This is a genomic window from Maricaulis parjimensis (genome assembly GCF_016817355.1).
GTDB lineage: Bacteria > Pseudomonadota > Alphaproteobacteria > Caulobacterales > Maricaulaceae > Maricaulis > Maricaulis parjimensis.
Window position 1 is genome coordinate 539,002 of record NZ_JADOTT010000001.1, and the last position, 54,452, is coordinate 593,453.

Sequence of the window (54,452 nt, forward strand, 5' to 3'; positions counted from 1 at the left end):
ACAAGGAGACCGGCGAACCGATCTTCGAGACCGAGCGGATCGAAGCCGAGAAAATGCCCTATATCGTCGTCGTGATCGACGAGATGGCCGACCTGATGATGGTCGCGGGCAAGGAAATCGAGGCCGCCGTCCAGCGTCTGGCCCAGATGGCCCGCGCCGCCGGCATTCACCTCGTCACCGCCACACAACGCCCCTCCGTCGATGTGATCACCGGTACGATCAAGGCCAATTTCCCGACCCGTATCTCCTATTCCGTCACCTCCAAGATCGACAGCCGCACCATTCTGGGTGAGCAGGGCGCCGAACAGCTGCTGGGCATGGGTGACTTGCTCTACATGGCCTCCGGTGGCCGCCTGCGCCGCCTGCACGGACCCTTTGTGTCGGATCGTGAGGTCGAGGACGTCGCCAGCTTCCTCAAACGCCAGGGTGCGCCGGAATATCTCGAAGCCGTCACTGCCGGTGGCGAGGATGATGAGGGCGGTATTCCGGGCATGGACGGGATGGATGAGGGCTCGGGCGATGCCCTGTTCGACCAGGCCGTCGCCGTGGTCGCCCGCGACCGCAAGGCCTCGACCTCCTATATCCAGCGCCGCCTGCAGATCGGCTATAACCGTGCCGCCACGCTGATCGAGCGCCTGGAAGAAGAGGGCATGATCGGCCCGGCCGACCATGCCGGGCGCCGGGAAATCTTCCTGCCGGAACACGGCGAATAATGGCGGGCGAACCGCCCTCTCAGCCGCATCACGGGCCGCATCACGGAATTGACTGGACCGGTTTCGCCATCGGCCTGTCCGCACCCGCCGGTTGGGGGCTGGCCGGGATTTTCATTCGGCTGCTGGAAGGCTGGCCCGGCGCGCTGATCATGTCGGGGCGGCTTCTGGTGGCGGCCCTGATCTTCCTGCCCGCCCTGATCCTGCGTCACGCGGCACGGCGGGATGCCCTGAGAACCGCCCTGCCGCTTGCCATGGCGGCCTATTACATCATCGCAACATCCGCTTTCATCCGCGCGCCCATTGTCAATGTCGCCCTCCTGATCGGCCTCTCACCGGCCATTGCCCTGATCATCGACCGGGTCGGGGGGATCAAGCCGGGCCCTCTGCAATGGTTGGGGGTGGCCGTGGCCATCACCGGACTGGCCATATTCCTGGGGCCCCAGGAGATTTCGCAGCGGGAATGGTTCGGACACGCCCTGGCCGTTGCTGCCGGCCTCATGTCGGCCATCTACGCCACCGGGCTGCGCCGCCATCATACGACAGGTCGCAAGAGCGATCCGGCCGTTTTCACCGGACTGGCCTGCCTCTACGGCGCCATCCTCGCCCTGCTGCTCTGGCCTGTGTCTGGAGGAATTCTGGGACCGTTGACCCTGCCGCAGGCGGACGGAGGGGACTTCGTCGAAATTGTCCTTCTGGGCCTTCTGGCCACCGCGCTTCCCACGCTGACCTATGGGGTCGCATCCAGCCGGCTCGCGGGTGTCATCACGGCTAGCTTGATGCTGCTTTCGCCGATATTCGCCAGCCTCTATGCCGGCTTCATCCTGCACGCCTGGCCCAGCCTGATCGCCATTCCCGGCGGTCTGATGGTCCTGCTCGGCGTCTTCCTGACCACGCGTACGCCGCGTCCCGACGAGACGCGACACACCCGGGCCTAGCCGCGCTTGGATATTGTTCCGGGCGGACTTGCATGCTCTGATTGCTGCGAACTCGTGGGGGATTTCAAGCGTGAAGCGTTGGTTCAAGGGCGTTGCGGAGCTGCGCGCCGCCATAAAGTGTGTCGCGGCCATGTGTTGGGCCGCATCAACCGGCATGGTCGCCTGGGCTCAGGCCGGGCCTCAGGAAACCCCGACTCCCGCCTGGGTAAGCCTGCAGGAGGCCCCCGCCGCAGTCGAAACGGCACCGGACGGTATTTCCAACGGTCTCTATTACCAGCTCTATGACCTGCAATACCGGGTCACGGACGACACGCTTCACCAGTATGGCCATATCATCTACCAGATCATGGATCGGGCCGGGCTGGAGGGCGGAGCCCGCCTGTCCTTTGAATTCGATCCGTCCGACTCCGAACTTTTCATCCACGCCATCAATGTCATCCGCGATGGCGAAGTGCTGGATCGATTGGAGCTGGATCGGTTCACGACGGTTCGGCGCGAAACGGATCTCCAGTCCGGGATTGTCGACGGAAACCTGACCAGCTTCATCGAATTGCGCGACGTCCGCGTCGGCGATCTCGTGGAGTATGCTTGGTCGCGCGAAATCCGTTCGCCGATCTGGCCGGGCGGCATCGGCACCACGATCTCCACGCAATGGTCCATCCCGCTTGGCCGGCAGCACATCCGGATTCAGGCCCCGGCCGATAGGCCCCTGTCCCTGGCCGGCAATTCGCAGCTGGAGCCAGTCCGCACGGAGGAGAATGGCTGGGTCGAATATATCTGGGAACAGAGCGACGCCGATCGGGTGGCGGGCGAGGCGAATTTTCCGGCAGGACATGTGCATTGGGGCCAGATTTCTGTGTCCGCCATGCCGGACTGGCAATCCGTCGTGGACTGGGCGCGGCCGCTCTATGAGAGCCGTAGCGCGCTCGGACCTCGCAGCCGTGCCGTGCTGGAGCGGATCCGGGAGGAAAACCCGGTCTACACCGAACAGGTTACGGCGCTGATCCGGTATGTTCAGGACGATATCCGCTATGTTTCCGACGTTACGGGCCTGGGCAGTCATACGCCGCGCGACCCGGACACGGTGATCGAAAACGGTTATGGCGACTGCAAGGACAAGGCGCTGCTTCTGGTCGCCCTTCTGGGCGAAATGGGCGTTCATGCCAGTGTGGCGCTGACCGATATCGATGAGGGGCCCGGCTTGCCCGATCTGGCACCGTCGCCCTACGCCTTCGATCACGCAATCGTTCGTATCGACAATGATGGCGAGCCGGTCTGGATTGATGCCACCTGGTCCCACCAGGGCGGCCGTTTCCCGCGGATCGCGGCTCCGGTCTACATGTACGCCCTGCCGCTGGAACCGGGCCAGGATGATCTGGAACGGATCGAGGTCGCCAATCCCCGTCTGCCCAATATCGATCTCGAAGAAGCGTTTGATTTTGCCGACCTGGAAACGACAGGTGTCGCGCTCACGGTGGAGACTGTTTATCGCGACCGGGAAGCGGACAGTTTCCGCGCAAGCCTGGCCCGCCAGTCCCTGGCGGCCCTGTCGGAAAGCTACCAGGACTATTATCAAAACCTCTATCCCGGCATCGCCATCGCCGGCCCGATAGAGGTCGAGGATGACCGTGACGCCAATCAGGTGACGGTTCGCGAATTCTACGCGCTGAGCCAGCAGGCCTATCAGGCGGATGAGCTGTACAAATCCTTCCCGATGCGCGCCGATGCCGTACTGAGTCGTCTCGAAACGGTGGATGGTACGAGCCGGACAGCCCCCATTCATCTGCCCTGGCCGTTTCACCAGCGCCATGTTCACCGGTTTGAAAACCCGCCCGTCGCCGTATCCGGCCTGCCGCCTGTAGATTATGCGAATGATTTCCTGCGCTTTGAGACGGAGCAGTCAAACCGGCCCAATGGCGCCACCCTGACCTATACCCTGCAAACCCTGGCGGACCGGGCGCCTGCAAATGAGGTCGATGCCTACAACCAGATTGCCCGCGCCGTGCCGGATCAGGGCGATCTCTGGATCAATCTGGAGTCGTCAGGCTGGCTGCCTCCAGCCATGCAGGCTTGGGTGGACGATCCCGCCAATGATCTCGCCCTGGGCTACGGGCTTCTCGGCATTCTCTACCTGCTGGCCATTCTGGGTATTTTCTTCGGCTTTGCCCGCGATGCCAAACAACCCGAAGGGGCGGTTTTCCACCCGGTAAATCCCTGGAAATTCGTCCTTGTTTCAATCGCCAGCTTCAATCTCTATGCCGTCTTCTGGATGTGGCGGAATTGGCGCTGGATCAAAAAACATGATGAGCTCAGCATCTCGCCCTTCGGCCGCAGCTGGTTCAGCGTGCTGTTTTACCCGGCACAGGCCATGCGGATTGAAGAGGAAGCGGACGCGTCCGGTTTCTCGAGGGTTTTGGTCATCGGCTGTGCGTTTGCCTATTCGATTGCTTCTGTCGCGACCAGTCTGGCTGACCGCTTCCTGGTTCAGATCGAGCCGGCGGGTGGGCCGATCTCTGGTATGGTCTTGATCTTCAACTGGAGCCTCAGCCTGTTGATCCTGCCCGCCGTGCTCCAGGTCAATGCATTGAACCGGGAGCATCAAGAGGTCCAGGCTTACAATTCACGCTGGAATATCACGACAATGGTCCTCGTGATCTACGGGCTGCTCTTCCTCAGCCTGTCCATGCTTGGTGCATTTTTCGGAGGCTAGGTCGCATGTCCGCTTGGTTCATCGCATTGGCCATGGGTGTTCAGGTTTGCAGCGCGGGCCAGGCCCCGGAGTTTCAGGAAATCTGGCGGCTGGACGGGCTGGAGGCGCCGGAGAGCGTCATCGCGGATGGCAGGGGTGGCTATATCGTTTCCAATATTGCCGGTGAGGCCGCCGAGCGGAATGGGGCGGGTTACCTGGCTCGCGTCTCCTTTGACGGCGCGCTGACCGAACGACACTGGGTGACCGGTTTCAACGCGCCCAAGGGCATGGCTCTTCATGACGGCCATCTGTTTGTCAGTGATATCGACCGGCTCGTCGAAATTGATCTGGGGACCGGCGAGAGGATGGCTGACTACCCCATGCCGGGAGCCGGTTTTCTCAATGATGTAGCCGTGCTGGGCGATAGGGTCCTGGTCTCCGACAGCGCCAATAGCCGGATCTATGCCCTGGAAGACGGGGTGGTTTCGGTCTGGCTGGAGGATGCGGCCCTGGCCGGGGTGAACGGGCTGTTCGTGGAGGATAACCGGCTTTTGGTCACAACCATGTCGGCGGGGGATATCCTGGCGGTCGACTTGGATGACCGCTCCCTGACCCAACTCCTGACCGGGTTGGATAATGCCGATGGTATCGGCCCGGTGGCCGGGGGATACGTGATCAGCCAGTGGCCGGGATTGGTGTCTTTCTGGCGAGAAAACACCGCGCAATTTAATGAAACGACGCTGATTTTCGACGAGACGGAGACGCCTGTCTTCATGAATGACCTGCTCACCGAAGGTGACCGCATCCTCATTCCGCACTGGCAACCCGGCGCATTGTCAGCCTGGCAGGTGGAATGCGCGGCTGATGCTTCCACGGCTCACTGACATGAAGATGAACATCCCGGTCTTGCTCATGCCGCAATCCCGGGTCAGCTTGATGCCATGATGTCCTTGCTTGTCTCCTTGGCGATCTTCGCCCAGACCGCGTCCGAACCGCCTGCCCAAGCGGATGAGGCGGAATTGTCCCAACCGGCCGCCGAAAGCGCTGCCGATCCGGTCACCGAAACGGCGATCGAGCCGCCGGCTGCGGAGATCGACCGCGAGGCGATGCTGGAACAGCTCAATACCTATCTCAACGGGATCGGAACGCTGCGCGCCCGCTTCAGCCAGATCGCGCCGGATGGCTCCCTGGCCACGGGCGTTCTGTCTCTGCAGCGGCCGGGCCGGCTGCGCTTCCAGTATGATGATCCCAGCCCGATCCGGGTGATTGCCGACGGCACGACTGTGGCGATCGAGGATCAGGCGCTGGAAACGGTCGACCGGATTCCGTTGCGCTCCACTCCGGTCTGGTGGCTGCTGAAGGACGAGATCAATCTGTCCGAGGACGCCGAGATTGCCGGCATGGCGCGCGAATACGGCTTTTTCTACCTGACCCTGCGCGACCCCAGCGGCGAGATGGAGGGTGAGATCATGTTCGTCTTTGCCGAACCCAGTCTTGAGCTGCGCGAATGGTATGTCACCGACGCGCTGGGCGAGATCACACGGGTCAGCCTGAATGATGTGGAGACTGGCATGCGCCTGGATCCGCGCCTGTTCCGCATCCCGGAACCGGAAGACCGTCGCGATTCACGGCGGGGCCGCTAAGAAAGCGTTGTGGTTTTTTCGCCACTCGCAAATCCTTTCTCATTTTTTATTTGCAGAAAGCTGGCGGCTGTGTCGTTATTGTAACGCTGACTGAGAGCAAATGGATCGGCGTCGTCCCCCCGCTAGCGGATCCCACATCTCAGTCGCGCCGGATTGATCCCCTCCCGGCGCTGCGCTGTCAGAAATACAGGCGCACGGCTCCGCGCCCGGTCTCCTCCCCCTCGAGACCGGGCGCTTTGCTGTTTGGGGTCCGGTTTCAGCCCGTATTGCATTCTTCCCCTGTGCACGGGCGACGCGGATCGCTAAATAAACCGCATGGACTTCCAGGATGATGCCGAGAGCGCGGACATTCCGCGCCTGCTCGAAGAAATTCCGCTGCTCTACAAGGCCAAGGCCTTTGCCGAGAGCCTCAATGCCAATACATGGTTTTCCCGCCTGGGAGAGCCGCTGGACGAGCGCGAGCGCTATCTGGCCCAGACCTATCTGGACGGGCTGGGCTTTCCCGAAGCCGAGCCGGCCCTGCTGAATGATTGGGACGAGGCCGCCGGTGCCGCTGAAGCGCTGGACCGTGATCCGATCGGCTGGGAGACCGAGGAAATGCTGCGCACGGGCCTGGTCTCACGCGCACTGGAACGCCTCGATGAGGAAGCCGTGTCCATGGCGCTGACCCTGGTGGCCGAGAAAACCGGTGATACGGCACGCGATGCCATCGAGGACGCGGCCGCCATGGCAGATGTGGAAGACATGGAACTCGTCCATGCCGCCGCCGGGGCCCTAGCCCAGGCGGCCAATGGTGCGGCCCTGGTTGTTCTGGCCGAAGCCGAGGATGACGAGCTGCCACACCCCTTCCTGGCCCGCTGGCGCCTGTTCGCCCGGGGCCGCTGGCCGGTCGGCCTGGCCGGTGCCAGCTATAATATTCTCTAGACCCGACAGGACCGATCATGACCGCCTTTACGCTTGCCAGCTGGAACATCAATTCCGTGCGACTGCGCGCGCCCATGGTGGCGGAATGGGTCCGGCAAGCCGATCCCGACGTGCTCTGCCTGCAGGAGATCAAATGCCTGAACGAGCAATTCCCGGAAGAGGCCTTCCGGGAAATGGGCTTCCGGCATTTCCATGTTCGCGGTCAAAAAGGCATGCATGGCGTGGCCATCGCCTCGAAACTGCCGCTGGAAGACCTGCCGGACGAGGATCTCTGCCCCAAGGCCGAAGCCCGTCACCAGCGGGTCATGGTGGAAGGCATTGAACTGCACAATTTCTACATCCCCGCCGGCGGTGACGAGCCGGACGTGGAAACCAATCCGCGCTTTGCCCACAAGCTCGCCTTCCTGGACCGCATCGAGGCCTATTTCGCCGGACGTGCCGCGGAAAACCCACCCCTCATCCTGGTCGGTGATTTCAACATCGCGCCCTATGAGCATGATGTCTGGTCGCACAAGCAATTGCTCAAGGTGATCTCCCACACCCCGGTCGAGACCGAAGCGCTGGAGCGGATCCGCAAGACCTGCGATTTCGCCGATGTGGCGCGCGAACTCATTCCGATGGACGAGAAGATCTATTCCTGGTGGAGCTATCGCGCGCGTGACTGGAAGAAAGCCAATCGCGGCCGCCGTCTCGACCATATCTGGGCCGCTCCCGCCGTGCGCGAACGCGCCCTGGCCGGTGGCCGGGACGCGTTCCGCATCTGGGAAGACACGCGCAGCTGGGAAAAACCCTCCGACCACGCGCCGGTGGTGCTGGAGATCGGCAGCTAGAGCCTAGCTCTGCAGCCGGTAACCACCGCTTTCCGTGACGAGAAGCCGAGCCTGGCCGGGATCGGGCTCGATCTTCTGGCGCAAGCGGTAGACATGGGTTTCCAGCGTGTGGGTCGTCACCGCCGGATTATAGCCCCAGACCTCGTGCAGCAGCTCGTCGCGCGGTACCGGCTTGCCGCCGGCCCGGTAGAGGTATTTGAGGATATTCGTCTCTTTCTCGGTGAGGCGGACCTTGCGATCCTCCCCGACGAGCAACAGCTTCATGGCCGGGCGGAATTCATAGGGCCCGATCTGGAAGACGGCATCCTCGCTCTGCTCATGGCTGCGCATATGGGCGCGCACACGGGCCAGAAGGACGGAGAATTTGAAGGGCTTGGTGACATAGTCATTGGCGCCCGATTCCAGACCCAGGATCTGGTCGGCATCGGTGTCCTGCGCCGTCAGCATGACGATCGGGGCAGACAGGCCATTCTTGCGCATCAAGCGGCAGGCCTCGCGGCCGTCCATGTCCGGCAGATCGACGTCCAGAAGCACGACGTCGGCGCGTTCGTCCTTGGCCAGCGCCATACCCTGGCTGGCATTGGCCGCCGACAGGGTGCGGAATTCCTCATGAAGGGCGAATTGTTCGGCCAGCGCCTCGCGCAGGTCGTCATCATCGTCCACGATCAGGATGGTCTTTTGTGCGCTCATTCTGTGATCATGCCCATTTCACGGCGCAAGGCAAATACTGCCGACCGGCAGGAATTGCCCGGCAAATTTTGCGCCTTCAGCCCGATTAGTCCTGTGTTTTTCATGCTTAATATGTGGTCCCGATTTTGCTGGGTAAGTCCCGAGTCCGAAACCGGACACACATCCGTGGTGGGGGAGGCGAGACGGACGATCGTGCAGCCTGTTTGCACAGCTTGTCCCTCGCCGACCACCGCGTTTCCGCTCTAGACTATCGCTCATGGATTGGCAGGTCTCCCGCAAAGGCCAAATGGCCCTTGGCGCGCGCACCGTACGCGCAGCCCTTGGTAAAGAGGGAATCACGGATGCGTCAGCCAAGCGCGAGGGCGATGGAGCCACCCCGTTGGGCCGCTATCCCCTGCGGCGGGTCTACTACCGCGCCGACCGGGTCGCCCGGCCCGAAACAGCCCTGCCGGTCCGGCAAATCCGAAAAGATGATGGCTGGTGCGATGCCCCGGACGATGCGGCCTACAACCGCCCGGTCCGCCTGCCCTACAAAGCCTCCCACGAAGAATTATGGCGCGAGGACGGGCTCTACGACCTGATCCTGGTGCTGGGCCATAATGATGATCCGCCGGTTCCCGGCCTGGGGTCGGCGATCTTCCTGCATTGCAAGCGCGGTGATTACGAGCCGACCCAGGGCTGTGTCGCGCTCGACCCGGCCGATGTGACCGAATTGCTGGCCCAGGCCAGGCCCGGCGACCATATCGTGATCGACTAATCCTCGCGCGGGCCGAAAAACCCGGTCCCGACCCGTACGGATGTGGCGCCCAGGCGGATGGCCGTTTCGAAATCGGCACTCATTCCCATGGACAGACGCGGCACATCATTCTCGCGGGCCAGCTTGGCCAGAAGGGCAAAATGCAGCCCGGCCGGTTCCTCGACCGGCGGGATACACATCAGCCCCTCGATTTCGAACCCGTAATCCGACCGAATGCTGGCCAGGAAGTCCGGCAGGTCCGCCGGCGCAATGCCGGCCTTCTGCGGCTCATCACCCGTATTGACCTGGACATAAAGGCGCGGCGTCCGCCCGCTCTCATCCATCGCCTTGCGCAGGGCCCGGGCAAGCTTGTCCCGGTCCAGCGTTTCGATAACGTCGAACAGGGCCACGGCATCTGCCGCCTTGTTGGTCTGCAAGGGTCCGATCAGGCGCAATTCCAGATCGGGGTGATCGGCGCGGCGGCTCTCCCAATGGGATTGGGCTTCCTGCACGCGGTTCTCCCCGAAGACACGCTGGCCAGCCGCCAGGGCAGCATCCAGGCGCGCCTCGCTCTGGCGTTTGGAGACGGCGACAAGCGTGATATCGGAAGGGTCACGCCCGGCATCCCGGGCAGTGTCACGGATCGTATCGAGCAGGTCTTGCCGACGGTCGGCCATATCAGGTTGAGAGGTCATGATGCCGCCATATGATGCCGGCGCTTTCTTGGCAAGACAGGCAGCCCGCCTCGAGGGGGCTGCATTTTCGCCGCTGCCGCCCTTGCTGGCACTGACGGACCCGCAGCGGACGCCGGACCCGGTCGCCCTGGCCGAGCGCCTGCCTGCGGGATCCGGTCTCATCTACCGGCATTATGGCGCGACGGACCGGTTTGCGACCGCACGGGCATTGGCCCGTATCGCCCTGTCGCGGGAACTGGTCTTCCTGGTGTCTTCGGATGCCGCACTGGCGCGGGCCGTCGACGCAGATGGCCAGCACTTTCCGCAAGCCCGCACCGTTGAGGCGCTGAAAGCCCGGCGCAGGGGCGATCCCGGCCTGTTCACCAGCGCCTGTCACGGACACAACGCCCTGATGCGGGCCGCGATGTGCGGCGTGGACGCGGTCTTGCTCTCACCCATCCTGCCCAGCGCCAGCCCAAGCGCGGTCCGGCCCCTTGGTCTAATGCGCGCGAGCGGCCTTGTCCGGCAGAGCCGGCTGCCGGTCTATGCGCTGGGCGGAATCCAGGCGCAAAGCATCAGGCGTTTGAAAGGGTTTGGTTTTTCAGGAGTAGCCGCAATCGGCGGCCTGTCTGGCTGATCCCAGGATCAGAAGCGCAGCGCGGACTCGAACTTGATTTCCGGCTCGCGGCGGTCTTCCAGGGATGTGTCACCGCGCAGGGTGAAATACTCGCTGTCCGGAGAGGCAAAGCGCAGCTCACCACCAACCCGGAAACGCTCGCCCAGATTCACGAAGGCGCCGGCGCTGACATCCTCACGCGCAATGCGCGTGTCGGAATGGTCATCAATGCCCAGCGTGATACCCCAGCGGCCGCCGGAGGATTCCCAATCGAAGGTCTCGATCTCGTCCAGTTCCGGGTGGGGGCTGTCATTCATGGACAGAGTGAAGGCTTCATACCAGGGCGTCTCGCCTTCCGGCGTGACCGTGTCCTGGGCCATGGCGGGAGTTGCACACAGGCACAGCGCCGTTGCCATCACGGCCACGGACGCGGTTTTTCCAACAATGCCAAACGGATAAGCCCGCTCACGCATGGAAATTCTCCCTCACACTCTTTCTTCTAACGCAGGCGGGAGGGCCAGCCCAAGCAGAATCTACCGTGGCTCTTACAGAATCCTTTCGGCTGTGGCGGAATTGTCAAAACTGCCAGCCGAGCTCCAGGAAAGCCGTCAAACTGTCAGTGTTCGATTTCTGGCGTCCGGCCGGTGTCCAAACAGGTTCCTGCCGCTCCTGGGCCTGCACACCGAAGCCCGCAATCCAGCGCTCGCCCAACAGGCGCGAACCGCCCGCCTGCCAGCTGGTTCCGTCGACATGGACGGCATCATCGGAAAAGCCGGCATATTCCAGCGTCCACAACCAGTCGCCGCTCTCATACCCGGCCGAGGCCGACCAGGCCCGGTAACCGGCTTCCTGTGAGAGACCATTGTCAGATACGAAGGCCCGGGCACCCGCAGACCAGGCACCATGAGCCCAGCGCACACCCAGATCATAGGCGCGCAAGCCGTCAAAACCGGGCAAACCGGTCGCATCATCGCCGTGCGACAGGCCCAGTGAGGCTTCAAATTCATGATCCCCGCGCCGCAGCGCGTAATGGACACCCAATTCCAGCACATCGTCAAAGACCGGGCTGACCAGTCCGGCCAGCCCGTATTCACGGGCGCAATGGTCCAGGCCGCACATCCGGACGGACGGCGTCCAGGAGGCCGAGGCCCGGAGCGTACCGACACTGGTTTCCTGCCCCAATGCGATGGAACGGAACAGGATTTTGGCGTCCTGGCCGGAGCTGAAATTCTCTGTCCTCGCGCCCTGCAACCCACCCGTATCCACACGGCCACCATCGGCGCGGCTCAGCCGGAAGGCCCGGGGCCCGCCGGTATGGTCCTGGCGGGCCGCCCCTTCGGTCCGGCCAATGCGCAGCTCGCCCCAACCGGTTTCATGGAAGATATAGGCGGTATCCAGCACGCCCCGTGTGTCGTCACCCTCCGGTGCCCCGGCCGTTCGCAGGCCGGAGGCGGGACCCTGCAGACCGGCGCAATCCCCCTGGCCGGGCGGACAGTTTCCGGCCAGCCCACCAAATCCACGATGTCCGTTTTCACTTTGCACCCGGCCGCCCAGAACAAGGCCGGAGCGGCGCCCGGCCTCATTGAAGCGTTCGAAAGTGACGTCACCATCCAGGTCGAACAGGATGTCGGACGCCCCGTCGCCTGCCCGCAGAACAGTGCCGGCCTGGATGTCCAGCCGGGTGCTCTCGGTCTCGAAATCTGAATAGGGATCGGAGAAAGCGTCCTGAGGGAATGCCGGCGGGCCCGCAATAGCTCCGGACAACGCTGCGATGGATATCGCGCCAAATGTCCGCTTCATAACTTGCGGTCCCGCCGATCGGCCCCGTCCCCCCGGACGTCGCGCCTTACAGGAAATTAAGCGGCGGTTGGGGTCAAGCATGCGTGCCTGTTCGATCACGTCTTCTCACAAATCTGTTGCAAGCGGGCCACGGTCACATCGGGTGCCTTTCACCGCTGGCACAGCGTGTATCGCGTGCTATACAAACCTTTCAAAGAAAAGAGCGCATCCGCGTTCTCGGTTCTCCCGTGTGTAACCGCTGTTCAGTGTCGAAGGAGTCTCGGCTTATGCCTGACCGTCGGATTCTCGGAGCTATCCTCTCCGCCGCCATCCTTTTCGTTCCCGCCTGCGCCTCCAATAACGCGGCCGGGGATTCCGCTTCCGAACAGCGTTCCGGACTGCGCCTTCCGTCCCTGCCCAACCCGCTGGCCCGCAATAATGAAAACTATGACGTCGAAGGGATCGGCGTGAATGGTTATCTGTGGCGCGCCAGCCTGGACACGATCTCCTTCATGCCGCTGGCTGAGGTGGATCCGTTCGGCGGTGTGATCATCACGGACTGGTATGCCAATCCGCAAATGCCGACCGAACGCTTCAAGCTGACGGTTTACATCCTGGATACGCGCCTGCGTGCCGACGCGCTGGCCGTGAACGTGTTCCGCCAGGTACGTGACGAAACGGGCGGCTGGGTCGATGCCCAGACCAGCACCGAAACCGCCTATGAAATCGAAAACGCGATCCTGACCCGGGCTCGCCAGCTGCGCATTTCCCAGCTGGAAGACTAGCCCGCGCGCTGGCTTCGCAGCGAGACAAGACCATGAGCCGATACAATCCCCGCGAGGCCGAACCCAAATGGCAATCGGCCTGGGCGGCGCGTGATGCGTTCAAGGCCGGTGGCCCGGACGCCGATACCTCCAAGCCGAAATACTATGTGCTGGAGATGTTCCCCTATCCGTCAGGGCGCATCCATGTCGGCCATTCGCGCAATTATACGATGGGTGATGTGGTCGCCCGCTATAAGCGCGCGCGTGGCTTTGATGTGCTTCACCCGATGGGCTGGGACGCATTCGGCCTGCCGGCGGAGAATGCGGCACGCGAGCGCGGCGTTCACCCCGGCGCCTGGACCTATGAGAATATCCGCGTCATGCGGGCGCAATTGCAGCGCCTCGGCCTGGCTCTGGACTGGTCCCGCGAAATCGCCACCTGTGATCCGGCCTATTATCGGCACCAGCAAGCCATCTTCCTGAAACTGCTGGATAAAGGCCTAGCCTACCGCAAGACGGCGAAGGTCAATTGGGACCCGGTCGACCAGACCGTTCTGGCCAATGAACAGGTGATCGACGGACGCGGCTGGCGTTCTGGCGCCCTCGTCGTCCAGCGCGAACTGGACCAGTGGTTCTTCAAGATCACCGATTATGCCGACCAGCTGACCGATGCGATCGCCGATCTGGATCGCTGGCCGGACAAGGTTCGCACGATGCAGTCCAACTGGATCGGGCGGTCTCGCGGTGCCGAGGTTTCCTGGCCGATTGCTGACAATGGCCTGGCCGAACGCTTCGGCCAGACGATCGACGTCTTCACCACGCGTCCGGACACGCTATTCGGGGCCAGCTTCCTGGCCCTCGCGCCGGACCACCCCATCGTCAAGGCCCTGGCCGAGGATGATCCGGAGATTGACCGCTTCTGTCATGACTGCGCCCGCATGGGCACGACGGAAGAAGAGATTGAAAAGGCGCCCAAGCGCGGCGTCGACCTGGGCTTCACCGTCAAGCACCCGCTTGATCCCAATTGGGAAATCCCGGTCTGGTCTGCGAATTTCGTGCTTTCGGGCTATGGCACGGGCGCCATTTTCGGCTCCCCGGCCGGCGATCAGCGCGACCTGGATTTCGCCCGCAAATATGATCTTCCGGTCACGCCGGTTGTCCTGCCGCCAAATACGGATCCGGCCGATCACAAGATCAAGGACGAGGCCTATACGGCACACGGCACGATCTATAATTCCCGCTTCCTCGACGGTCTGGAAACGGCCGACGCCATCGAGCGCGCGATCGAGGAACTGGAGAAGGTCGGCCTGGGCAAGGGCGCAACCAGCTATCGCCTGCGCGACTGGCTGGTCTCGCGCCAACGCTATTGGGGCTGCCCGATCCCGGTCATCCATTGTGAGGATTGCGGCGCTGTTGGTGTGCCGGAAGACCAGCTGCCCGTGGAATTGCCCGAGGATGTCACCTTCGACCATCCCAGCAATCCGCTGGAGCGCCATCCGACCTGGAAACACACGGACTGCCCCAAATGCGGCAAGCCGGCCCGCCGGGAAACCGACACGCTGGACACCTTTGTCTGCTCGTCCTGGTATTTCCTGCGCTTTACCTCGCCCTGGTCCGAGACCGAGCCCTTCGAAGCGGCCCATGCGGAACGCTGGATGCCGGTCGACCAGTATGTCGGCGGCATTGAACACGCCATCCTGCACCTGCTCTATGCGCGCTTCTTCACGCGGGCGCTCAATGATTGCGGCCTGATGAATTTGCCGGGCGGCGAGCCTTTCGCCGGTCTCTTCACCCAGGGCATGGTGACTCACGAGACCTACAAATCGTCGGAAGGCAAATGGCTCCTGCCGACAGATGTCGAACGCAAGGACGGTCAGATCGTCGAAATCGGAACCGGCAAGCCGGTCACGGTCGGCGCGATCGAAAAAATGTCCAAGTCCAAGAAAAACGTCGTGGATCTGGACGCTTTCGTCGATGATTACGGGGCCGATGCGGCCCGCTGGTTCGTTCTGTCCGACAGCCCGCCGGAGCGGGATGTGGAATATACGGACAGTGGTGTGGAAGGCGTCTGGCGTTTCGTCCAGCGCCTGTGGACCACCGTCTCCTCCCTGCCGGAAGGGGCACCGGGACCGGACACCGTCGCCGTCAATGCGACCGGTGCCGCCCTGGATATCCGCAAGGCCGCCCACAAGGCACTGCATGTCATCACCGATGCGATCGAAGGCTTCCGCTTCAACTCGGCCGTGGCCCAGGTCCATGATCTGGTCAATGCGCTGCGCAAATATGAGCCGGCTGATGCAGACGGGATTGCCGCCAAGGCCGAAGCCCTGGGCATTCTGGTTCGCGTCATCGCACCTTTCGTACCGCACCTCGCCGAGGAATGCTGGGAGACATTGGGCGGTGAAGGCCTGGTCATCGATGCGGCCTGGCCGGAAGCCGATCCGGCCCTGCTGGTCGAGGACACGGTGACCATGCCGATCCAGATCAATGGCAAGCGTCGCGCCCAGATTGACGTCGCCAAGGGCACACCGGAGGAGGAGGTAAAATCCCTCGCTCTGGCCCAGGACGGGGTGGTGCGCGCGACGGAAGGGCTTACAGTGCGCAAAGTGATCGTCGTACCCGACCGGATCGTCAACATCGTCGTGGGATAAGCCCTATGCGCATGCGCCGTACTCTTCTGGCCAGTTTGGCCCTGACCGCCACGCTCGGTCTGGGCGCATGCGGGTTCACGCCCATGTATGGTCAGGACGGTCGCGCTGCGGTCCTGTCCGACATTGCCGTTGTGACCGGCGAAGAGCGGATCGACTTCCTGCTGCAGCAAGCCCTGCTGGATGCCATGGACGCCCGCCACGGGCGCGAGCTGTATCAATTGCGGGCCGAGGTTCGCCAGAGCTCCATTCCGCTCGGCATCGGTGCCGATGCCGTTGTCCGTCGTTACACGATCCGGCTGCGAGTCGATTATGCGGTCTACCGGACCGGTGAAATCGATCCGGTTCTGACCGGACGCGCGAGTGGCTCTGCGTCCTATGATTTGTCCAACTCGCCCTATTCGGCCCTCGTCTCCGAACAGGATGCCGAAGAACGCGCGGCGGACATGGCCGCTGAACAGATCACAGCCCAGCTGCTGCGCGCGCTCCACAATATGGACGGCTCGTGAAGGTTCAGGCCCGCGATGCCGATGCACGGGTCAAAAATCCCGACCCGGCGATCAAGGCGTATCTGATCTACGGTCCCGACCGAGGCCTCGCCCATGAGCGGGCGTCGACGCTCGTCAAATCCGTTCTGGAAGATCCGGACGATCCCTTCGCGCTGACCCAGCTGACCGAAGAGGATCTCAAATCCGATCCGGCTGCGCTCGCCGATGCGATGGCGGCGATGTCCCTGACCGGCGGTCAGCGGCTCGTCCGGGTCCGCCTGTCCGGCGAGACCGGAAGCGGACCGATTATCGACTATATTTCTGATCTGGAGAGCGGCTCTGTGGCGCCGCAAACCGTCCTGGTGGTCGAGTCCGGGGATCTAACGCCGCGAGGGAAGCTTCGAAAAACCTTCGAACCAGCGAAAAACGCTTATGCTATAGCATGTTATGCCGATACCGCCCAATCACTCGGAAACCTCGTCGACGACCTACTCAAGGGCGAAAATCTGGCGATTGCACCCGATGCGCGCATGAATTGGCTGCCGCGGCTGGAAGGTGACCGGGCGCTGGCCCGCGGCGAGATCGAGAAGCTGATTCTCTACAAGGGACTCTCCGGTCAGCGCGAACCGGGTGATGACACGATCACGCTTGAGGATGTCGAAGCCGTCGCGGCCGACCAGGGCGAGGCCCAGATGGACGCCGTTCTGGAACCGGCCCTGCTCGGCCGGATCGCCGAAGCCGACAAGGCCTATGTCCGATCGGTCAGTGCGGGCGGAAATCCCGTCGCCATCCTGCGCGCCCTGCAGCGCCGGCTTGACCAGCTGGGGGCGGTCCAGGCGGCTGGCGGCAATGAGGCGGCCATGGCCCGCGCCGGCGTGCCGCGCTTCGGTCCGCCAGCCAATGCATTCAAACAGCAGATGTCAGTCTGGCGCGGCCGGCGCCTGGAACATGCCCGCCAGCTCGCCTTTGACGCGGAACGCCAGGTCAAGCGCTCCGGCTCTCCGGCTGAAAGCCTGGTCAGTGAGCTCTTGCTGAGACTGGCCCGCGGCGCCGCCCAGATGCGGCGCTAAAACCCGGTCTGACCGGGTATGACCGGGCCGGAAAACCCCTTGTCTGTCAGAAGGATCAGGCGCGCGACTGGCCGCTGAGACGGCGGCAGACATCGTCCAGCTGTTCCAGTGTCTGATACTGAACGCGGATCTCGCCGCCCCGGGCACCATGCCGGATATCGACATTGAGGCCCAGACGCGCCGCAATATCAGCTTCCAGAGCGCGCGTGTCAGCATCCTTGTCACCCGTCACGGCCGTCTTGCCGGCCGACTTGGTCTCGATACCGCCATTCTGGGCATCCCGCGCCAGCTTCTCCGCCTCACGGACGGACAGGCCTTTTTCGACAATAAGAACCGCCAGGGCTGCCGGACCCGGCGCATTCGCGATCGCCCGCGCATGGCCGGCCGAAATCTGGCCTCTGGCAAGATATGTCAGCACGGTATCCGGCAGGGCCAGGAGGCGCACCATATTGGCAACATGACTGCGGCTCTTGGAAACGGCCTGGGCGACATCTTCCTGGGTGTGACCGAAGCGCTCGATCAATTGTTTATAGGCCTGAGCCTCTTCAACCGGGTTGAGATCAGCCCGCTGAACATTCTCGACAATACCGATTTCTAGCGTTTCACGGTCCGTCAGCTCACGGATCAGGGCTGGAACCTCGTGCAGGCGGGCCTTCTGGGCCGCACGCCAGCGGCGTTCACCGGCGACGATCTCGTAGCTGTCCTCACCCACCGGGCGCACCAGGATCGGCTGGACAATCCCTTTCTCCGCAATCGAGTCCGACAGGGCCTGAAGCTCCGCCTCGGTCATCGTCTTGCGCGGCTGGTCCGGATTGGGCCGGATCAGCTCGATCGGCAGGGTGCGAACGCCATCCCGGCTGGGCTTTCCGGTCTCACCCGCATCGGCAGCCGGCGCGGAATAGCCTTCCGTTTCGGATTCCCCGAGCAGGGCCGACAGGCCCCGGCCCAGGCGGCGGTTCTTTTCAGTCGAAGTCATGCGATTTCACCCTGCTCTTCACGGCGGCGCTTGCGCTCTTGCTGGACGATTTCCTTGGCGAGGCTGATATAGGCCTGCGAGCCGGAACATTGGAGATCATAAAGCAGGACAGGCTTGCCCACGGAGGGCGCCTCGGACACGCGCACATTCCGCGGGATCATGGTCTTGTAGACCTTGTCACCGAAATGCTCGCGAACATCGGCGGCCACTTCGGCCGAGAGATTATTGCGGCTGTCATACATGGTCAGGACCACGCCCTGGATATCCAGGCGGGAATTGAGATGCCCCCGCACCCGGTCCACCGTACGCAGGAGTTGGGACAGGCCTTCCAGGGCAAAAAACTCGCACTGCAGCGGCACGAGGATGGAATCCGCAGCCGTGAGGGAGTTCACCGTCAGCACATTCAGCGAAGGCGGACAGTCGATCAGGATATAGTCGAGCGCTTCGCCCTTGAGATCGGTCAGGCTCTTGTCGATCGCCCGCTTGAGACGATAGGAGCGGCGCTGGTCGTCTGCCAATTCCAGCTCCACACCGGAAAGCAGCTGGTCGGACGGGATGATGGACAGGCCCGGAACCACGGTCTTGACCAGAGCCGAAGAGAGCGGGTCGCCCTCGATCAGCACGTCATAGGCGGTCAGTTTTCGATCCTGCGGCGGCACGCCGAGACCCGTGGACGCATTGCCCTGGGGGTCCAGATCGATGATCGCGACTTTTTGACGGATAGCGGCGAGCGCGGTTCCCAGATTGATGGCGGTCGTCGTCTTGCCGACACCGCCTTTCTGGTTGGCTATGGCAATGACACGGGGCGCTCTGCGGCGCTCTACTTCATCGGACACGCTCGACCTCTTTCATATGCAGGATCACCCCGTCGCTCGTTCGGCTGGGGATGACGTCATATTCAACTGTCCAGCTTTTACCGGCCTCGGTCAATTCATCGCGGTATTGTCGGCCCTTGAAGAACAGGCCCTCAGCCCCGTTTTTCAACAAGGGAGCGGCATAGCCCAATAATTTATTCAAGGGCGCAAAGGCCCGGGCGGTCACCAGATCAAAACCCTCTGCCGGATCGAGCGTTTCCACGCGCACAGACCGCGCCTCAGCGTCGAGGCCCAGTTCCGCGATCACCTTGCGCAGGAAAGCGACCTTCTTGCCGACACTGTCGATCATCACGACCCGGGCTTTTTGACCCCGTTCGCGCAAGCCTAAAGCCAGGGCAATGCCCGGAAAGCCGGCCCCGGCGCCCAAATCGGCGATGAGGCGGACATCGGAGGGCACATGCTCCATCAGCTGATAGCTGTCGAGCGCATGCCGCTCCCAGAAACTGTCCAGCGTATTGCGACTGACGAGATTGGTATGGGCGCTCGTCTCCACCAGGAGCTCACGCCAGCGATCAAACGCGTCGAGTGTTTCACGTGAAACACCGGTCGCTTGGGCAAAGTCTTCGCGATCCACCTAGCTGGCCTCTTTGTTGAGCCGTTTCACATGCGCGAGCACGGCCGTCAGCGCGCCCGGCGTGACCCCTTCAATCCGTGCCGCCTGGCCCAATGTTTCCGGACGCGCACGCTCCAGCTTCTCGCGGGCCTCATTCGACAGGCCACCGACGCGGGTATAGTCGAGGTCCCGCGGCAAGCGCACAGCCTCATCCCGGCGGAAGGCCAGAATGTCGGCCTGCTGGCGATCGATATAGCCGGCATAGAGGGCATCGATCTCGACCTGTTCGGCGACCGCGGGCGACAGGGTTTCCAGCTGCGGCCAGACGCGGCAGACATCTGCCCAATCAATATCCGGATAGGCCAGAAGCTCGGACACGGTCCGGCGCTTGCCATCGGAATTGACCGACAGGCCCTGCGCCCGCGCCTCATTCGGCGTCAGGCTCAAAGCCGTAACCGCTTCGCGGGCCTGGCCCAGCTCTTCCATCTTTTCGCGATAGCGTGTTTCACGTGAAACAGAGGCCGCACCCAGATCAATCGCCTTCTCGGTAAGGCGTTGGTCGGCATTGTCCGCCCGCAAGGTCAGCCGGTATTCAGCCCGAGAAGTGAACATCCGATAGGGTTCGCTGACACCCCGGGTGATCAGATCGTCGATCATCACACCGATATAGGCATCGGACCGGCTGAGAATGAAAGCCTCGCGACCCTGAGCGGACAGGCCCGCATTCAGACCCGCCATCACGCCCTGGGCCGCCGCCTCTTCATACCCGGTCGTGCCATTGATCTGGCCCGCCAGCCAAAGCCCCGGAATAGCCCGGACCTGAAGCGTCGCATCGAGTTCGCGCGGATCGACATAGTCGTATTCGATCGCATAGCCATAGCGCTTCACCTCGACCTGCTCGAGACCGGGAATGGTTCGGAGAAACTGGTCCTGAACCGCATCCGGCAACGAGGTGGAGATGCCATTGGGATAGACCGTATCGTCGTCCAGACCCTCCGGCTCCAGGAAGACCTGGTGCTGGGTCCGGTCTGCAAAGCGCACCACCTTGTCCTCGATGGACGGACAATAGCGCGGTCCGCGGCCGGCAATGGCACCGCTATAGACCGCCGATTGGCCCAGATTGTCGCCGATGATCTTGTGCGTGGCTTCCGTGGTCCGGGTAATCGCGCAGGCAATCTGCGGCACACGGATCTGGTCAGTCAGGAAGGAAAACGGAACCGGGACTTCATCTGCGTCTTGTTTGTCCAGACTGTCCCAATCGATGGAGGATTGGCGAAGCCGTGCCGGCGTGCCCGTTTTCAACCGCCCCATCTGCAGCTTCAGCCCATAGAGCCGCTCGCCCAGACCGATCGCCGGCTTTTCACCGAACCGGCCCGCCGGAATCCGCTCTGCGCCCCGGTGGATAATCCCGCGCAGAAATGTCCCTGTGGTCAGCACAACGGAGCTGGCCTGATATTCGATGCCCGCCTCATCCACGACACCGACACAGCGCGCGCCATCGAGGATCAAGTCCTCAACCGCCGCCGCCCGGATCTCCAGGTTTGGCGTCCCGCTGAGTTCCGCCTGCATCGCCTCGCGATAGAGTTTCCGATCCGACTGGGTCCGCGGACCGCGCACAGCCGGACCCTTGGACCGATTGAGCAGGCGGAACTGGATGCCGGATGCGTCAGCCACCCGGCCCATCACACCATCCAGTGCGTCGATCTCCCGGACCAGATGACCCTTGCCGAGCCCCCCAATCGCCGGATTGCAGGACATCTCGCCGATTGTCTCGAGCTTGTGGGTCAGCAGGAGCGTCCGGGCACCAAGACGCGCCGAAGCCGCGGCTGCGTCGCAGCCGGCATGTCCGCCGCCAATGATGATGACATCCCAGGACTGCATGATCCCGATATCCCTGAAAACCGTGTCTCGCACCGCGCTCTGCAAGGGGCGCTGAAAGGTCGGCTTACATAATGCCCGCAGGGTTCAGAGTCGAGGGCAAAGCCCGGTGTTTCACGTGAAACAGTGAAGCGGTCGCTACTTGCCAATACAGAACTGGCTGAAGACCCGATCGAGGATATCCTCGACATCCACCCGACCCGTCAGGCTTTCCAGGGCCCGCACGGCCAGGCGGGCATCTTCTCCGGCCAGTTCCGGCGCAATAGCCAATTGGTCCCGGCACCGCTCCAGGGCGTGAAGAGCCGTCTCGACAGCCCGACGATGGCGCGCCCGCGACAAGGCCGGCAATTCCCGGGCACTCAACCGGTCCTGGACGATTTTCTCGATCCTGGCTTCCAGCGCCTCAACGCCCTGCCCTGACTTCGCACTCAAACGATAGGCCCCGTCCGCCGATTTTTCCGGCGCCAGATCCAGCTTGTTGAGGACCAGGAGATCATCATCCTTCAGCCGGCCCCGCAGATCGAGCAGGTCCGCATCGGAGCGCGCATCCACCACACCGATCCGAAGATCCGCATTATCCGCCCGGTCCAATGCCCGGCGCACACCTTCTGCCTCGATGGCATCGACCGCCTCGCGCAGGCCCGCCGTGTCGGAAATAATGACCGGAAAACCGGCCATGGTGAGGCGAACCTCCACAATATCCCGCGTCGTGCCCGGAATGTCCGTGACGATGGCTGCTTCTCTGCGGGCCAGCTTGTTGAGCAGGCTGGACTTGCCCGCATTGGGCGCTCCGATCAGGGCGATGGAAAACCCGGTGCGAACCCGCTCGCCCCGGCGGCCATCATCCAGATGCGCTTCCATGGACGCGATCAGCTGGGAAAGCGGCTGATAGGCGCGATGAGACAGCGCGTCCGGCACATCCTCTTCATCCGGGAAATCGATCTCGCCTTCAATCGACGCCATGGCGCTGATCAGATCTTCCCGCCAGCCCTCATAGAGCGCCTTCAGGGATCCCGACATCTGGGCCAGAGCCTGGATGCGCTGGCCCTCCGTCTCGGCCTCAATGAGATCGGCCAGACCTTCAGCCTCGGTCAGGTCCAGCTTGTCGTTTTCAAAAGCCCGCCGGGTGAACTCGCCCGGCTCGGCCGGGATGGCCCCGGCTTCGTCCAGCGCCGCCAGCGCCGCCTCGATCACGGCCGGACCCCCATGCAAATGCAGCTCGGCGCAATCCTCGCCCGTGAAGCTGGCCGGTCCGGCAAACCAGAGTACCAGGGCCCGATCGATCAGACTCCCGTCCGGCGAGCGCAGGGTTCGCAATGCCGCCTGCCGGGGTGCCGGACGCGGCAAACCGGCCAGCGCGTCGAGAATACCCCCGGCCCCCAGGCCAGACAGACGTACCACCGCAACTCCGGACCGGCCGGGCGGCGTGGACAGCGCATAAATCGTTGTGTCCACGATGGTGGACTCCCTGGCTTTTGTTTGCGGGTCTAACGGTTCTTGGTGGTGCCGGTCGAACCGCCGGACGCCGTACGCATCAGATCCATGAATTGGTTCGTCATCTGACCGCCGAACGCTGTCCATTGTTTCATCAGGACCTCCGGGTCCATCTGATCCATGTTCGCCTCGGCGCGCCGGAGCATTTCATCCATCATCATCTGGTTGAACGCCTTTACGTCCGGCAGGCCCAGAAACGTCCGGGCTTCTTCCGGGGTACAATCTATCTCGATATTGACCTTCATGCCTGCCTCGAATGATGCTGACTGCCGATCCGAGCACTCAACAGGAGCCCGACATGTCCGGTCAAGATATCCGCATCACTGGTCCGGCCGGAGACTTCTCCGCCTATCTCGCCACACCCGCCTCCGGCAAGGGGCCCGGCGTGGTCGTCCTGCAGGAGATCTTCGGGGTGAACCAGGTGATGCGGGATCGTTGCGACCAACTCGCCGAGGCCGGTTTCGTGGCGCTTTGTCCCGACCTGTTCTGGCGGATCGAGCCGGGGGTCGACATCACCGACAAGAGCGAGGCGGAGTGGAAAAAGGCCTTCTCCCTGATGCAGGCCTTCAACCCGGATACCGGGATTGAGGATATTTCCGCCACGATCACCCATCTGCGCGGCATGGATAACTGTACCGGCAAGGTTGGCGCCATCGGTTATTGCCTGGGTGGCCTGCTGGCCTATCTCACCGCAGCCCGTACCGACAGCGATGCCTGCGTCGGCTATTATGGCGTGTCGATCCAGGATCGGCTGGACGAGGCGGCCAATATCGCCAAGCCGCTCATGCTCCACATTGCCGGCAAGGACCAGTTTGTTCCGCCCGAGGCCCAGGCAGCCTTGCATGCCGGGCTCGATGATCACCCCCAGGTGACGCTGTTTGACTATCCCGAGGATGATCACGCTTTCGCCCGGCCGGAGGGCGATCACTACAATGAAAAAAGCGCGGCCCTGGCGAACCAGCGCACGCGCGATTTTCTCAAAGCTAATCTGGGCTAGCGGTCAGTCGACCGCACTGGCCACGGCCCAGCTTTCCCGCGCGGTGATGCGCTTGAAATAAGCTTGGACATTCTCCGGCGCATCACCCAATTTCCCAATTAATTTAAGAAGATAGAGCATGTAGCCCACGGAGATATCGGCGGCCGTGAAGCGGTCGCCCGCCAGATACTCGCTGTCAGCCAGTCCGTGATTTCCTATAAATTCCAGACCCTTGAGGGTTTCGCTCCAGGCCCAGGCGGCGATAGCGGGGTTTCGCGCTTTTTCCGGCAGGAGGAAGGTGTGGCCCAAGACCATGTTCACACCGACACACAAGCCAGCCTCGCCGAAATGGAACCATTGCAGATAGCGTCCGTAATCCGGGTCATCCACGGCGGGCTGGAGATCCGTCGGTCCGTACCGGTTCATGATGAACTCCATGATGGCCAGGGATTCCACCAGGATTTCGCCATCAGCCTCAAAGGCCGGGACCTTCCGCATGGGATTGATCTTCGCATAGGCCTCGTCTCCCGCCGGCCGCTTGTCGAAGGCCACCGGGACCACCTCATGCGCCAACCCCATTTCCTCCAGCAACCAGCGCACCCGAACGGACCGGGTCCGCGGCGCATGATAGAGCTTCAAATTCGCTGTCATCAGATCGACCTCCCTTGCTTTTCTGTGGCCGGGATTGAGCCCCGCGTCCGGAAGAAATGAAACCCGTATTGAACGCATCGACAACATGCAGTCTTGTGACCCGATACCGTCAATGCGTGGCTTTATACGTTCCGACCGAGGACTGTTTCACATGAAACAATCAACCGCCTGTCTCCTTCTGGCGACCGCCCTGACCGCTTGCTCACCATCTGCCATGCCGGACCCGGTGGATCGGGCTGCTCCGGCTCTGGCGCTCGACTGTTTCCGGGAGCATGGTGTCGCCATGCTGGCCGCCCACCGGGCCGGACCCGCCAGCGGCTATGCCGAGAACGCCCTGTCCAGCCTGGAGCGTCTCGCTGGCCTGGGTGTCCTCTATGCCGAGATCGATGTGCGCCAGAGTGCCGATGGCGAACTTTTCCTGCTCCATGACGAAACGCTGGACCGGACCACGACCGGCGCGGGTCCGGCCGAAACCCTGAGCTGGGCAGAATTGTCCGCCCTGTATTTGCGGGACCCCGATGGCGTCATTCTGGAAGACCGCATTCCGACCCTGTCTGAGGCCTTTCTGATTGCCCGGGAGTCCGGTCTTGTCCTCAATCTGGATCTGAAAACGATCGATGCTGATACCATTGTGACCGCCATAGAGGCCGCTGATGCCCGTGACCTGGTCGCAATCATCGCCTATTCCGTCGAGGACGCCGCCGCAATCCACGCCCTGGATCCCGGCCTTGTCCTGTCAGCCCCCGATGATCCGGACGCGCTGTCCGCCGCCGGCGTCAATCTCGACACGACCTATCTCTGGCTCGGCACGGACCCGTCCGAAGCGATCCGGGACGCCCGGTTTGCCGGTGAGGATCTGGAGACCTCGATCGGTCTCTTCCGCCATGAACCCGGCCCGACCAGTCTTTACACCGATGCCCGCAATGCCGGTGTCGAACTTCTGTCCATCGACCATGTTGAAGACGCTGTCGCGGCCCTGGGCGGCCCAGCTGTCCTGCATGCCCAGATTGATGCCTGTGCGGTCGCGAATTCGGAGAATTGAGACATGACGAAAGCCATCCGCATTTCAGAATTCGGAGATCCATCGGTTCTTCAGTGGGTTGATATCGATTTGCCCGATCCGGGCCCGGGCGAGGTCCGCGTGCGTCACACCGCAATCGGTGTGAATTTCATCGACACATATCACCGCTCCGGTCTCTATCCCCTGCCCCTGCCAGCCGGGATCGGCCTGGAAGCGGCGGGCATTGTGGACGCAGTGGGATCTGCGGTGACCCACCTCAAGCCCGGCGATCGCATCGCCTATGGCAGTGGTCCCCTGGGTGCCTATTCACAGGCGGCCAATTTGCCGGCCAACCGCGTTGCCCTCATTCCTGACGGCGTGTCCGATGAACAAGCCGCCACGCTGATGCTGAAAGGCATGACCGTCCGCTTCCTGTTCAAGGATTGCTTCGCCGTTCAGCCTGGCGACACCATTCTCTTCCACGCCGCCGCCGGCGGTGTCGGCCAGATCGCCTGCCAATGGGCCAAGGATATGGGTGTCACCCTGATCGGCACGGCTGGCTCCGATGAAAAATGCCTTATCGCCAAAGAGATGGGCGCCAGCCATGTGATCAATTACAGCCGGGAGAATGTCGCGGAAAAGGTTCGCGCCCTGACCGATGGCCAGGGTGTACCGGTTGTCTATGACGGCGTGGGTGCCGATACATTCGAAGCCTCTCTCGACTGTCTCCAGCCGCGCGGTCTCATGGTCAGTTTCGGCAATGCCTCCGGCCCGGTGACCGGCGTCAATCTGGGCCTGCTGGCCGCCAAGGGTTCGCTCTATGTCACCCGTCCGACCCTGATGCACTATGTCGCCCGGGATGAGGATCTGGCCGCCAATACGGCCGATGTCTTCGATGCTGTGAAACGCGGTGCTGTCACCAGTTCCATCGGCCAGCGCTGTCAGCTCGCCGACGCTCGCCAAGCCCATGAAGATCTGGAAGCCCGCAAAACTGTCGGGGCCAGCATTCTTCTGCCCTGATCACGGCAGGCGACAAGACAAAGAAAAACCCCCGGCGCTCGGCACCGGGGGTTCTTTTTGATCGGGTCGATCCTGTTATGTGTTCATCGAGTCGAAGAACTCATCATTCGTCTTGGTCTGGCGCAGCTTGTCGAGCAGGAACTCGATCGCATCCTGGGCACCCATCGGGTTGAGGATACGGCGCAGGACATACATTTTCTGAAGCTGGCCGCGATCCACAAGGAGTTCTTCCTTACGCGTACCGGACTTGAGGATATCGATCGCCGGGAAGACGCGCTTGTCGGCGACTTTCCGGTCGAGCACGATTTCCGAGTTACCCGTACCCTTGAACTCTTCGAAGATCACCTCGTCCATGCGCGAACCGGTATCGATCAGCGCCGTGGCGATAATGGTCAGTGAGCCGCCATTCTCGATATTCCGTGCGGCACCGAAGAAGCGCTTGGGACGCTGCAGCGCATTGGCGTCCACACCACCGGTGAGAACCTTGCCAGAGGACGGAACCACCGTGTTGTAGGCCCGGCCCAGGCGCGTGATGGAGTCCAGCAGGATCACCACATCCCGGCCGTGTTCGACCAGACGTTTGGCCTTTTCGATCACCATTTCGGAAACCTGGACGTGACGCGTAGCCGGCTCGTCGAAGGTGGAGGCGATCACCTCACCCTTCACCGTGCGCTGCATGTCCGTCACTTCTTCCGGGCGTTCATCGATCAGCAGGACCATGAGATAGCAATCGGGATGATTGCTCTCGATCGAGTGGGCGATGTTCTGCAGCAGAACCGTCTTACCGGTCCGCGGCGGCGCCACGATCAGACCACGCTGGCCCTTGCCGAGCGGAGCCACCATGTCGATCACGCGACCGGAACGGTCCTTCACCGTGGGGTCCTGGGACTCCATGACGAAACGGCTCTCGGGATAGAGCGGCGTGAGATTGTCGAAATGGACCTTGTGACGGGCGCTTTCCGGGTCCTGGAAATTGATCTGCGAGACCTTGAGCAGGGCGAAATAGCGCTCGCCATCCCGCGGGCTGCGAATCTCGCCTTCCACCGTATCCCCCGTCCGCAGGCCGAATTTGCGGATCTGGGTCGGCGACACATAGATGTCGTCCGGACCGGCGAGGTAATTGGATTCCGGGGAGCGCAGGAAGCCGAAACCGTCCTGCAGCACTTCCATCACACCGCCGCCATGGATTTCCACATCGCGCTCGGCGAGGGCTTTCAGGATGGCGAACATCATGCCCTGTTTGCGCAGGGCAGAGGCGTTCTCGATCTCAAGGGCTTCCGCGAACTGGAGAAGTTCGGTCGGCTTCTTTTCCTTGAGGTCTTGCAGCGTCATCCGCTCGATACCGTCGAGCAGGGGGTGTGACGTAGTTTCTTCGGTCATGTGTCTATCTATCGGCCAGAAGGGGCGGGATTCCCGGACAAATCAGGTGGGAACCATCGCGATCAAGCAAACCGGGTGCCGTTTGATATCAAAGCGACCCGTGATCTGTGGAATGGGCTGGCGCACCGTCGGACAAAGGTCCTGGGTCACGCAAAGAAGGGATCCTGAAAAGGAGTTGCCTGAAGCCTTGCCATGCGACGTGCACAAGGTCAAGCACTGCTACCGTCCGGCCACTTATTTCAGGACAACGACCACGATGGGTACGATGATGAAGGCCAGAAGGAAGGGCACTTCATTGAGCATGCGATACCGCTTGTCCGGCCAGTCATTCGTGCCGTCCTGAAAGCGTTTGAAGCGCACGGCATAAAGATGATGGATGCCGGTCATGGCGATCACGGCCAGGAATTTCACCGTCCAGGCCCAATGGGCAAAGATCGACCAGCCTCCGGCCCGTTCCGCATTCGACCAGATCAGGAGCAGACCGAAAATCCAGGCCGCGATCATGGCCGGGTTCATGATGAATTTGAGCAGGCGCCGTTCCTGCTGTTTCAGCGTTTCATCCAGCTCGCCGCCCGGAATGGCGCCGCAATGGTAGACGTAGAGCCGCGGCAGATAGAGCAAGCCCGCCATCCAGGCGATGATCGACAGGATGTGCAGGGCTTTCAGCCAATCATACGCCGCAAGGATCATGCGTTTTCCAATTCCAGCATTTTCGCCCGGCAGGGGCATTCGCCCCATTCAGCCGGACAGATGCGCTGTCCGCAATCAGGCTGAACATCACTGCTGCGGCCCAGAGCGGTCTTCACCATCGTGGCAAGGGACTCGATGAAGACCGGGTCCTGGCCCAGCGCCGGCACGCGGACATAGGTGGAAATCCCCACTTCATGGGCGATCTCCGCGTATTCCTCATCCAGCTCGACCAGGGTTTCGATGTGTTCGGACACAAAGGCGATCGGTACGAGAAGAATGCCCGACTTGCCGTCTTCCGCCGTCTTGCGAATGGCATCATCCGTCGCCGGACCGATCCATTCCAGCGGCCCCACGCGGGATTGATAGCAAATCTCCCAATCGGGAAATTCCGGCAATTGCGGCATCAGGGCCCGCACTGTCTCTTCCACCTGCCACTGATAGGGATCACCGTCCTCGATGACGGTCTTGGGCAGACCATGCGCCGAGAAGAGCAAGCGGACATTCTCCGGACGGCCGGCTTGTTCCCAGGTCTTGCGGATCAGGGCTGCATGGGCATCCAGGAAAGCCGGCTCTGTCGGATAGCAACACACGGTCCGGGTTTCCGGACCGCCACTCTCCCGCCAGCGGTTGAAGGATGAAGCCGTCGTGGTGGTGGAATATTGCGGATAGAGCGGCAGGAGCACGCACTCATCCGGATCCCAGTCCGAAACCTCGCCGGCAACCGTCTCCGTCAGTGGATGCCAGTAGCGCATCGCCGGAAACACACCGATCTCCCAGTCCGGCAGATCACTATCCAGCTGGGCCTTGAGGGCGTCTGCCTGTTTGCGGGTCTCCGCAAGCAGAGGCGATCCCCCGCCCATCTTGGCGTAATTGGCCTTGGCTTCCTTGGCGCGCGTCGTGGAGATCAGCAGCGCCAGCGCTTCGCGGATCAATCCCGGTGCCCGGATAATGGCCGGATCCCGGAACAGATTGCGCAGGAAGGGGCGCACATCATCCTGTCCATCCGGTCCGCCCAGATTGAACAGGACAACAGCGAGTTTTCGGCGAGCGTTTTCCACGTCTCACTCCGTGTTTCAGCCCCGTTCCCGGATCCGGCGCAGCAATTGGTGCACATGATCAACCGGGACATCAGGGGTAATTCCGTGACCCAGATTGAAGATATGGGGCCGGCCGGCCCAACTATCCAGCAAACGATCTGCTTCGCGATCCAGGGCCTCGCCGCCCGCCCGCAATACGGCCGGGTCCAGATGCCCCTGGACCGGCATGCCTTCCGGCAGGATGGACTGCGCATAGGCCGGGTCCATGCCCGTATCCAGCGCGACAGCATTCACACCGGTTTCCCGGGCATAGCGCGCATACATGGAACCGGCACCCCGCGGGAAACCGATGATCGGCACGGTCACACCGGCCGCGCGAACCTTGTCGACAATCCGCTTGGTCGGATTGATCACGACACGCTCGAACAGGGGCTCCGGCAGACCTTCAGCCCAACTGTCGAAAATCTTGAGCACTTCCGCACCGCAATGCGCCTGCATGACGAGATATTCGGCCGTCGCATCGGCAATCCGGTTTAACATGCCGTCAAACGCTTCAGGATGCTGCCAGGCGGCGACACGCGCTGAAAACCGGTCCTTGGAGCCTCCACCCTCGATCATGTAGGTCGCGACCGTCCACGGGGCACCTGCAAAGCCGATCAGCGTGGTTTCATCGGGCAGTTCCGGTTTCACCCGCTTGAGGGTCTCACCCACCGGTCCCAGTACCTCCTGGACCGTATCCGTCGTCAGTTCCTCGAATTGACGCGGATCGAAGGGTTCAAGCCTGGGCCCCTCGCCAGCGACAAACCAGACCTTTCGTCCCAAAGCGATCGGGATCAGAAGAATGTCTGCGAACAGGATGGCCGCATCAAACCCGAACCGCCGGATGGGCTGAAGTGTCACTTCCGCAGCCATGTCGGGTGAAAAGCAGAACTTGATGAAATCGCCAGCCTTCGCACGGACTTCGCGGTATTCAGCAAGATACCGGCCGGCCTGGCGCATGAGCCAGACGGGAGGCGGGGACAAGGCGTCTCCTGCGAGAACCTTGAGAAGGGGTTTGTCAGAACTCTGTGTCATCCCGTCTGATTAGGCACAGGCGGACGAAGGATCAATGCGGTGTTTTCACCGCCCACATTTATTCCTTCTATCTAATAGATTTTATTTGTTGTGTTTGTTGGGGCCGTGGAAGCTGTGGGTAGATGCGGTCATACCGTAATCGACATATTCTTCCTGCCGGAAAAGACATTCACACCGCTTTGTCCACGGCGATTGGAAAACCGGACAAAAGAATGTGTTTTCAGATAATTATCCTTGAAAGCGTGTGTGAATTACCGTGTGAAAAACCGATTTCTGCCGTGAACTGTCAAAATGCATCCACAGGCTTGCCAACAAGGGCCGGGCGTGTGGAAAGTCTTGTTGGTTGGCGCGGGTAAGACCCGGTACTACTCACAGGGTGCTGAAAGCCGGCCCGATCTGTCCCCGGTTTTCCCAACTTGTTAACAGATCGTAAACGCGAAACAGGGGAAGCGAGCCCGATGAGTGTTCCGACCAAAACCATCGAAACCTGTTTCCACATCCACATGGTCTCCGACTCCACGGGGGAGACCCTGATGGAAGTGATGCGGGCCTCTGTCGCCCAGTTTGAAGGCACCAATCCGCTCGAGCATTTGTATGCCCTGGTGAGGTCATCGCGACAGATGGAACGCGTGTTCGATGAGATCGCCGCCTATCCCGGGATCGTTATGTATACGGTGGTGAATCCGGATCTGCGCCGCGAACTGGAAACCAAATGCGTGGAATTGGGTATTCCGGCCATTGCCGTGCTGGATCCCATGTTGGCCACCCTATCCGCCTATCTCGGCCGCCCGGTCGCCAGCCGCGCCGGCGCCCAGCGCTCGCTGGATGCCGAATATTATCGCCGGATCGACGCGCTCAACTTCGCCATGGCCCATGATGACGGCCAGGGTGATGATTATGAAGCGGCCGATATCGTTCTGCTGGGTGTCAGCCGGACCTCCAAGACGCCAACCAGCATTTATCTGGCACACCGGGGGTTTCGCGCCGCAAACATTCCCCTGGTGAAGGGTGTGCCGATCCCGGAAGCCATTTACAGCCTGCGCAATCCGCTGGTTGTCGGCCTGACCGCCTCGCCGGAGCGGATCGTGCAGATCCGGCGCAATCGTCTTTTGTCCCTCAATGAAGATCGGGACACGGATTACATTGATGATTTCGCCGTGAAAGATGAAATCCTTCATGCCAAGCGTCTCTACGCCAAATACAAATGGCCGACGATTGATGTGACGCGTCGCTCGATCGAGGAAACAGCCGCGAAAATCATCAATCTTCTCAATGAAAAGCGGAACCAGACGAAATGACGCGTTTTGTGCTCGCTTCCGGCAGCCAGATCCGCCGCCAGGTTCTGGAAAATGCCGAAATCCCGTTCGAAGTGATCAGGCCGGACGTTGATGAAGCCGTGATCAAGGCGGAACGCTCCGACCTGTCGCCGGCCGATATGGCGCTTGTGCTGGGCAAAGCGAAGTCCGAAGCCGTGTCACGACAGCACCCGGACGCACTTGTGCTGGGCGCGGACCAGACGATGGAGCTCGATGGCCAGCTTCTGGACAAATTGCCGGATGCCGCGCTTGCCCGCGACCGCCTCCTGTCCATGCGGGGTCGGCCCCACCAGCTGCATTCCGGCCTCGCGCTGTACAGGAATGGACAGCCGGTCTGGACGCATCAGCAAACATCGACCCTGCATGTTCGTGATTTTTCTGATGAATTCCTGGACTCTTATCTGGAACGCGCCGGTTTTGCCCTGACGGCCAGTGTCGGCGCCTATGCCTTCGAGGGTCTGGGCGCGCAATTGTTCGAACGGGTCGAGGGTGACTATTATGCCATTCTCGGCCTGCCCCTCGTGCCGCTCCTTCACGCCTTGCGGCAAGAAGGAGTGCTGGTGTCATGAACGGGATCAGCGGAGCCGCGCATCTGGCCGGGGTTATCGGCAGCCCGGTCTCCCACTCCTTGTCACCGCGATTGATGGGGCATTGGATCCAGGCGCTCGATCTGGATGCGGCCTATGTGCCCTTCGCGGTGGAAGCATCCGGTCTCGACGTCTTTCTCGCCGGCATCGCGAAATCCCAGCTGATGGGTGTCAATGTTACCCTGCCGCACAAGGAAAAAGTGCTGGCCCTGGCCGATACGGCCAGTGATGCCGCCAAGCGGATCGGAGCGGCGAACCTCCTGACATTTGATGGCGACAAGATTCACGCTGACAATACCGATGCGCCGGGATTTCTGGCCGCTCTGAAACCGGCAAATATCAAATACCGGCAGTCAACAGCGCTGGTCCTGGGCGCCGGCGGTGCGGCGCGCGCTCTGGTCTATGCCCTACTGACATCGGGTATTTCCCGTCTCATCCTCACCAACCGGTCCAGGGGCCGCGCGGAGCAATTGGTGGATGATCTTGCGCCGATGGCGGCCGTGGTCGACTGGGACCAGAAGGACAATGTCCTCGGCGAAGCGGATCTGGTGGTGAATGCCACGGCTCTGGGTCTCAATGGCGATCAGCCGCTGAAGCTGGACTGGTCAAAAGCCCGGTCCGGAGCCGTGGCCTTCGACAGTGTCTATACCCCGCTCAATACCCAGTATCTCGCGGATGCCCGCAAGGCCGGTCTGACGGTTGTGGACGGGCTGGACATGCTAATCGGCCAGGCCCGGCCGAGTTTCCGGGCTTTCTATGGCCGCGAAGCGCCCATTCTGCCGCCGGTGAGACCTGTCCTGCTTAAGGCCTTGGGAGAAAAGGCGTGAAGATTGTCGGCCTGACCGGATCCATTGGCATGGGGAAGTCGGCAACGGCCAAACTGTTCCGGCAACAGGGCATTCCGGTCTTCGATTCCGACGCCTGTGTCCATGACCTCTATGATATCGGCGGATCGGCGGTGGAGCCTGTGGGCGAGGCCTTTCCGGGCGTGGTGCATGAAGGGGCCGTGGATCGGGAAACCCTGTCGGCCCAACTCCGCGAAGACCCGTCCGGTTTTGCCCGCCTGGAGGCGATCGTCCATCCCCTGGTGGCTCAGGCCCGCGAGCACTTCATCCATGACGCGTCCAAGGCTGGTGCCGCTTTTGTCATTCTTGACGTCCCGCTCCTGTTCGAGACGGGCGGGCATGAACATGTCGATGCCGTGGTTGTGGTGCACGCACCGCAGGCGGAACGCCGGGCGCGGGTCCTGCAGCGTCCGGGCATGACGGAAGAGAAGCTGGACGCCATAATTGCGCGTCAGACACCTGATTCGGTCAAACTGGACCAGGCAGACTACATCGTTGAAACTTCGGGCGGTTTGGACGATGCACGCCGGCAGGTGGCCGGAATTGTCAAGAAGTTGTCAGGATAGGGCTTTCCATCCGGGCCGGCGCATAAGGGGCGGATATGCGGGAAATCGTCTTCGATACCGAAACCACGGGGCTGGATCCCAAGACCGGTGACCGGATCACCGAACTGGGCTGTGTCGAGGTGATCGATTTCATCCCTACGGGCCGCACCTTCCACACTTATGTGAATCCGCAGCGCGAAGTGCCGGAGGAAGTGGTCAAGATCACCGGTCTGACCACGGAATTCCTCAAGGACAAACCCTTGTTCGAGCATGTGGCCCAGGAATTCGTCGATTTTGTCGGTGATGCCGTCATGGTGGCGCACAATGCGCCCTTCGACCGCGGTTTTATCAATATGGAATTGGCGCGCCTGGGCATCGACATCTATCCGGACGACCGGTTCAAGGACACGGCGCGGATCGCCCGGGCGAAATTCCCCGGCTCCTATGTCTCGCTCGACGCGCTCTGCAAACGCTTTGATATTTCGCTGGAAACGCGTGACGTCCACGGCGCCCTGATCGATGCCAAACTGCTGGCTGAAGTCTATCTGGAATTGTCGGGCGGCCGGACCCAGGTGCTGGACCTGTCCGGCAAGGGCGTCGAGACGGCAACCAGCGGCAAGGTGAGCTTTCCGGCGCGTCCGGCGCGTCCGCGGCCCCTTGCTTCCCGCCTGAAAGACGAAGAGCGCGCCGCCCATTCCGCCTTTGTCGACGAAATGGGCGAAAACGCGCTCTGGAAAGTCCTGACGTTGAACTGACGGCCTAGTTGGCAGCCGCCGGATCGCCATTGCCGTTCGGGGCGGAACCCGGAGCGGCGGCTGCGCGCTGGGCGAGCTGCTGGCGGTAGAGTTGGGCGAAATCGACCGGCTCGAGCATGAGCGGCGGGAAATTGCCGTCGCGGGTGGCGTCGGCGAGGACGCGGCGCGCATACGGGAAGATCAGGCGCGGGCACTCGATCAGCAGGAGCGGCTCACGCTCGGTGTCAGCGACATTGGCCATCTGGAACAGGCCGGCATAGGTCAGCTCGGCGATGAAGACGACTTCCTTGGCTTCCTGGTCGCGCGCGGCCCGGGCCGTGATCGACAGGGCCACTTCGAACGTGTCTTCGCTCAGAGAACGGGCTTTCACGTCGATCGACAGGTCGATACCCGGTGCCGGCTGGCCCGGACGCAGCGTATCGGGCGCACCCGGATTCTCGAAGGACAGGTCTTTCACATATTGCGCCAGCACGCGAAGTTGCGGCTGGGTCGGTGCTTGGGTGTCGGCGGGCGTGGACGGTGCGTCGGTCATGTGAGTCCCCGGATGGGTTCTGTGAAACAGGGTCAGCCCTGTTCAGGCTGAACTAAAACTAGCCGGGCGGTTAGCATGCGCACCCGGTTGCGGCAAGGCAGGAGCACCGCATGCGGGTGGCTGACGCGACGCGGTTTAGGCCCTATATCTAGGAGACAGACCCTAACCCCAGACAGGCGGACCCGATGTTCGAGCTTCTCTCAACCCTGCTTTTTGGTGCCGTGGCGGTGTTCTTTGCCATCCGGCTCTACTCCGTGCTGGGGCGCCGGGAAGGACATATGGAAGCCCCGGCTCCGCGGGATCTGGACGCGGCAAAACGGTCCGATGCAGCGGCCGCCAGCCATTTGCGTCCGGCGTTTGAGGGCCCTGCGGCGGCAGGTCTGGAAGCGATTGCCCAAGTGGATTCCAGTTTTGATCCGGAACTCTTCCTGGATGGCGCGCGCAAGGCCTATGAAATGATCGTGGAAGCCTTCGCCAAGGGCGATCGCGACACGCTCAAGGGCCTCCTGGCTCCGCGGGTTTATGAGCGTTATGAGACGGCGATCGCCCAACGCGAAGTGAAGGGCGAAAAAGTGCGCACGGAAATCGAGCGCATCCGCAAGGCCGATATTATCGAGGCGGGCCATGCCGATCACACCGCCACGATCAAGGTGCATTTCGATGCCGAGATCGCCACGGAAACCCAAGATGATGCCGGGGCTGTCATTGCGGGCGATTTTTCCCGTCTGGCCACGGTGCATGAGGATTGGGTTTTCGAGCGCCGCACCGATACAGCCAATCCGAACTGGGTCCTGGTTCGTGTTGCGACGGCCTGATTTCGCGCTTGCGGCCTGTGCCGCTCTTGTCCTGGCCGCCTGCCAGCCCCGTCCTGAGCCTGAGCCGGACCAACCGGAAGCGCCTGTCTATACACCGAGTGCGCTGGATTTCCTGCCAGCGGACTGGGCCGACCTGCCGGGTTGGGGCGAGGCAGACCTGACACCGGCCCTGGCCGCCTTCCGCCGCAGCTGCGCCCGCATCGCCAATCGCGCTGATGACGAGCCCTTGAGTGCGCGGGCGCCTTGGGCGGGTCGTATCGGGGATTGGCGTCCGGCCTGCGATACCGCTCTGTTTGTGGGCGAAGACCCGGCCGAGATCCGCACATTTTTCGAACATGTCTTTACACCCGCCCGGGCCCGATCCCTGGATCCGGAAACGGGAGAAACCGGCCTCACCGGCCGTCTGACCGGGTATTACGAACCCTTCGTGGAAGTCCGGGACATGCCGGGCGGTGAATTCACCCAGCCGCTGCGCCGCCGTCCCGATGACCTGGTGACCGTGGATCTGGGCTTGTTCGATCCGGACTTGTCCGGCCACCGCATTGTCGGCGAAGTCGAGAATGGACGGCTCGTCCTCTACAAGGACCGCGCCGAAATCGAGGCCGAGAATGCCGGCGAAATCTTTGCCTGGGGCCGTCCGATCGACGTCTTCTTCCTGCAGATCCAGGGATCCGGCCGCTTGGTCTTTCCCGATGGTCACCAGGAACGCGCCGCCTTTGCGGCGCATAATGGCCTGCCCTACCGCTCCATCGGCCGCGAGCTGATCCAGCGCGGCGAGCTGGAGGCCCATGCGGCTTCAAAGGCCGGTATCGAGGCCTGGCTGAACGAGAACGGACCGGAAGCGACCGCCGAGCTCTTCGCCGTGAATCCGCGCTATGTCTTTTTCCAGACACAGGAATTATCCGATCCGGATCTGGGTCCGAACGGGTCATCCGGTGTCGCGCTGACGCCGATGGCCTCAATTGCGGTGGACCCGGCCCATCATGCTCATGGTGTGCCGGTCTGGATGGAAGCGTCCGCCCTGCCGGAACTGGGCGACTGGGCCGGACTGGTGATTACCCAGGATGCGGGCGGTGCGATTACCGGTCCGCTTCGGGCCGACTTCTTCTGGGGCTGGGGTGAGACCGCAGAACGCCGGGCCGGCAGCACGCGCGGCGATGCCGGCTGGACCCTGCTTCTCCCGCACACGGTCGTGGCGCGCCTGTTCGCCGCACAGGACCCGGTCTGACCGGGCATGCCCCGCAAGCGGACCATACGACCGGAGGAGAAAGCCCTCTGGAAGAAGGTGGCCCGCTCGGTCACACCCTTGACGCCGGAGCGGATGGCGAGCCTGGAGCAGGATGAGCCAAAACCTCCGGCCTCGGTCAAACCGGATAAGCCGGTCAAGGATGACCGACCGATCCGGACCCGCATGCCCCGCCCCCACAAGCCGCAGGATGCGGCGGTCCACCATCCGCCGGTTCCGCATGACCGCAGTGCCGAGAAACGGGTTCGCAGGGGGCGGCTGGATATCGATGCCCGCATTGATCTGCACGGTCTGACCCAGGCCCAGGCCCTGTCCTCCCTGCGCCATTTCATTTCCATGGCCTATGCCAGTGGCTACCGGACTGTCCTGGTAATCACCGGCAAGGGTTACAAGGCACGTGAGCGCGAGAGTGAGCCCTGGGACTACCCGGACGAGCCCGGCGTTCTGCGGCGCAAGCTACCGGAATGGCTGGGACAAGCGGAATTCCGTCAGCAGGTGTCAGGATGCGCGCCAGCCCATATCCGGCATGGCGGTAGTGGCGCGTATTACGTGACGCTGCGGGTGCGGCCTAAAGAATGAATTTGGACAGATCGGCATTCTTGGCCAGTTCGCCGACATGCTCGGCGACATAGGCTTCGTCGATCGTCACACTCTCTCCGGACCGGTCGGACGCGGTGTAGGAAATCTCCTCTACCAGCTTCTCCATCACGGTCTGCAGGCGGCGGGCACCGATATTCTCTACCGTTGAATTCACGTCGGCAGCCAGTTTGGCCAGCGATTTTATCGCCCCTTCCGTGAAGTCCAGCGTCATGCCCTCGGTCTTCATCAGCGCCGTATACTGGGTGACCAGATTGGCTTCCGGCTCCGTCAGGATGCGGATGAAGTCGGCTTCGGTCAGTGCATTGAGCTCGACGCGGATCGGCAGGCGGCCCTGCAATTCCGGCAGCATGTCGGAGGGTTTGGCGACGTGGAAAGCACCGGAGGCGATGAAGAGGATATGATCCGTCTTCACGGCACCATGCTTGGTCGCCACGGTCGTGCCTTCGATCAGCGGCAGCAGGTCGCGCTGTACGCCTTCGCGTGAGACATCCCCGCCGCGGGCATCGGAGCGGGCGGCGATCTTGTCGATCTCGTCCAGGAAGACGATGCCGTCATTTTCCGCCAGCTTGATGGCATCGGCCGTGATCTGGCTGTCATCGAGCAGGGCGTCTGCCTCTTCCTCGATCAGCGGTTCATAGGCGTCCTTGACCTTCATCCGCACGGATTTGGTCTTCTTCGGAAAGCCTTTGCCGAAAATATCACCCAGATTGATGACCCCGGCGCCGCCGGACGGCATGCCCGGAATGTCCAGCATCTGCATGGGAGAGCCGGTTTCCGACAGCTGGATCTCGACATCCTTGTCGTCCAGCTCACCGGCCCGCAGGCGCTTGCGGAAACTGTCTTTCGTGCTTTCGCTGGCACCTGGGCCGACGAGGGCTTCCAGAACCCGGTTTTCCGCTGCCGTATGGGCCTTGGCCTTTACTTCCTCGCGCTTTTTCTCGCGCACCAGGGTGATGGCGACCTCCACGAGATCGCGGGCGATCTGGTCGACATCGCGGCCGACATAACCGACTTCGGTGAACTTCGTCGCTTCCACCTTGATGAAGGGCGCACCGGCCAGCTTGGCCAGGCGGCGGGAAATCTCGGTCTTGCCGACACCGGTCGGCCCGATCATCAGAATGTTCTTCGGCGTGACTTCCTCAGCCAGAGCATCGTCCAGCTGACGCCGGCGCCAGCGATTGCGCAGGGCAATGGCAACGGCCTTCTTGGCATCAGCCTGACCGACAATGTGGCGGTCGAGTTCGGAGACAATTTCGCGAGGGGTAAAATCGGTCATGGAGAAAAAGGATCACCTGATGTTTGTCTTGATGTAATCAGGGGATGGACGCGAAACCAGCCCTGAAAGGCATTAAAAGCATGGCCCGACCCCGTTTCCACCTGGCATTTCCGGTTGATGACCTGGCGGCGGCCCGCCGTTTCTATGGTGAGCTGATGGGCTGTCCGGAAGGCCGGTCCAGTGAGAGCTGGGTCGATTTCGACCTGTTCGGGCACCAGATCGTGGCGCATCTCGCACCGGAGGAATGCAGTGCGGTGAAGGCCGGAGCCGTGGATGGTAAACAGGTTCCGGTTCGCCATTTCGGCCTGCTTCTGGACTGGTCGGACTGGGAAGCCCTGGCCGAGACATTCGAACAGGCCGGTACCGAATTCATCATCGAACCCTATATCCGCTTCAAGGGTGAAGCGGGTGAACAGGGCACATTTTTCGTCCGCGATCCGGCCGGTAATGCTCTGGAATTCAAGACATTTCGTGACGAGGCCCAGATTTTCGCGCGCTGAGCCTTAACGCCGGATTCATTTTTTAGGAGCCCCATGCTACCGGACTGATGCTGTAACGTGTTCTGGTTTCTCTTTTCGGGAATGCGAACTTGGAACTTCAAACTCCAAAGCCCTTGGGCAAGAGGTCAGTGGAGCGGCTGGATCAATCGCAATATCTGCGATGGATCTACCGTCTGGCCTTTGTGCTCCTGTTCCTGACGGTCGGGTATTCCCTCGGCTGGGTCCTCATCGACCTGGCCGTCCGGCTGGGTCTGGCACCTTCTGTCCTGTGGGGCTGGGATGCGGGCAGCCTCTTCCGCTCCATCGGTTTCTGGCAAGAATTGGCTTTCTTCAGCTCGACCGGCTTGTGGATCCTCTGTCTCTGGCTCCTGACGCGCCGCAGTGCTCTCATCCTGCCGGTTTTCCTGGCCGGCTTTGTGCTCTACCGGATCGACAGTCTCCTGCTCACGCTGAACGAATTCTTCCTGGGCGTCGGCGGGGTGACTTTCAGCCCGATCATCGCCCTCCACCTTCTCCTGATCCTTGCCTTGATCCAGCTCAATGCTGAAGGCGTGTTCCGACGGGATCGCGGACGGATTCCCGGATTCTGAGCCGACGGGCTTCCGGTCAGTCAGATAGGGGCCGGGCCATCAGCACGGCGTGCATCTCATCAAAACGGGCTTGGGGCCGATCCGCCTCATCACAGCTTGCGCCGCGCGTGATCAGGCTGATGACAATCTCATCATTATAGGCATTGCCGGACAGGAAATGCTGTTCGATCCACATGGAACCGGCCGGGTTGAAGCCATTGTCCCGAAGCCAGGCGAGGTCATGCTCTCCCTCCACGACATCCGACGGAATGTCGTGACAGCGGAGGCCTTCTCCGCGAAAACCCGGCGTGGGCCAGGCGGTTTCGGGGAAACGGTCATAATTCGAAGCGCCGGACAGGTCAGCGACATGTTCGGCATGCACCATGATGGCCGCATCCGGGCGCAGGAAGGCGGACAGGGTGATCTCGAAGGGCACATCATTGAACCGGGCGGCGCGATCGACGGGCTCTGCCGCTCGCCAGCTCTCATCGGCCTCGAAACGCAGGCGCAGGGTGTGCTGGGCTTCGAACCCGTTCTCCACGCGCGTCAGATAGGGGAAATCCTGGGCCAGGGCGGGGCTGGCGGTCAGGATCAGGGCGGCAAGCGCGTAGCGGACAGGCATCATCATCTCCGGTCGGGGTTTGCGACCGGGATGCCTGTGAGGCGGGGTTCGGATGCAGGCCGGCTGCGGACCGGTCAGGCGTTGGCCGCTTTCATCTCCGCCGTGAGTGCCAGAAGGCGCTCATAGGCCTGGGGCGTCCAGGTGGCCTTGATGTCATAGAACTCCTCCACCGCATGATCCTCCGGCGGCAGGATGACCCAGGGCTGTTTGGTCGAGGTGTAGATATGGACGTCCGGCGGCAAAAGGTTCGGATTGTCCAGTGTACCCACGCGGATGAAGCTGATCCGCTCTTTCAGGCCCCCCATGAAATAATGGCTCCAGACGGCGATTTTGCAGTCCGGACAACGGGCAATGGTCTGGCCGCGACCGCTGGGCGAGGCCGTGTCGAGATTCTCCACGCGGCCCTGTGTGATGTCCACCTGGCTGGTTTCGAACAGCGCATTGAGGGCGAAGGCCGTGCCCGTCTGCCGCTGGCACCAGCGGCAATGGCAGCAATGGACGATCAGCGGCTTGCCCTGCAGGCGATAACGGACCTGGCCGCAGGTACAGCCTCCTTCGCATGAAGGGTCATGCTGGCTCATGGCGGTGCCCTTTCCTCGGTATTGTGGGACCGGGGAAGTTAGGCACAGCGTGTTCGATCAGGCAAACCGGCAGGAAAAGGACTAGTCGGCGCTGAGCGTTTCCACGGTCAGGTTCTCATTCGTATAGACACAGATCCGCGCCGCAATCTCCATGGATTTGCGGGCGATGACTTCCGGGTCTTCCTCATAGTCGAAAATGGCGCGGGCGGCGGACAGGGCGTAATTGCCACCCGAACCGACAGCAACCACGCCATCTTCCGGTTCCAGCACATCGCCAGCGCCGGTCAGCAGGAAGGTTTCCGTCTTGTCGCCGACAATCAGCATGGCTTCCAGCCGGCGCAGATAGCGGTCGGTGCGCCAATCCTTGGCCAGTTCGACACAGGCGCGGGCGAGCTGGCCGGGGTATTGTTCCAGCTTGGCTTCCAGGCGTTCAAACAGCGCGAAGGCGTCGGCCGTGGCCCCGGCGAAACCGGCAATCACGCCGCCACCGGCCAGGCGCCGGACCTTGCGGGCATTGCCCTTCATCACAGTCGGGCCGATCGAGACCTGTCCATCACCGGCCACGACGAGACGCCCGCCCTTGCGCACGGCGATGATCGTGGTGCCGCGCCATTGGCTGGCATCGGCATAGTCTGGGGTCATGGATTGCGTCATCTCGGGCCTTTTGCGCTGGGTCTACCCAAGCATGTGGCCGAGTGTAGGGGCAGGATCAAGTCTTCAGGCTGAAACCCGCGGAACCGAAAGCCTATTCGTTGACGGCCCGGTCATCGCGGCTCTCGGTCGCAAACGCGACGAAATCCGTCGACGGCATCGGCCGTCCGAACAGGAAGCCCTGGGCCAGAGTGGCCCCCTGGGCACGCAGCATCTGCATCTGTTCGGCCGTCTCCACGCCTTCAGCCACCGTTTCAAGCTTCAGCGATTTCGCCATGGCCAGGATGGTCTCGACCACGATGCGGGCGTGGTGATCCGTGGTCATGTCGCGCACGAAGGACTGGTCGATCTTGAACACGTCGAACGGCATGCGGGTCAGATAGGACAGGGAGGAGTGACCCGTACCGAAATCATCAATGGCGAAGTTCACACCGCGATCCCGCAGCGGCTGGACCTGTTCGATCACGCGCTCCGGATTTTCCATGGCGATGGATTCGGTCAGTTCCAGCTCAAGCAGGTGCGGCGGCAGATTGGCGGCTTCCAGGGCATCCAGAACAGAATCGGCAAACCCGTCGCGTTCGAACTGCATGGCCGAGACATTCACCGCGACCGGAATTTCCATGCCCTTGCGGCGCCAGGCGGCAGCCTCAAGACAGGCATGACGCAGGACCCAGTCGCCGATTTCACCAATCAGGCCGCATTCTTCGGCGGCTTCGATAAAGGCGCCGGGCGACAGAAGGCCGGCCGTCGGGTGCTGCCAGCGCACCAGCGCTTCGGCACCGGCACACGTGCCGTCCTTCATCAGAACCTTGGGCTGGTAGAAGACGACCAGCTGGTCATGCTGAACCGCGTCGCGCAGCTCGTTCTCCAGCACCAGGCGCTCGAAGGCGGACTGGTTCATGGTCGGTTCGAAGAATTGGGCTGCCGAACCGCCCGCACGCTTGGCATGGGCCATGGCGAGGTCGGCGTGACGCATCAGAGTTTCCGGGTCGGCCCCGTCCTGCGGGAAGACGGCGACACCGACGGACACACCCAGGAAGACCTGGTGGCCGGAGATCTCGAAGGGAAGACGGATGGCGTCGACCAGCTTATTGGCGACGCGCGCCGCATCGGCGCTGTCCTGGATGGCCGGCAGGAGAACGGTGAATTCATCACCGCCCAGACGGGCCACCATGGAAGCTTCTTCCAGTCCCATGGACATGTCGCAACCGCGGGTCACTTCGGACAGACGGCGGCCAACCATTTCCAGCAGGCGGTCGCCCTCGCCGATCCCCAGACTGTCATTGACGCGCTTGAAGCGGTCCAGGTCGAGGAAAAGCACAGCGCCGGAGGAGCCGTCTTCCAGGGCCTTGCGGGCCACACGCTCGGTTTCCTTGCGGAAGCGTTCGCGGTTGGGCAGTTCCGTCACCATGTCGACATAGGCGAGACGGTGGATGCGTTTCAGATTGCCGTCGAGGCGGGCAAACATGCGGTTGAACGCGTTCGCCAGCACTTCCAGCTCGTCACCGGTTTTCACATCGATGCGCATGTCCAGCGTCTTGGAAGAGGCCAGGCGGGCAGCATCGGTCAGTGTCTGGACCGGTTTCAGGGCGCGACCGACAATCAGGGCGGCCAGCGGCAGGAAAATGCCCAAGGCGAAGAGGGCAATCAGTGTCTGGCGGCGCAGGGCGCCATTGCGCATGGCGACCAGTTCGGACAGTTCGCGCTTGGCATAGACAATGCCCACCAGGCGGCGCTCTTCGGTATAGACCGGCGCGGCCATTTCCAGCACGCCATCCGACAGGGAATAGCGCAGATCGCCAGCGCCCAGCGCCATCACGGCGAGGTCGGCGGCGCGCAGCTGACCCTCGGGCCGGCCATCGGAATAGGCCTCACCCAGGACTTCACGGCGATTGTTGAGGACATACATCTCTTCGGCGCTGACACTGTTGATCAGCTCGTCGACATAGAGATCGATATAATTGGCATTGTTGACGGAAACGGCACCGGCCAGGCGGGTCGCTGTGGCCTGCAATGAGGCCAGTGAGCGATCAACCAGCAGGTTGCGCGTTTCACGCTGGGCCGAAACATTCTCCAGCGTCATCAGCATGAGTGTGGTCGCGAAGATCAGAGCACCGGTGAAAAGCGTGAACTTCATCACCAAGGAACGCATTACTCGCGACACCGCTTTGCGGATGGGTGCCATGTCTACCCCTGAGCACGCGTCCCCCCAAGGAGCGCGCTTTAACCACCAAAAATGCCGGATGAGACGTACTTCTCACCCGATCTCAGGGTGCACTCTGACAGCAAGCACTTGAATTGTGGTTAAAACGCCGGAGTAGTTTCATTAAGTTTTTAGCCAAATGCCCGGGAGGCCTTTAATCAAAGGCAATTCCGGACTGTTCAGCGAGCAGTTTCAGGCTCTTTTCCGGGCGAGCGCCATAGTGGGAGATGATTTCAGCGGCTGAAATCGCCCCCATCTGACCCGCTTCAGCCAGGCTTCTTCCCTGGGCAATGCCGAGCAGGAAGCCCGCCGCAAACAGGTCGCCCGCGCCTGTTGTATCAATGAGTTGCGTTACAGGAGCAGCCGGGACGGAGACGGTCTCATCACCCGCTGTGATGACCGCGCCCTTCTCCGAACGGGTCACGGCTGCGATGGCCACATCCTGGCGAATGGCGGCCAGGGCCGTATCGAAGTCATCGGTGTCATAGAGCGCCAGAAGCTCTGCCTCATTCGACAGGAGAATGTCGATATGGTTAGCGACAAGATGGCGGAAAGCAGGCTTGTGGCGTTCCACGCAGAACACGTCCGACAAAGTCAGGGCGGTTTTGCGGTTGGAGGCGGCGGCCATCTCGGCGGCGGCGACATAGGCGCGTTTCGCCTCTTCCCGGTCGAAAAGATAGCCTTCCAGATAGACGATCTGGGCGGCTTTCAGGTCTTCGGCACCGGCGGCCACATCCTCTTCGGTGACCAGGGCGGCGGCCCCCAGGAAGGTCGACATGGACCGGCTGGCATCCGGCGTCACATTGATCAGGCAGCGGCCGGAGGCCGGGCCATCCTTCAGAGACGGCGTGTCGAAATGCACACCGATGGCGCGAATGTCATGGGTGAAGATATCGCCCAGCTGGTCATCGGCGACCTTGCCGATATAGGCCGCACGGCCACCCAGGGAGGCAATACCGGCCACTGTATTGGCGGCCGATCCGCCGGAAGCCTCGGTTCCCGGCTGCATGGCGGCATAGAGCGTGCGGGCCCGGTCCTCATCGATCAGCGTCATGGCATCCTTGGCGATGCCTTCGGCGGCCAGGAATTCATCCGTGGCGGGCGAGAGAACATCGACAATGGCATTGCCGACGGCGAGCACGTCAAATCGGGCTTGGGACATGGAAAATCCATCTGATGGCGGGTCTGGTCAGTCCGGGCGATGGGTAAACGCAGCGCCGGGGAATAACAAGGCTTGCCGCCATGACGGGCTCTGGCTAAGCGCTGGGGCATGAAAAAAGTCGCCTTTCTCACCGCCGCCTGCATGTTTCGCGACCATCCGGACGCGCGCCTGGACTATTTTGAATACGAGCATGAGATCGGCGCGCTGCAGCCAGCCTGTCGCGCGGCGGGGATTGATCTCATCCCGGTGATCTGGGACGCAGCGGACTATGACCCGTCAGCCTATGACGCCGTCATGGTGGGCACGTGCTGGGACTATATGGAAAAGCCCGATGCTTTCATGGCGATGCTGGAGCGCACGGACCAGGCCACGCGCCTGCTCAATCCGCTTGGGACGATGCGTTGGAATATGCGCAAAATCTATCTCAAGGACCTGGCTGAGCGCGGCGCGCCCATGATCCCGACGATCTGGGCGGACAGGGCGGGTGCCGGCACGATCACGGCGGCATTCGAGGCATTGGGCGCTGACGACATTGTGGTGAAGCCGGTCCTGGGCGCGGGCGCCTGGCGCCAGGCCCGGATCCGCAAGGGCGAGGCCCTGCCGCAGGCGGACAAGCTGCCGCCCGCCGAATGCATGATCCAGCCCTTCCTGCCGGCCGTGTCTGAAGAGGGCGAGTTCGCTTTCCTCTTCTTCGGCGGCGAATTCTCTCACTGCGCCCGGAAAATCCCGGCCAAGGGCGATTACCGCGTCCAGTCGGAATATGGCGGGCATGAGGAAATCCATCACCCGTCCGAGCATGAGCTGGAATTGGCCCGCGCGGTCATCGATGTTCTGCCGGACGATCTTCTCTATGCCCGCGTCGACATGCTGCGCGGCCTGGATGGCGAGCTCGCCCTGATCGAGTGCGAGCTGATCGAACCCTATCTCTACCCGGAACAGGGTCCGAAGATCGGTGAGGTCTTCGCCCGCGCGCTGGGGCGCTTGCTGGGAACCTCGTGATGGCGGGGTTCTGGGAAAAACTATTGCTGTTCTTCGGCTTCAGTAAAATCATCAAGATCGAGGGTGTCTGGAATTTTGACGATCTCGATACCCAGCAAATTGGCGTCATGATTGATGCCTATCTGACGGGCGAAAACGACAGCTTTGACGACTTTGCCATGGGCGAGTTCATGCACGCCAAGCTGACGAAGCCGGACTTGCTGGAGATCCAGGCCGGATTGAATGAGAAGGCCTTCATCGAGCATCCGGACCACCCCTGGCTCAAATCCAATCATGAGTTCCTCGAGGCCCTGAGAGACCGCTTGCTGAACGAAGCCGTTCGGGACTGAAATCCGACCTGTCCCCCTTGGCGAATGGTCGGCCACCGGGCAGCCTGTCTGGAGGCAAAGGGGAAGAAAGATGGCCAGACCGGCACTCATCATCCGCTGCGTGATCGCGAGCCTGGCCGTTGCGCCGATCGCGCTCTTGCCCCTGATCGCCTGGCTTGTGGGCATTTATCAGATTGATCCGGGTGACCGGTGCAATTTCGGCCAGTGCTGGGGCAGGGGCAAATGGGATCCCTGGTTTTTCCTGATCTTCCTGTTCCCGCCAGCCTGGGCGGGGGCGATCATCCTGCATTTGCGGACGTCGCGTAACCTGTCCTGGCCCCAATATCTGTGGTCGTCCTTGATCAGCCTGTTCTGTCTGCAAATCTTCAATCTCGTCTGGACCGGCTTTCTGATGGTGTTTTCGCTCCAGCAGATTGTCGTGGTCGGCCTTTTCCATCCGCTGACCCTGCTCATGATCGGCGTGACCCTGCAGGGCTATGTCATCCTCTGGTTCGCCAATTATGAGGCGCTGCGCTTTCTGCCCCGTCCGCTAGGCGTGGCCGGGCGAGATGAGTGGGACAAGCCAGTGACGGCCTAAGCACCCTTCGGCGCCGGCGTCTTCTCCTTGAAGGCGCAGAGATCCTCGACCGGGCAGCGCCAGCATTCCGGCTTCCTCGCCTTGCAGACATAGCGGCCGTGCAGGATCAGCCAGTGATGGGCGCCCTGCTTGAATTCCTCGGGCACGATCTTTTCCAGGCGCAGTTCGACGGCCAGCGGGTCCTTGCCCGGGGCAAGCTTGGTGCGGTTGGAAACGCGGAAGATATGCGTGTCCACCGCGATCGTGGGCACGCCGAAAGCTTCATTCATCACCACATTGGCGGTCTTGCGCCCGACCCCCGGCAGGGCTTCCAGCGCGGCCTGGTCGGCCGGCACTTCGCCGCCATGGCGTTCAATCAGGATTTTGGACAGGGCGATGACATTCTTGGCCTTGTTGCGGAACAGGCCGATCGTCTTGATCCGGTCGCGCACATGATCCTCGCCCAGGGCGACCATTTTCTCCGGCGTATCGGCTTCCTGGAACAAGAGCTTCGTGGCCTTGTTCACACCGACATCAGTGGCCTGGGCTGACAGGGCGACCGCGACCAGGAGTGTGTAGGGATTGGTATAGTCCAGCTCTGTCCGCGGATCGGGCCGGTCCTGCGCCAGGCGCGCCATGAGATCATGGGCCTGTTCCCGGTTGAGACCGCGCGGCGCGCGCTTGGCGGGCTTCTTTTTGGGCTTGGCGGCGGGCATGGCGGGCTCCAATCAGACGGGGGCTGTGTCCAGAAACAGCCAGATCGCGATCAGGGCCAGTAATACAGCCAGAACCCGGCGGAACCAGAGCGTCCTTTGCGGTGTCTGCAGGAAGGCGGCGGCCCGGGCGGCCAGCAGAACGATCACGGCATGGATGGCCATGGCAATGGCGACGGCGATCAGGGTCAGACACACGGCCTGGGGCAGGGCCGGGCGTCCGGAGAGGATATAGTCCGGCAGGACGATCAGGAAGAAGAGCGCAGCCTTGGGGTTGAGCAGGTTGATCACCAGCCCGTCCATGAAATGCCGGCGCAGATTGCCGTTCAGGCGGGCCGGTGAACTCTCGCCGGCATGGCGCCAGCCCTCCCAGGCCAGATAGAGCAGGTAGAGGGTCCCGGCATTGCGCAGGAGTTCAAACAGCCAGGGTGTCCGCGCGACAATGGCGGCCAGGCCCAGGGCGGCCAGAAGACCGATGATGAGCTGGCCCAGAGTCACCCCCAGAACCGCAGAAAACCCGGCCGGCCGGCCCCGGTCGGCGCTCAAGACGGCCAGCCAGGCCATGTTGGGACCCGGCGTCAGCTCGATCACAAGGACTGTGAGGGCAAAAGTGGCAAATGTTGCAACGAGTTCGCTCATAGCTACGGATTAGGCAGAATTGGCACATCCGTCACGTGGCAATTTCCGCACTGCGGCGTATCTTGAGACGGATGAGAACGCTCGTGGAAACATGGCCGGCCGAGGCTGAAGCCGTTGAACGCTTTAACGGTCCGGTCTTCATGGAGGCCGAGCTGGCGCCGAACCGCTCGCTCGCCAATCCCGCTTTCATTGCGCTGATGGCGTCGATCAGCCTGATCTCCTTTACAGCCGGCCTTTTCTACATGGCGCTGGGGGCCTGGCCGGTCCTGCCCTTTTTCGGGCTGGACGTGTTTCTGGTCTGGCTGGCCTTCCGGATTTCCTACCGGGATGGACGGGCCCGGGAATATGTCCGGGTGGACGGGCGCGATATCGAAGTCGTTCGTCAATTGCCCACCGGCCACCGCCGCCGCTATCGCCTGCCGACGGCCTGGGTAACGCTGCGCCTGATCGATCCGAAAGCTCACCATGCCCAAGTGGCCCTGACAGCCCATGGAAGGGCGCTGGTTCTCGGCCAATTCCTCAGCCCGCCCGAGCGGGGGGCTTTTGCCAAGGCCCTGGAAAAAGCCATCCATGCTGCGCGCCAATCCCTGTCCTCAGCGGAGGCGCAAGAACCGGGTGGAGCGGACCCGGCAGAGGCCTAGACTGGCGGCATGACCCAGATGACCTACACGCTCGATGAGTCGAGCCGCGATTTTGACCGGATTGCCGATGCGCTCGAATTCCTCGGCGAGAATTGGCAATCCCATCCTGATCTGGATGCGGCGGCCCGCTCCGCAGGCCTGTCGCCGCACCATTTCCAGCGTGTCTTCACGCGCTGGGTCGGGATGAGCCCGAAGAAATATGTCGGTGCCCTCGCCCACCAGGCCGCCCGCGAAGCCCTTGATGACGGCGCGAACCTGCTTGATGCGGCTTTCGATGCCGGACTGTCCGGTCCCGGCCGCCTGCATGATCTCTTCATCGCCCATGAAGCGGTCACGCCGGGCGACGCCAAGCGCCGGGGCGCCGGGCTCAGTTTCAAATGGGGTGTGGCACCCAGCCCGTTCGGCGATGCGGTCTTCCTGATTGCCCCGCGCGGCCTCTCCGCCCTGGCTTTCGCCGATCCGGATATTGCTGCCGGCTTCGAAGATCTGCGGTGCCGCTATCCGGCGGCGGATTATGCGCGCGATGATGCGCTGGCCCGGCAATGGGCCGAGCGGATCTTCACGCCGCGGGACAGCGACCCCATCCCCCTCGCCCTTTACGGCACGCCCTGGCAGCGTCAGGTCTGGCGCGCCCTGCTCGACATCCCGATGGGACAGACGACCAGCTACAAGGCGATCGCCGAAACCGTTTGCACGCCCAAAGCCTCGCGGGCCGTCGGAGCGGCCGTGGGTGCCAATCCGATTTCCTGGCTGATCCCCTGCCACCGTGTGCTTGCCAGCAATGGCCGGCTGACCGGCTATCACTGGGGTGTCAAACGCAAGCGCGCCATGCTCGCCTATGAGGCTGCGGCAAGCTAGATTGGGCGGATGATGGATCATCCGCTCTTCATTGCCGCCGTGATCGGCCTCCTGGCTGCCGCGGCTTTCCTTGTCCGTTGGGCCGCCGCGCGCCGCCGTCTCATGGAAGACGCGCGGATCGAATATGCCGAGCGCTGCGAGACTAAGCCGAAGACCGTGAAAGGTGTGGATGAGGTGACCTTCGAGCGCCTCTATGTCGCCGCCTATGAGCCGCGCTGGGCGCTCTACATCGCCGGGGCGCTCGTCCTGGCGATTGTTATCACCCCGCCCGCCGCGCTGGGACTGGTGGCGCTCTGGCCCATCCTGGTGCTCGGTCTGGAAGCGGGCCCCTGGTATGATGAGGGGTATTACCCCTGGATGTTCTACATGTTCTTCGGATTCTGCGGCATCTGGGCCCTGTGCGGCTTTGTCATGGCGCGTCTCCACCATGCGCGACGGCCGGAAGGTTTCAATCCGGCCCTGGCGCGCGCCCGCGGTGAACCGCTCGATGATGTTGTCATTCCGCGAAAACGCCCCAAATGGGCGGTGAGAGCGCGGCCTGATCCCAAACCGGCCGCCAGCGACAGCGAATAGGGGAAGCTTCATGCGCTATCTTCACACCATGGTCCGCGTCACGGACCTGGAGGCCAGCCTGCGTTTTTATTGTGAAGGTCTGGGCCTGACCCAGGTCAGCCGCAAGGATATCGAGGCCGGGCGTTTCACCCTGGTTTTCCTGGCCACACCGGAAGATGTGGCCGCGTCGGGCTATGAAGGCGGCCCCCTGCCGGAGGGTCTTCCCTGTGTGGAGCTGACCCATAATTGGGATCCGGAGGAATACACGGGCGGCCGGAATTTCGGCCATCTCGCCTACCGGATGGATAATGTCTACGAGACCTGCCAGCGCCTGATGGATATGGGCTATACGATCAATCGCCCGCCGCGCGACGGCCATATGGCCTTCGTGCGCTCGCCGGACGGTATCTCGATCGAACTCCTCCAGCGCAATGGCGCCCTGCCGCCGCAGGAACCCTGGGCGTCGATGGAGAATATCGGCAGCTGGTAGCGGCTAGGCCGCGTTGCGCATGTCCTCGAAGCGCTTGCCGGGCTCGTCCTCATAGCTTTCCGCCAGCACGGTCAGCCGCTCGATGCGGTCCGTGCGGAAATGGCGGAAATCATTGCGCATCTCGCACCAGGCCGAGAGCAGCCAGACACGGCCGAAACAGGTCAGCGCCAGCGGACGGATCACCCGCTTGGTCATCTCATCCGACAGGGATTTATAGACCACGCGCAGCTTGCGCTTGTTCGCGATGGCATTGCGCACCGGGCCGAAAGCTTCCGGGCGCACGGTCTCGTCCAGGAAGGATGCGAACAGGGGGGTGGAGCGCAGGCGTTCGCGATGCGTGTCCGGCAGGGCGTGCTCGATCTTGGCCAGCGCTTCGGCCGCGGCGGCGGCCAGATCCTTGTCGCCCGTCGCTTTCACCAGACGCGCACCCAGGGCCAGCGCGTCGAGTTGTTCATAGGAAAAGGTCAGCGGTGGAAGGTCGAAGCCCGGACGCAGGACATAGCCGACCCCCGCCTCACCATCGATTGGCGCGCCGGATCCGATGAGGTGGGCGATATCGCGATAAATCGTGCGCTCGGAGACCTCGAACTTGTGTCCCAGTTCGTGAGCGGTGACCGCACCCGGCGCGGCTTCGCGCAAGGCCTGGACAATGCGGATGAGACGTTCGGCGCGGCGCACTGACACCCCCTGAAATCAATCGCTATGTCGGGAAGATGTCAGCATTTGTGGGGCGGGGCAAGTGGCGCCGTTTCACGTGGAACACAGTCGAGCGTCGCCTATCCTGACATCATGTTGTCAGTTGGCGGAGCGTATAAGGCGTGTTCGCGCCAGTTGGAGGCTTGAATGAGCGACAAAACCGTTTTTGAAATCGTGACTTATGAAGTGTCCGACCCGGTCGAGGCAGAGCGGGGCCGGGGCCAGGCCCGCCAGGCTCTCGCCCACTATCCCGGCTTTGTCAGCTGGACGATCTATGCCCAGCCGAAGGGTGGCCATGTCTTTGTCGACCAGGTGGAATGGGACACGCTGGCTCATGCGCTGGCCGCACAGGAACGCTTCATGACGGATGACGGGGTCGCCCTGTTTCGAGGCCAGATCACGCGTGTTCTCGCCATGACCCATGTTGTGCAGGGCGATTAGGCCGCGCCGCTAACGACATCCTGCATCGTATAGAGGCCGGGCGCCCGCAAGCCGCTCTCCGGTTTGAGCCAGGCAGCGGCGGTGACAGCGCCGCGCGCAAACACGCTGCGGTCAAAGGCGCGGTGGGAAATGCTGATCTCTTCCTCGCTGGAGAGGAAACGCACGGCATGCTCGCCGATAATCCCCCCGCCTCTTGTCACAGCGAAACCGATCTTGCCGGTCTCCCGGGCGCCCGTATGTCCGTGGCGGGCCCAGTCGACGTTCGCTTCAAGGTCCACGCCGCGCGTATTGGCCGCGGCCCGCCCGAGCATGAGCGCCGTTCCGGACGGGGCATCGGCCTTCATGCGGTGATGGCTTTCCTCGATCTCGATATCCCAGTCGGCGGCCGGCAGACTGGCGGCCATCGCGACCAGGCGCTCGGCCATGGCGACACCCAGGGAGAAGTTTCCGGCGTGCAGGACCGGGATGTGTTCACAGGCGCTTTCCAGGGTTTTCATCTGGTCGGAATCCAACCCTGTCACTCCACTGACAAAACCGATATTTCCCTGTTTTGCCAGATAATTGGCTGCCGACGCGGTGAGTTCCGGGAGGCTGGCATCGATCACGATATCGGCCCCGGCAAGTCCGGCTTCGAAGGAAACCGAGGCGAAGGTGCCGCAGGGTTCGCCCGTCAGCTCCACGCCGACATCCAGCCCGTCCAGGGCCGAGCCGGAGCGCACAACGGCGCCGCTCAGGCGCAGACCGGGTGTCTGCAGCACGGCCCGACCGATCGCACTGCCCAGCCGGCCCGTGATCCCGAGCAGTCCAATCTTGATCTCGCGGCTCATCAAACGCCTCCACTCACCAGCCGGTCGGCCAGGTTTTCGAACAAATAGGACCCGACAATCGGGATGACGGGCAAGAGGATGTAGAGGGAAAACCGCGTCGTCACGCTGGCCGAGACCGGCCATTCGCGCAGATTATTCACCCAGATTTCATAATCGGTCAGCCCGGCCAGGGCGGATGCGGCCTCCGCGTCTCCGGAAAGCGCCTTGTCCCGCATTTGCGCCATTTCACCATGAATCCGGTCCAGCTCAGCCTGTTTGGCGGCGCGGATCTTGGCATGGACAGGATAGAGCGCGCTGGCGAGCAGAAAGAGCCCCCCCAGAACCGAGGCCGTGACCACCGGAATCGTCATGCCCAGCTGGTCGGTCGCAAACAACTCGTCCGGGGCGTTCGGATTGATCAGGAAGAGCAGGATGATGGCGGCCATGATCATCCAGGTGCGTGCGCTGCGCAGGCCGATCCGGCCAAACACTTCCAGCTGGTCCAGATGGAAGAGGTCGACCTCCAGATGCTCGCGGATGATGGCTTTCAGGACGCCGCTCTCGCGCGCCACATCGGCGCCGGCCCGGAAACCGATCCCGTAAAGGAAGGGTGAGACGAGCAGGAACCAGAGCCCCACCGAGCCGAGATAGCCTGAAATCGTGAACCCATTGCCCAGGATCATGAAGACATTGAAGCCCAGACCGGCGGCGGCCCCGGCCAGAAACAGGATGACATAGCGTCCGCGCCAGCTGACCGGAATGCCCAGCGGAAGTTTGCGCGCCTCCTCGGCCCCCGCCCCGCCCAGGGCCGCGGCCAGGTCATCGGCTTCCAGGGCCCACAGCCGCATTCCGTTTTCCGTGAAAGCGGTGCCCGCGGTGAAGATCAGCGACAGGACGATCGCGATCCAGGCCACCCGGGTCAGCAGGACCTGCCCGTCCGGCCCGGTCTCGAACAGGCTCGGCCCGCTCGATAGCTCGGCGATCAGGATATAGGCGCCATAAAGCACCGCGAAAATGAGGAGTGTCGTCAGCCGGAAGCCAAAGGGCGACAGACGATAGGCATGCACCTCCGCCGGCTGGAAAAAGCCGGGTTCTGTCGCGGTTTTCGGCGTGTTTTCAGTCGG

Annotated in this window: 61 protein-coding genes (2 of these 61 only partly in view); 34 read left to right on the forward strand and 27 right to left on the reverse strand. The window is 62.3% G+C overall.

Annotation, left to right across the window (positions count from 1 at the left end; all coding sequences use genetic code 11):
- The 7 genes from I0K07_RS02415 to xth form a co-directional block, all read left to right on the forward strand.
- Positions 1-713, forward strand: partial view of an FtsK/SpoIIIE family DNA translocase gene (locus I0K07_RS02415; protein WP_203291069.1) — the end only. Its footprint begins 1,714 nt before the window's first position; 713 of the gene's 2,427 nt are visible here — the last part of the coding sequence; the start codon falls outside the window, past its left edge; it ends in the stop codon at positions 711-713.
- Positions 713-1,648, forward strand: coding sequence for a DMT family transporter (locus I0K07_RS02420; RefSeq protein ID WP_203291070.1), 936 nt, complete (start codon positions 713-715; stop codon positions 1,646-1,648). The genes I0K07_RS02415 and I0K07_RS02420 overlap by 1 nt, the downstream gene beginning before the upstream one ends.
- A 70-nt stretch (positions 1,649-1,718) precedes the next feature.
- A complete protein-coding gene (locus I0K07_RS02425; protein ID WP_203291071.1) occupies positions 1,719-4,358 on the forward strand; it encodes a DUF3857 domain-containing protein in 2,640 nt (879 codons plus the stop codon).
- Between the two features lie 5 nt (positions 4,359-4,363).
- Positions 4,364-5,221, forward strand: a complete 858-nt coding sequence (locus tag I0K07_RS02430) for an SMP-30/gluconolactonase/LRE family protein (RefSeq protein WP_203291072.1) — start codon at positions 4,364-4,366, stop codon at positions 5,219-5,221.
- A gap of 57 nt (positions 5,222-5,278) precedes the next feature.
- Complete coding sequence (locus I0K07_RS02435) at positions 5,279-5,980, forward strand: LolA family protein (protein ID WP_203291073.1); 702 nt, start codon at positions 5,279-5,281, stop codon at positions 5,978-5,980.
- Positions 5,981-6,295: 315 nt separating this feature from the next.
- Entirely contained in the window at positions 6,296-6,904 is a 609-nt protein-coding gene (locus I0K07_RS02440; RefSeq protein WP_203291074.1) for a hypothetical protein, read from the forward strand.
- 17 nt (positions 6,905-6,921) lie between these two features.
- Positions 6,922-7,734: an exodeoxyribonuclease III gene (gene xth, locus I0K07_RS02445; RefSeq protein ID WP_203291075.1), complete on the forward strand. Its 813-nt coding sequence runs from the start codon at positions 6,922-6,924 to the stop codon at positions 7,732-7,734.
- A gap of 3 nt (positions 7,735-7,737) precedes the next feature.
- Here the strand turns inward: xth and I0K07_RS02450 are convergent, their stop codons facing one another.
- A complete protein-coding gene (locus I0K07_RS02450) occupies positions 7,738-8,424 on the reverse strand; it encodes a response regulator transcription factor (RefSeq protein ID WP_203291076.1) in 687 nt (228 codons plus the stop codon).
- A gap of 256 nt (positions 8,425-8,680) precedes the next feature.
- On the opposite strand from I0K07_RS02450, the gene I0K07_RS02455 reads away from it, so the two are divergent.
- Entirely contained in the window at positions 8,681-9,181 is a 501-nt protein-coding gene (locus I0K07_RS02455) for a L,D-transpeptidase family protein (RefSeq protein WP_203291077.1), read from the forward strand.
- Here the strand turns inward: I0K07_RS02455 and I0K07_RS02460 are convergent.
- The gene (locus I0K07_RS02460; protein WP_203291078.1) at positions 9,178-9,855 is read right to left on the reverse strand and encodes a YggS family pyridoxal phosphate-dependent enzyme; all 678 of its coding nucleotides are present in this window, start codon (positions 9,853-9,855) and stop codon (positions 9,178-9,180) included. The two genes, I0K07_RS02455 and I0K07_RS02460, sit on opposite strands and share 4 nt — an antisense overlap.
- Here I0K07_RS02460 and I0K07_RS02465 point away from each other — a divergent pair.
- Positions 9,854-10,471 (forward strand): thiamine phosphate synthase, encoded by a 618-nt coding sequence (locus I0K07_RS02465; RefSeq protein ID WP_203291079.1) that lies wholly within the window; start codon positions 9,854-9,856, stop codon positions 10,469-10,471. The two genes, I0K07_RS02460 and I0K07_RS02465, sit on opposite strands and share 2 nt — an antisense overlap.
- Positions 10,472-10,479: 8 nt before the next feature.
- Here the strand turns inward: I0K07_RS02465 and I0K07_RS02470 are convergent, their stop codons facing one another.
- Positions 10,480-10,923 (reverse strand): NtrZ family periplasmic regulatory protein, encoded by a 444-nt coding sequence (locus tag I0K07_RS02470; RefSeq protein WP_203291080.1) that lies wholly within the window; start codon positions 10,921-10,923, stop codon positions 10,480-10,482.
- Between the two features lie 103 nt (positions 10,924-11,026).
- A complete protein-coding gene (locus I0K07_RS02475) occupies positions 11,027-12,250 on the reverse strand; it encodes a porin (protein ID WP_203291081.1) in 1,224 nt (407 codons plus the stop codon).
- Between the two features lie 266 nt (positions 12,251-12,516).
- Here I0K07_RS02475 and I0K07_RS02480 point away from each other — a divergent pair, with 266 nt between their 5' ends.
- Genes I0K07_RS02480 through holA form a run of 4 tightly spaced genes read left to right on the forward strand, consistent with a single transcriptional unit; the run spans position 12,517 to position 17,199 of the window.
- Complete coding sequence (locus I0K07_RS02480; protein WP_203291082.1) at positions 12,517-13,014, forward strand: DUF3576 domain-containing protein; 498 nt, start codon at positions 12,517-12,519, stop codon at positions 13,012-13,014.
- A gap of 32 nt (positions 13,015-13,046) precedes the next feature.
- Positions 13,047-15,644 carry a leucine--tRNA ligase gene (gene leuS, locus I0K07_RS02485; RefSeq protein ID WP_203291083.1) on the forward strand — a complete coding sequence of 866 codons (2,598 nt, stop codon included), beginning with the start codon at positions 13,047-13,049 and terminating at the stop codon, positions 15,642-15,644.
- Positions 15,645-15,655: 11 nt separating this feature from the next.
- Positions 15,656-16,150, forward strand: coding sequence for an LPS assembly lipoprotein LptE (lptE, locus tag I0K07_RS02490; RefSeq protein WP_203291084.1), 495 nt, complete (start codon positions 15,656-15,658; stop codon positions 16,148-16,150).
- Positions 16,147-17,199, forward strand: coding sequence for a DNA polymerase III subunit delta (gene holA, locus I0K07_RS02495; protein WP_203291085.1), 1,053 nt, complete (start codon positions 16,147-16,149; stop codon positions 17,197-17,199). Before lptE ends, holA begins: the two co-directional genes overlap by 4 nt.
- A gap of 55 nt (positions 17,200-17,254) precedes the next feature.
- On the opposite strand, the gene I0K07_RS02500 is transcribed toward holA, so the two are convergent.
- From I0K07_RS02500 to I0K07_RS02525, 6 genes are all read right to left on the reverse strand, one after another.
- Positions 17,255-18,175 (reverse strand): ParB/RepB/Spo0J family partition protein, encoded by a 921-nt coding sequence (locus I0K07_RS02500; protein WP_203291086.1) that lies wholly within the window; start codon positions 18,173-18,175, stop codon positions 17,255-17,257.
- Positions 18,172-19,011: an AAA family ATPase gene (locus I0K07_RS02505; RefSeq protein ID WP_203291087.1), complete on the reverse strand. Its 840-nt coding sequence runs from the start codon at positions 19,009-19,011 to the stop codon at positions 18,172-18,174. Before I0K07_RS02505 ends, I0K07_RS02500 begins: the two co-directional genes overlap by 4 nt.
- A complete protein-coding gene (rsmG, locus tag I0K07_RS02510) occupies positions 19,001-19,624 on the reverse strand; it encodes a 16S rRNA (guanine(527)-N(7))-methyltransferase RsmG (RefSeq protein ID WP_203291088.1) in 624 nt (207 codons plus the stop codon). The genes I0K07_RS02505 and rsmG overlap by 11 nt, the downstream gene beginning before the upstream one ends.
- The gene (gene mnmG, locus I0K07_RS02515; RefSeq protein WP_203291089.1) at positions 19,625-21,484 is read right to left on the reverse strand and encodes a tRNA uridine-5-carboxymethylaminomethyl(34) synthesis enzyme MnmG; all 1,860 of its coding nucleotides are present in this window, start codon (positions 21,482-21,484) and stop codon (positions 19,625-19,627) included. It abuts the gene before it with no gap.
- A 135-nt stretch (positions 21,485-21,619) separates the two neighbouring features.
- Positions 21,620-22,936, reverse strand: coding sequence for a tRNA uridine-5-carboxymethylaminomethyl(34) synthesis GTPase MnmE (mnmE, locus tag I0K07_RS02520; RefSeq protein ID WP_203291090.1), 1,317 nt, complete (start codon positions 22,934-22,936; stop codon positions 21,620-21,622).
- A gap of 32 nt (positions 22,937-22,968) precedes the next feature.
- Positions 22,969-23,220 (reverse strand): DUF6489 family protein, encoded by a 252-nt coding sequence (locus I0K07_RS02525; protein WP_203291091.1) that lies wholly within the window; start codon positions 23,218-23,220, stop codon positions 22,969-22,971.
- Positions 23,221-23,273: 53 nt separating this feature from the next.
- On the opposite strand from I0K07_RS02525, the gene I0K07_RS02530 reads away from it, so the two are divergent.
- Entirely contained in the window at positions 23,274-23,972 is a 699-nt protein-coding gene (locus I0K07_RS02530) for a dienelactone hydrolase family protein (RefSeq protein WP_203291092.1), read from the forward strand.
- A 3-nt stretch (positions 23,973-23,975) separates the two neighbouring features.
- On the opposite strand, the gene I0K07_RS02535 is transcribed toward I0K07_RS02530, so the two are convergent.
- A complete protein-coding gene (locus tag I0K07_RS02535; RefSeq protein WP_203291093.1) occupies positions 23,976-24,602 on the reverse strand; it encodes a glutathione S-transferase family protein in 627 nt (208 codons plus the stop codon).
- A 151-nt stretch (positions 24,603-24,753) separates the two neighbouring features.
- On the opposite strand from I0K07_RS02535, the gene I0K07_RS02540 reads away from it, so the two are divergent.
- A complete protein-coding gene (locus tag I0K07_RS02540; protein ID WP_203291094.1) occupies positions 24,754-25,644 on the forward strand; it encodes a glycerophosphodiester phosphodiesterase family protein in 891 nt (296 codons plus the stop codon).
- A 3-nt stretch (positions 25,645-25,647) separates the two neighbouring features.
- Positions 25,648-26,622, forward strand: coding sequence for a quinone oxidoreductase family protein (locus tag I0K07_RS02545; RefSeq protein ID WP_203291095.1), 975 nt, complete (start codon positions 25,648-25,650; stop codon positions 26,620-26,622).
- Positions 26,623-26,697: 75 nt separating this feature from the next.
- On the opposite strand, the gene rho is transcribed toward I0K07_RS02545, so the two are convergent.
- The 4 genes from rho to hemE all read right to left on the reverse strand — a co-directional run bounded on the left by rho (position 26,698) and on the right by hemE (position 30,803).
- The gene (gene rho, locus I0K07_RS02550) at positions 26,698-28,002 is read right to left on the reverse strand and encodes a transcription termination factor Rho (RefSeq protein WP_420828471.1); all 1,305 of its coding nucleotides are present in this window, start codon (positions 28,000-28,002) and stop codon (positions 26,698-26,700) included.
- A gap of 234 nt (positions 28,003-28,236) precedes the next feature.
- The gene (locus I0K07_RS02555) at positions 28,237-28,692 is read right to left on the reverse strand and encodes a CopD family protein (RefSeq protein WP_203291096.1); all 456 of its coding nucleotides are present in this window, start codon (positions 28,690-28,692) and stop codon (positions 28,237-28,239) included.
- Positions 28,689-29,750 (reverse strand): ferrochelatase, encoded by a 1,062-nt coding sequence (gene hemH / locus I0K07_RS02560; RefSeq protein ID WP_203291097.1) that lies wholly within the window; start codon positions 29,748-29,750, stop codon positions 28,689-28,691. Before hemH ends, I0K07_RS02555 begins: the two co-directional genes overlap by 4 nt.
- A gap of 15 nt (positions 29,751-29,765) precedes the next feature.
- Entirely contained in the window at positions 29,766-30,803 is a 1,038-nt protein-coding gene (gene hemE / locus I0K07_RS02565; RefSeq protein ID WP_203291098.1) for a uroporphyrinogen decarboxylase, read from the reverse strand.
- Between the two features lie 458 nt (positions 30,804-31,261).
- On the opposite strand from hemE, the gene I0K07_RS02570 reads away from it, so the two are divergent.
- The 5 genes from I0K07_RS02570 to dnaQ are packed head-to-tail and all read left to right on the forward strand — an operon-like array spanning position 31,262 to position 34,851.
- Positions 31,262-32,101, forward strand: a complete 840-nt coding sequence (locus I0K07_RS02570; RefSeq protein ID WP_203291099.1) for a pyruvate, water dikinase regulatory protein — start codon at positions 31,262-31,264, stop codon at positions 32,099-32,101.
- Entirely contained in the window at positions 32,098-32,688 is a 591-nt protein-coding gene (locus I0K07_RS02575) for a Maf family protein (RefSeq protein ID WP_203291100.1), read from the forward strand. The genes I0K07_RS02570 and I0K07_RS02575 overlap by 4 nt, the downstream gene beginning before the upstream one ends.
- The gene (gene aroE, locus I0K07_RS02580) at positions 32,685-33,533 is read left to right on the forward strand and encodes a shikimate dehydrogenase (protein ID WP_203291101.1); all 849 of its coding nucleotides are present in this window, start codon (positions 32,685-32,687) and stop codon (positions 33,531-33,533) included. Before I0K07_RS02575 ends, aroE begins: the two co-directional genes overlap by 4 nt.
- On the forward strand, positions 33,530-34,117 hold the full coding sequence (gene coaE, locus I0K07_RS02585) for a dephospho-CoA kinase (protein WP_203291102.1): 588 nt from the start codon (positions 33,530-33,532) through the stop codon (positions 34,115-34,117). The genes aroE and coaE overlap by 4 nt, the downstream gene beginning before the upstream one ends.
- A gap of 35 nt (positions 34,118-34,152) precedes the next feature.
- The gene (gene dnaQ / locus I0K07_RS02590) at positions 34,153-34,851 is read left to right on the forward strand and encodes a DNA polymerase III subunit epsilon (RefSeq protein WP_203291103.1); all 699 of its coding nucleotides are present in this window, start codon (positions 34,153-34,155) and stop codon (positions 34,849-34,851) included.
- A 4-nt stretch (positions 34,852-34,855) separates the two neighbouring features.
- Here the strand turns inward: dnaQ and secB are convergent, their stop codons facing one another.
- Entirely contained in the window at positions 34,856-35,383 is a 528-nt protein-coding gene (secB, locus tag I0K07_RS02595) for a protein-export chaperone SecB (RefSeq protein ID WP_203291104.1), read from the reverse strand.
- A gap of 185 nt (positions 35,384-35,568) precedes the next feature.
- Here secB and I0K07_RS02600 point away from each other — a divergent pair, with 185 nt between their 5' ends.
- Genes I0K07_RS02600 through I0K07_RS02610 form a run of 3 tightly spaced genes read left to right on the forward strand, consistent with a single transcriptional unit; the run spans position 35,569 to position 38,023 of the window.
- Positions 35,569-36,198 carry a Tim44/TimA family putative adaptor protein gene (locus tag I0K07_RS02600; RefSeq protein WP_203291105.1) on the forward strand — a complete coding sequence of 210 codons (630 nt, stop codon included), beginning with the start codon at positions 35,569-35,571 and terminating at the stop codon, positions 36,196-36,198.
- Positions 36,182-37,426, forward strand: coding sequence for a murein transglycosylase A (gene mltA / locus I0K07_RS02605; RefSeq protein ID WP_338041011.1), 1,245 nt, complete (start codon positions 36,182-36,184; stop codon positions 37,424-37,426). The genes I0K07_RS02600 and mltA overlap by 17 nt, the downstream gene beginning before the upstream one ends.
- A gap of 6 nt (positions 37,427-37,432) precedes the next feature.
- A complete protein-coding gene (locus I0K07_RS02610; RefSeq protein WP_203291107.1) occupies positions 37,433-38,023 on the forward strand; it encodes a Smr/MutS family protein in 591 nt (196 codons plus the stop codon).
- Here I0K07_RS02610 and hslU read toward each other — a convergent pair.
- Positions 38,013-39,320: an ATP-dependent protease ATPase subunit HslU gene (gene hslU, locus I0K07_RS02615; RefSeq protein WP_203291108.1), complete on the reverse strand. Its 1,308-nt coding sequence runs from the start codon at positions 39,318-39,320 to the stop codon at positions 38,013-38,015. The two genes, I0K07_RS02610 and hslU, sit on opposite strands and share 11 nt — an antisense overlap.
- Positions 39,321-39,400: 80 nt before the next feature.
- Here hslU and I0K07_RS02620 point away from each other — a divergent pair, with 80 nt between their 5' ends.
- Entirely contained in the window at positions 39,401-39,820 is a 420-nt protein-coding gene (locus tag I0K07_RS02620) for a VOC family protein (protein WP_203291109.1), read from the forward strand.
- A gap of 128 nt (positions 39,821-39,948) precedes the next feature.
- Positions 39,949-40,410: a hypothetical protein gene (locus I0K07_RS02625; RefSeq protein WP_203291110.1), complete on the forward strand. Its 462-nt coding sequence runs from the start codon at positions 39,949-39,951 to the stop codon at positions 40,408-40,410.
- Between the two features lie 16 nt (positions 40,411-40,426).
- Here I0K07_RS02625 and I0K07_RS02630 read toward each other — a convergent pair whose 3' ends face one another.
- From I0K07_RS02630 to I0K07_RS02650, 5 genes are all read right to left on the reverse strand, one after another.
- Positions 40,427-41,011: a hypothetical protein gene (locus I0K07_RS02630; protein ID WP_203291111.1), complete on the reverse strand. Its 585-nt coding sequence runs from the start codon at positions 41,009-41,011 to the stop codon at positions 40,427-40,429.
- A gap of 74 nt (positions 41,012-41,085) precedes the next feature.
- Positions 41,086-41,592, reverse strand: a complete 507-nt coding sequence (locus I0K07_RS02635) for a GFA family protein (RefSeq protein WP_203291112.1) — start codon at positions 41,590-41,592, stop codon at positions 41,086-41,088.
- 81 nt (positions 41,593-41,673) lie between these two features.
- Complete coding sequence (gene hslV / locus I0K07_RS02640; RefSeq protein ID WP_238934385.1) at positions 41,674-42,234, reverse strand: ATP-dependent protease subunit HslV; 561 nt, start codon at positions 42,232-42,234, stop codon at positions 41,674-41,676.
- A gap of 103 nt (positions 42,235-42,337) precedes the next feature.
- Positions 42,338-44,395 carry a putative bifunctional diguanylate cyclase/phosphodiesterase gene (locus tag I0K07_RS02645; protein WP_238934386.1) on the reverse strand — a complete coding sequence of 686 codons (2,058 nt, stop codon included), beginning with the start codon at positions 44,393-44,395 and terminating at the stop codon, positions 42,338-42,340.
- A gap of 205 nt (positions 44,396-44,600) precedes the next feature.
- Positions 44,601-45,608: an adenosine kinase gene (locus tag I0K07_RS02650; RefSeq protein ID WP_203291115.1), complete on the reverse strand. Its 1,008-nt coding sequence runs from the start codon at positions 45,606-45,608 to the stop codon at positions 44,601-44,603.
- A gap of 108 nt (positions 45,609-45,716) precedes the next feature.
- Between I0K07_RS02650 and I0K07_RS02655 the strand changes: the two genes are divergently transcribed.
- The 3 genes from I0K07_RS02655 (at position 45,717) to I0K07_RS02665 (ending at position 47,513) form a co-directional block, all read left to right on the forward strand.
- A complete protein-coding gene (locus I0K07_RS02655) occupies positions 45,717-46,607 on the forward strand; it encodes an ATP-grasp domain-containing protein (protein WP_203291116.1) in 891 nt (296 codons plus the stop codon).
- Positions 46,607-46,936, forward strand: a complete 330-nt coding sequence (locus I0K07_RS02660) for a hypothetical protein (RefSeq protein WP_203291117.1) — start codon at positions 46,607-46,609, stop codon at positions 46,934-46,936. Before I0K07_RS02655 ends, I0K07_RS02660 begins: the two co-directional genes overlap by 1 nt.
- A gap of 70 nt (positions 46,937-47,006) precedes the next feature.
- Positions 47,007-47,513: a hypothetical protein gene (locus I0K07_RS02665; protein WP_203291118.1), complete on the forward strand. Its 507-nt coding sequence runs from the start codon at positions 47,007-47,009 to the stop codon at positions 47,511-47,513.
- Here I0K07_RS02665 and nth read toward each other — a convergent pair.
- Positions 47,510-48,208 (reverse strand): endonuclease III, encoded by a 699-nt coding sequence (gene nth, locus I0K07_RS02670; protein WP_203291119.1) that lies wholly within the window; start codon positions 48,206-48,208, stop codon positions 47,510-47,512. The genes I0K07_RS02665 and nth overlap by 4 nt on opposite strands.
- Positions 48,209-48,220: 12 nt before the next feature.
- Positions 48,221-48,844: a LysE family translocator gene (locus I0K07_RS02675; protein WP_203291120.1), complete on the reverse strand. Its 624-nt coding sequence runs from the start codon at positions 48,842-48,844 to the stop codon at positions 48,221-48,223.
- 83 nt (positions 48,845-48,927) lie between these two features.
- Between I0K07_RS02675 and I0K07_RS02680 the strand changes: the two genes are divergently transcribed.
- Genes I0K07_RS02680 through I0K07_RS02695 form a run of 4 tightly spaced genes read left to right on the forward strand, consistent with a single transcriptional unit; the run spans position 48,928 to position 51,385 of the window.
- Positions 48,928-49,485 (forward strand): DUF2244 domain-containing protein, encoded by a 558-nt coding sequence (locus I0K07_RS02680; RefSeq protein WP_203291121.1) that lies wholly within the window; start codon positions 48,928-48,930, stop codon positions 49,483-49,485.
- A 9-nt stretch (positions 49,486-49,494) separates the two neighbouring features.
- Complete coding sequence (locus I0K07_RS02685; protein ID WP_203291122.1) at positions 49,495-50,343, forward strand: methylated-DNA--[protein]-cysteine S-methyltransferase; 849 nt, start codon at positions 49,495-49,497, stop codon at positions 50,341-50,343.
- Between the two features lie 9 nt (positions 50,344-50,352).
- A complete protein-coding gene (locus I0K07_RS02690; RefSeq protein WP_203291123.1) occupies positions 50,353-50,916 on the forward strand; it encodes a hypothetical protein in 564 nt (187 codons plus the stop codon).
- 10 nt (positions 50,917-50,926) lie between these two features.
- Positions 50,927-51,385, forward strand: a complete 459-nt coding sequence (locus I0K07_RS02695) for a VOC family protein (RefSeq protein ID WP_203291124.1) — start codon at positions 50,927-50,929, stop codon at positions 51,383-51,385.
- A 3-nt stretch (positions 51,386-51,388) separates the two neighbouring features.
- On the opposite strand, the gene I0K07_RS02700 is transcribed toward I0K07_RS02695, so the two are convergent.
- Complete coding sequence (locus I0K07_RS02700; protein ID WP_203291125.1) at positions 51,389-52,063, reverse strand: WYL domain-containing protein; 675 nt, start codon at positions 52,061-52,063, stop codon at positions 51,389-51,391.
- A 165-nt stretch (positions 52,064-52,228) separates the two neighbouring features.
- Here I0K07_RS02700 and I0K07_RS02705 point away from each other — a divergent pair, with 165 nt between their 5' ends.
- On the forward strand, positions 52,229-52,522 hold the full coding sequence (locus I0K07_RS02705; RefSeq protein ID WP_203291126.1) for a hypothetical protein: 294 nt from the start codon (positions 52,229-52,231) through the stop codon (positions 52,520-52,522).
- Here I0K07_RS02705 and dapB read toward each other — a convergent pair.
- Together dapB and I0K07_RS02715 are read right to left on the reverse strand one after the other, a co-directional pair.
- Positions 52,519-53,349, reverse strand: coding sequence for a 4-hydroxy-tetrahydrodipicolinate reductase (gene dapB, locus I0K07_RS02710; protein WP_203291127.1), 831 nt, complete (start codon positions 53,347-53,349; stop codon positions 52,519-52,521). The genes I0K07_RS02705 and dapB overlap by 4 nt on opposite strands.
- Positions 53,349-54,452: the 3' portion of a hypothetical protein gene (locus tag I0K07_RS02715; RefSeq protein WP_203291128.1), read on the reverse strand. 12 nt of this gene lie beyond the right edge of the window; the window shows 1,104 of its 1,116 coding nt (coding positions 13-1,116); its start codon lies beyond the right edge, outside the window; the stop codon is at positions 53,349-53,351. The genes dapB and I0K07_RS02715 overlap by 1 nt, the downstream gene beginning before the upstream one ends.

What these genes read in the sequence shown, in the direction of transcription:
- I0K07_RS02455 (WP_203291077.1), top strand. Translation starts at nt 8,681, where the DNA reads ATGGATTGGCAGGTCTCCCGCAAAGGCCAAATGGCCCTTGGCGCGCGC.
- I0K07_RS02545 (WP_203291095.1), top strand. Translation starts at nt 25,648, where the DNA reads ATGACGAAAGCCATCCGCATTTCAGAATTCGGAGATCCATCGGTTCTT.
- hslU (WP_203291108.1), bottom strand. Translation starts at nt 39,320, where the DNA reads ATGACCGATTTTACCCCTCGCGAAATTGTCTCCGAACTCGACCGCCAC.
- I0K07_RS02575 (WP_203291100.1), top strand. Translation starts at nt 32,098, where the DNA reads ATGACGCGTTTTGTGCTCGCTTCCGGCAGCCAGATCCGCCGCCAGGTT.
- I0K07_RS02660 (WP_203291117.1), top strand. Translation starts at nt 46,607, where the DNA reads ATGGCGGGGTTCTGGGAAAAACTATTGCTGTTCTTCGGCTTCAGTAAA.
- I0K07_RS02435 (WP_203291073.1), top strand. Translation starts at nt 5,279, where the DNA reads ATGATGTCCTTGCTTGTCTCCTTGGCGATCTTCGCCCAGACCGCGTCC.
- dnaQ (WP_203291103.1), top strand. Translation starts at nt 34,153, where the DNA reads ATGCGGGAAATCGTCTTCGATACCGAAACCACGGGGCTGGATCCCAAG.
- I0K07_RS02475 (WP_203291081.1), bottom strand. Translation starts at nt 12,250, where the DNA reads ATGAAGCGGACATTTGGCGCGATATCCATCGCAGCGTTGTCCGGAGCT.
- I0K07_RS02685 (WP_203291122.1), top strand. Translation starts at nt 49,495, where the DNA reads ATGACCCAGATGACCTACACGCTCGATGAGTCGAGCCGCGATTTTGAC.
- I0K07_RS02570 (WP_203291099.1), top strand. Translation starts at nt 31,262, where the DNA reads ATGAGTGTTCCGACCAAAACCATCGAAACCTGTTTCCACATCCACATG.
- I0K07_RS02555 (WP_203291096.1), bottom strand. Translation starts at nt 28,692, where the DNA reads ATGATCCTTGCGGCGTATGATTGGCTGAAAGCCCTGCACATCCTGTCG.
- I0K07_RS02465 (WP_203291079.1), top strand. Translation starts at nt 9,854, where the DNA reads ATGATGCCGCCATATGATGCCGGCGCTTTCTTGGCAAGACAGGCAGCC.
- I0K07_RS02480 (WP_203291082.1), top strand. Translation starts at nt 12,517, where the DNA reads ATGCCTGACCGTCGGATTCTCGGAGCTATCCTCTCCGCCGCCATCCTT.
- leuS (WP_203291083.1), top strand. Translation starts at nt 13,047, where the DNA reads ATGAGCCGATACAATCCCCGCGAGGCCGAACCCAAATGGCAATCGGCC.
- I0K07_RS02695 (WP_203291124.1), top strand. Translation starts at nt 50,927, where the DNA reads ATGCGCTATCTTCACACCATGGTCCGCGTCACGGACCTGGAGGCCAGC.
- I0K07_RS02470 (WP_203291080.1), bottom strand. Translation starts at nt 10,923, where the DNA reads ATGCGTGAGCGGGCTTATCCGTTTGGCATTGTTGGAAAAACCGCGTCC.
- I0K07_RS02540 (WP_203291094.1), top strand. Translation starts at nt 24,754, where the DNA reads ATGAAACAATCAACCGCCTGTCTCCTTCTGGCGACCGCCCTGACCGCT.
- I0K07_RS02430 (WP_203291072.1), top strand. Translation starts at nt 4,364, where the DNA reads ATGTCCGCTTGGTTCATCGCATTGGCCATGGGTGTTCAGGTTTGCAGC.
- I0K07_RS02665 (WP_203291118.1), top strand. Translation starts at nt 47,007, where the DNA reads ATGGCCAGACCGGCACTCATCATCCGCTGCGTGATCGCGAGCCTGGCC.
- lptE (WP_203291084.1), top strand. Translation starts at nt 15,656, where the DNA reads ATGCGCCGTACTCTTCTGGCCAGTTTGGCCCTGACCGCCACGCTCGGT.
- hemE (WP_203291098.1), bottom strand. Translation starts at nt 30,803, where the DNA reads ATGACACAGAGTTCTGACAAACCCCTTCTCAAGGTTCTCGCAGGAGAC.
- I0K07_RS02440 (WP_203291074.1), top strand. Translation starts at nt 6,296, where the DNA reads ATGGACTTCCAGGATGATGCCGAGAGCGCGGACATTCCGCGCCTGCTC.
- I0K07_RS02530 (WP_203291092.1), top strand. Translation starts at nt 23,274, where the DNA reads ATGTCCGGTCAAGATATCCGCATCACTGGTCCGGCCGGAGACTTCTCC.
- I0K07_RS02655 (WP_203291116.1), top strand. Translation starts at nt 45,717, where the DNA reads ATGAAAAAAGTCGCCTTTCTCACCGCCGCCTGCATGTTTCGCGACCAT.
- I0K07_RS02635 (WP_203291112.1), bottom strand. Translation starts at nt 41,592, where the DNA reads ATGAGCCAGCATGACCCTTCATGCGAAGGAGGCTGTACCTGCGGCCAG.
- I0K07_RS02645 (WP_238934386.1), bottom strand. Translation starts at nt 44,395, where the DNA reads ATGCGTTCCTTGGTGATGAAGTTCACGCTTTTCACCGGTGCTCTGATC.
- dapB (WP_203291127.1), bottom strand. Translation starts at nt 53,349, where the DNA reads ATGAGCCGCGAGATCAAGATTGGACTGCTCGGGATCACGGGCCGGCTG.
- I0K07_RS02690 (WP_203291123.1), top strand. Translation starts at nt 50,353, where the DNA reads ATGATGGATCATCCGCTCTTCATTGCCGCCGTGATCGGCCTCCTGGCT.
- I0K07_RS02460 (WP_203291078.1), bottom strand. Translation starts at nt 9,855, where the DNA reads ATGACCTCTCAACCTGATATGGCCGACCGTCGGCAAGACCTGCTCGAT.
- I0K07_RS02420 (WP_203291070.1), top strand. Translation starts at nt 713, where the DNA reads ATGGCGGGCGAACCGCCCTCTCAGCCGCATCACGGGCCGCATCACGGA.
- hslV (WP_238934385.1), bottom strand. Translation starts at nt 42,234, where the DNA reads ATGACCCCAGACTATGCCGATGCCAGCCAATGGCGCGGCACCACGATC.
- I0K07_RS02620 (WP_203291109.1), top strand. Translation starts at nt 39,401, where the DNA reads ATGGCCCGACCCCGTTTCCACCTGGCATTTCCGGTTGATGACCTGGCG.
- I0K07_RS02610 (WP_203291107.1), top strand. Translation starts at nt 37,433, where the DNA reads ATGCCCCGCAAGCGGACCATACGACCGGAGGAGAAAGCCCTCTGGAAG.
- I0K07_RS02675 (WP_203291120.1), bottom strand. Translation starts at nt 48,844, where the DNA reads ATGAGCGAACTCGTTGCAACATTTGCCACTTTTGCCCTCACAGTCCTT.
- I0K07_RS02650 (WP_203291115.1), bottom strand. Translation starts at nt 45,608, where the DNA reads ATGTCCCAAGCCCGATTTGACGTGCTCGCCGTCGGCAATGCCATTGTC.
- I0K07_RS02630 (WP_203291111.1), bottom strand. Translation starts at nt 41,011, where the DNA reads ATGCCTGTCCGCTACGCGCTTGCCGCCCTGATCCTGACCGCCAGCCCC.
- nth (WP_203291119.1), bottom strand. Translation starts at nt 48,208, where the DNA reads ATGCCCGCCGCCAAGCCCAAAAAGAAGCCCGCCAAGCGCGCGCCGCGC.
- I0K07_RS02450 (WP_203291076.1), bottom strand. Translation starts at nt 8,424, where the DNA reads ATGAGCGCACAAAAGACCATCCTGATCGTGGACGATGATGACGACCTG.
- I0K07_RS02705 (WP_203291126.1), top strand. Translation starts at nt 52,229, where the DNA reads ATGAGCGACAAAACCGTTTTTGAAATCGTGACTTATGAAGTGTCCGAC.
- I0K07_RS02500 (WP_203291086.1), bottom strand. Translation starts at nt 18,175, where the DNA reads ATGACTTCGACTGAAAAGAACCGCCGCCTGGGCCGGGGCCTGTCGGCC.
- rho (WP_420828471.1), bottom strand. Translation starts at nt 28,002, where the DNA reads ATGACCGAAGAAACTACGTCACACCCCCTGCTCGACGGTATCGAGCGG.
- xth (WP_203291075.1), top strand. Translation starts at nt 6,922, where the DNA reads ATGACCGCCTTTACGCTTGCCAGCTGGAACATCAATTCCGTGCGACTG.
- secB (WP_203291104.1), bottom strand. Translation starts at nt 35,383, where the DNA reads ATGACCGACGCACCGTCCACGCCCGCCGACACCCAAGCACCGACCCAG.
- I0K07_RS02535 (WP_203291093.1), bottom strand. Translation starts at nt 24,602, where the DNA reads ATGACAGCGAATTTGAAGCTCTATCATGCGCCGCGGACCCGGTCCGTT.
- mnmG (WP_203291089.1), bottom strand. Translation starts at nt 21,484, where the DNA reads ATGCAGTCCTGGGATGTCATCATCATTGGCGGCGGACATGCCGGCTGC.
- I0K07_RS02600 (WP_203291105.1), top strand. Translation starts at nt 35,569, where the DNA reads ATGTTCGAGCTTCTCTCAACCCTGCTTTTTGGTGCCGTGGCGGTGTTC.
- aroE (WP_203291101.1), top strand. Translation starts at nt 32,685, where the DNA reads ATGAACGGGATCAGCGGAGCCGCGCATCTGGCCGGGGTTATCGGCAGC.
- I0K07_RS02525 (WP_203291091.1), bottom strand. Translation starts at nt 23,220, where the DNA reads ATGAAGGTCAATATCGAGATAGATTGTACCCCGGAAGAAGCCCGGACG.